Origin of the sequence: Undibacterium sp. Ji83W, from assembly GCF_049340385.1 — a bacterium.
In the GTDB taxonomy this organism is placed as follows: Bacteria; Pseudomonadota; Gammaproteobacteria; order Burkholderiales; family Burkholderiaceae_D; genus Undibacterium.
In genome coordinates this window covers 56,707-114,377 of the sequence record NZ_JBMPOZ010000007.1, presented here as the reverse complement: position 1 = coordinate 114,377, position 57,671 = coordinate 56,707, and the positions used below count along the sequence as shown (strand labels likewise).

Annotated in this window: 51 protein-coding genes (2 of these 51 only partly in view); 23 read left to right on the top strand and 28 right to left on the bottom strand. The window is 50.8% G+C overall.

Going from position 1 to position 57,671, the window contains the following annotated elements; translation table 11 throughout:
* Nucleotides 1–1,078, bottom strand: partial view of a sensor histidine kinase gene (locus ACO0LD_RS13780; RefSeq protein ID WP_423007675.1) — the start only. It extends 1,232 nt beyond the left edge of the window; only the first 1,078 of its 2,310 coding nucleotides appear in the window; it begins with the start codon at nucleotides 1,076–1,078; its stop codon lies off the left edge, out of view.
* A 225-nt stretch (nucleotides 1,079–1,303) separates the two neighbouring features.
* On the opposite strand from ACO0LD_RS13780, the gene ACO0LD_RS13775 reads away from it, so the two are divergent.
* The 4 genes from ACO0LD_RS13775 (at nucleotide 1,304) to ACO0LD_RS13760 (ending at nucleotide 5,651) form a co-directional block, all read left to right on the top strand.
* Nucleotides 1,304–1,792 carry a rhodanese-like domain-containing protein gene (locus tag ACO0LD_RS13775; RefSeq protein ID WP_423007672.1) on the top strand — a complete coding sequence of 163 codons (489 nt, stop codon included), beginning with the start codon at nucleotides 1,304–1,306 and terminating at the stop codon, nucleotides 1,790–1,792.
* A 38-nt stretch (nucleotides 1,793–1,830) separates the two neighbouring features.
* Nucleotides 1,831–2,787, top strand: a complete 957-nt coding sequence (gene epsC / locus ACO0LD_RS13770; RefSeq protein WP_423007670.1) for a serine O-acetyltransferase EpsC — start codon at nucleotides 1,831–1,833, stop codon at nucleotides 2,785–2,787.
* Between the two features lie 109 nt (nucleotides 2,788–2,896).
* Entirely contained in the window at nucleotides 2,897–3,838 is a 942-nt protein-coding gene (locus ACO0LD_RS13765) for a family 2A encapsulin nanocompartment shell protein (RefSeq protein WP_423007668.1), read from the top strand.
* A complete protein-coding gene (locus tag ACO0LD_RS13760) occupies nucleotides 3,813–5,651 on the top strand; it encodes a family 2A encapsulin nanocompartment cargo protein cysteine desulfurase (protein ID WP_423007666.1) in 1,839 nt (612 codons plus the stop codon). Before ACO0LD_RS13765 ends, ACO0LD_RS13760 begins: the two co-directional genes overlap by 26 nt.
* A gap of 61 nt (nucleotides 5,652–5,712) precedes the next feature.
* Here the strand turns inward: ACO0LD_RS13760 and ACO0LD_RS13755 are convergent, their stop codons facing one another.
* Complete coding sequence (locus ACO0LD_RS13755; protein WP_423007664.1) at nucleotides 5,713–6,294, bottom strand: TetR/AcrR family transcriptional regulator; 582 nt, start codon at nucleotides 6,292–6,294, stop codon at nucleotides 5,713–5,715.
* 135 nt (nucleotides 6,295–6,429) lie between these two features.
* Here ACO0LD_RS13755 and ACO0LD_RS13750 point away from each other — a divergent pair, with 135 nt between their 5' ends.
* The 3 genes from ACO0LD_RS13750 (at nucleotide 6,430) to ACO0LD_RS13740 (ending at nucleotide 9,704) form a co-directional block, all read left to right on the top strand.
* Nucleotides 6,430–7,296: an alpha/beta fold hydrolase gene (locus tag ACO0LD_RS13750; RefSeq protein ID WP_423007662.1), complete on the top strand. Its 867-nt coding sequence runs from the start codon at nucleotides 6,430–6,432 to the stop codon at nucleotides 7,294–7,296.
* Nucleotides 7,293–8,690, top strand: coding sequence for an MFS transporter (locus ACO0LD_RS13745; RefSeq protein ID WP_423007660.1), 1,398 nt, complete (start codon nucleotides 7,293–7,295; stop codon nucleotides 8,688–8,690). The genes ACO0LD_RS13750 and ACO0LD_RS13745 overlap by 4 nt, the downstream gene beginning before the upstream one ends.
* 72 nt (nucleotides 8,691–8,762) lie before the next feature.
* Nucleotides 8,763–9,704 (top strand): LysR substrate-binding domain-containing protein, encoded by a 942-nt coding sequence (locus tag ACO0LD_RS13740; protein WP_423007658.1) that lies wholly within the window; start codon nucleotides 8,763–8,765, stop codon nucleotides 9,702–9,704.
* Here ACO0LD_RS13740 and ACO0LD_RS13735 read toward each other — a convergent pair.
* Genes ACO0LD_RS13735 through ACO0LD_RS13705 form a run of 7 tightly spaced genes read right to left on the bottom strand, consistent with a single transcriptional unit; the run spans nucleotide 9,689 to nucleotide 14,513 of the window.
* On the bottom strand, nucleotides 9,689–10,321 hold the full coding sequence (locus tag ACO0LD_RS13735) for a 2-hydroxychromene-2-carboxylate isomerase (RefSeq protein ID WP_423007656.1): 633 nt from the start codon (nucleotides 10,319–10,321) through the stop codon (nucleotides 9,689–9,691). The genes ACO0LD_RS13740 and ACO0LD_RS13735 overlap by 16 nt on opposite strands.
* 13 nt (nucleotides 10,322–10,334) lie before the next feature.
* Nucleotides 10,335–11,309, bottom strand: coding sequence for a CmcJ/NvfI family oxidoreductase (locus tag ACO0LD_RS13730; RefSeq protein ID WP_423007654.1), 975 nt, complete (start codon nucleotides 11,307–11,309; stop codon nucleotides 10,335–10,337).
* Nucleotides 11,310–11,360: 51 nt separating this feature from the next.
* The gene (locus ACO0LD_RS13725; RefSeq protein ID WP_423007652.1) at nucleotides 11,361–11,954 is read right to left on the bottom strand and encodes a DUF4291 domain-containing protein; all 594 of its coding nucleotides are present in this window, start codon (nucleotides 11,952–11,954) and stop codon (nucleotides 11,361–11,363) included.
* A 2-nt stretch (nucleotides 11,955–11,956) separates the two neighbouring features.
* Entirely contained in the window at nucleotides 11,957–12,511 is a 555-nt protein-coding gene (locus ACO0LD_RS13720; protein WP_423007650.1) for an NADAR family protein, read from the bottom strand.
* Nucleotides 12,508–13,065, bottom strand: coding sequence for a protein-tyrosine phosphatase family protein (locus ACO0LD_RS13715; RefSeq protein ID WP_423007648.1), 558 nt, complete (start codon nucleotides 13,063–13,065; stop codon nucleotides 12,508–12,510). The genes ACO0LD_RS13720 and ACO0LD_RS13715 overlap by 4 nt, the downstream gene beginning before the upstream one ends.
* Nucleotides 13,052–13,615 carry an RNA 2'-phosphotransferase gene (locus ACO0LD_RS13710; RefSeq protein ID WP_423007646.1) on the bottom strand — a complete coding sequence of 188 codons (564 nt, stop codon included), beginning with the start codon at nucleotides 13,613–13,615 and terminating at the stop codon, nucleotides 13,052–13,054. The genes ACO0LD_RS13715 and ACO0LD_RS13710 overlap by 14 nt, the downstream gene beginning before the upstream one ends.
* A gap of 40 nt (nucleotides 13,616–13,655) precedes the next feature.
* On the bottom strand, nucleotides 13,656–14,513 hold the full coding sequence (locus ACO0LD_RS13705) for a TIGR02452 family protein (RefSeq protein ID WP_423007644.1): 858 nt from the start codon (nucleotides 14,511–14,513) through the stop codon (nucleotides 13,656–13,658).
* A 444-nt stretch (nucleotides 14,514–14,957) separates the two neighbouring features.
* Between ACO0LD_RS13705 and ACO0LD_RS13700 the strand changes: the two genes are divergently transcribed.
* The 4 genes from ACO0LD_RS13700 (at nucleotide 14,958) to ACO0LD_RS13685 (ending at nucleotide 19,945) form a co-directional block, all read left to right on the top strand.
* Nucleotides 14,958–15,821: a cysteine hydrolase gene (locus ACO0LD_RS13700; protein WP_423007642.1), complete on the top strand. Its 864-nt coding sequence runs from the start codon at nucleotides 14,958–14,960 to the stop codon at nucleotides 15,819–15,821.
* 143 nt (nucleotides 15,822–15,964) lie between these two features.
* Nucleotides 15,965–17,155, top strand: a complete 1,191-nt coding sequence (gene pncB, locus ACO0LD_RS13695) for a nicotinate phosphoribosyltransferase (protein ID WP_423007640.1) — start codon at nucleotides 15,965–15,967, stop codon at nucleotides 17,153–17,155.
* An 18-nt stretch (nucleotides 17,156–17,173) separates the two neighbouring features.
* Nucleotides 17,174–18,877, top strand: a complete 1,704-nt coding sequence (locus ACO0LD_RS13690) for an NAD+ synthase (protein WP_423007638.1) — start codon at nucleotides 17,174–17,176, stop codon at nucleotides 18,875–18,877.
* Between the two features lie 33 nt (nucleotides 18,878–18,910).
* Entirely contained in the window at nucleotides 18,911–19,945 is a 1,035-nt protein-coding gene (locus ACO0LD_RS13685) for a bifunctional nicotinamide-nucleotide adenylyltransferase/Nudix hydroxylase (RefSeq protein ID WP_423007636.1), read from the top strand.
* A 73-nt stretch (nucleotides 19,946–20,018) separates the two neighbouring features.
* Here ACO0LD_RS13685 and ACO0LD_RS13680 read toward each other — a convergent pair whose 3' ends face one another.
* Together ACO0LD_RS13680 and garD are read right to left on the bottom strand one after the other, a co-directional pair.
* The gene (locus ACO0LD_RS13680; RefSeq protein WP_423007634.1) at nucleotides 20,019–20,843 is read right to left on the bottom strand and encodes an NAD-dependent epimerase/dehydratase family protein; all 825 of its coding nucleotides are present in this window, start codon (nucleotides 20,841–20,843) and stop codon (nucleotides 20,019–20,021) included.
* Nucleotides 20,844–20,898: 55 nt separating this feature from the next.
* Nucleotides 20,899–22,476 carry a galactarate dehydratase gene (gene garD / locus ACO0LD_RS13675; protein ID WP_423007632.1) on the bottom strand — a complete coding sequence of 526 codons (1,578 nt, stop codon included), beginning with the start codon at nucleotides 22,474–22,476 and terminating at the stop codon, nucleotides 20,899–20,901.
* Between the two features lie 400 nt (nucleotides 22,477–22,876).
* Between garD and ACO0LD_RS13670 the strand changes: the two genes are divergently transcribed.
* The 5 genes from ACO0LD_RS13670 (at nucleotide 22,877) to ACO0LD_RS13650 (ending at nucleotide 32,219) form a co-directional block, all read left to right on the top strand.
* A complete protein-coding gene (locus ACO0LD_RS13670; RefSeq protein ID WP_423007630.1) occupies nucleotides 22,877–23,578 on the top strand; it encodes a FadR/GntR family transcriptional regulator in 702 nt (233 codons plus the stop codon).
* 248 nt (nucleotides 23,579–23,826) lie between these two features.
* Nucleotides 23,827–26,520, top strand: a complete 2,694-nt coding sequence (locus ACO0LD_RS13665; RefSeq protein ID WP_423007628.1) for a TonB-dependent receptor plug domain-containing protein — start codon at nucleotides 23,827–23,829, stop codon at nucleotides 26,518–26,520.
* 225 nt (nucleotides 26,521–26,745) lie between these two features.
* The gene (locus tag ACO0LD_RS13660) at nucleotides 26,746–27,588 is read left to right on the top strand and encodes a rhamnogalacturonan acetylesterase (RefSeq protein WP_423007626.1); all 843 of its coding nucleotides are present in this window, start codon (nucleotides 26,746–26,748) and stop codon (nucleotides 27,586–27,588) included.
* Nucleotides 27,588–30,296, top strand: a complete 2,709-nt coding sequence (locus ACO0LD_RS13655) for a pectinesterase family protein (protein ID WP_423007624.1) — start codon at nucleotides 27,588–27,590, stop codon at nucleotides 30,294–30,296. Before ACO0LD_RS13660 ends, ACO0LD_RS13655 begins: the two co-directional genes overlap by 1 nt.
* Nucleotides 30,297–30,335: 39 nt before the next feature.
* Complete coding sequence (locus tag ACO0LD_RS13650) at nucleotides 30,336–32,219, top strand: glycoside hydrolase family 28 protein (protein WP_423007622.1); 1,884 nt, start codon at nucleotides 30,336–30,338, stop codon at nucleotides 32,217–32,219.
* A gap of 125 nt (nucleotides 32,220–32,344) precedes the next feature.
* Here the strand turns inward: ACO0LD_RS13650 and ACO0LD_RS13645 are convergent, their stop codons facing one another.
* From ACO0LD_RS13645 to ACO0LD_RS13620, 6 genes are all read right to left on the bottom strand, one after another.
* The gene (locus ACO0LD_RS13645) at nucleotides 32,345–33,247 is read right to left on the bottom strand and encodes an SMP-30/gluconolactonase/LRE family protein (RefSeq protein WP_423007620.1); all 903 of its coding nucleotides are present in this window, start codon (nucleotides 33,245–33,247) and stop codon (nucleotides 32,345–32,347) included.
* A 41-nt stretch (nucleotides 33,248–33,288) separates the two neighbouring features.
* On the bottom strand, nucleotides 33,289–34,662 hold the full coding sequence (locus ACO0LD_RS13640; protein WP_423007618.1) for an MFS transporter: 1,374 nt from the start codon (nucleotides 34,660–34,662) through the stop codon (nucleotides 33,289–33,291).
* A 136-nt stretch (nucleotides 34,663–34,798) separates the two neighbouring features.
* Nucleotides 34,799–36,376, bottom strand: a complete 1,578-nt coding sequence (locus tag ACO0LD_RS13635; RefSeq protein ID WP_423007616.1) for an aldehyde dehydrogenase (NADP(+)) — start codon at nucleotides 36,374–36,376, stop codon at nucleotides 34,799–34,801.
* Between the two features lie 24 nt (nucleotides 36,377–36,400).
* The gene (gene kdgD / locus ACO0LD_RS13630) at nucleotides 36,401–37,312 is read right to left on the bottom strand and encodes a 5-dehydro-4-deoxyglucarate dehydratase (protein WP_423007614.1); all 912 of its coding nucleotides are present in this window, start codon (nucleotides 37,310–37,312) and stop codon (nucleotides 36,401–36,403) included.
* 338 nt (nucleotides 37,313–37,650) lie between these two features.
* A complete protein-coding gene (locus ACO0LD_RS13625) occupies nucleotides 37,651–38,424 on the bottom strand; it encodes a FadR/GntR family transcriptional regulator (protein ID WP_423007612.1) in 774 nt (257 codons plus the stop codon).
* Nucleotides 38,425–38,531: 107 nt separating this feature from the next.
* A complete protein-coding gene (locus ACO0LD_RS13620; RefSeq protein ID WP_423007610.1) occupies nucleotides 38,532–39,833 on the bottom strand; it encodes a TolB family protein in 1,302 nt (433 codons plus the stop codon).
* Nucleotides 39,834–40,075: 242 nt separating this feature from the next.
* On the opposite strand from ACO0LD_RS13620, the gene ACO0LD_RS13615 reads away from it, so the two are divergent.
* Nucleotides 40,076–40,648: a hypothetical protein gene (locus tag ACO0LD_RS13615; RefSeq protein ID WP_423007608.1), complete on the top strand. Its 573-nt coding sequence runs from the start codon at nucleotides 40,076–40,078 to the stop codon at nucleotides 40,646–40,648.
* Nucleotides 40,649–40,708: 60 nt separating this feature from the next.
* On the top strand, nucleotides 40,709–41,719 hold the full coding sequence (locus ACO0LD_RS13610) for a DUF2804 domain-containing protein (RefSeq protein ID WP_423007606.1): 1,011 nt from the start codon (nucleotides 40,709–40,711) through the stop codon (nucleotides 41,717–41,719).
* 9 nt (nucleotides 41,720–41,728) lie between these two features.
* Here ACO0LD_RS13610 and ACO0LD_RS13605 read toward each other — a convergent pair whose 3' ends face one another.
* From ACO0LD_RS13605 to ACO0LD_RS13595, 3 genes are all read right to left on the bottom strand, one after another.
* Complete coding sequence (locus ACO0LD_RS13605) at nucleotides 41,729–43,129, bottom strand: trypsin-like peptidase domain-containing protein (protein ID WP_423007604.1); 1,401 nt, start codon at nucleotides 43,127–43,129, stop codon at nucleotides 41,729–41,731.
* A 136-nt stretch (nucleotides 43,130–43,265) separates the two neighbouring features.
* Nucleotides 43,266–43,691, bottom strand: a complete 426-nt coding sequence (locus ACO0LD_RS13600; RefSeq protein ID WP_423007602.1) for a hypothetical protein — start codon at nucleotides 43,689–43,691, stop codon at nucleotides 43,266–43,268.
* The gene (locus ACO0LD_RS13595) at nucleotides 43,688–45,082 is read right to left on the bottom strand and encodes an ammonium transporter (protein ID WP_423007600.1); all 1,395 of its coding nucleotides are present in this window, start codon (nucleotides 45,080–45,082) and stop codon (nucleotides 43,688–43,690) included. The genes ACO0LD_RS13600 and ACO0LD_RS13595 overlap by 4 nt, the downstream gene beginning before the upstream one ends.
* Before the next feature lie 367 nt (nucleotides 45,083–45,449).
* Here ACO0LD_RS13595 and ACO0LD_RS13590 point away from each other — a divergent pair, with 367 nt between their 5' ends.
* Nucleotides 45,450–45,953: a YHS domain-containing (seleno)protein gene (locus ACO0LD_RS13590; protein WP_423007598.1), complete on the top strand. Its 504-nt coding sequence runs from the start codon at nucleotides 45,450–45,452 to the stop codon at nucleotides 45,951–45,953.
* A gap of 70 nt (nucleotides 45,954–46,023) precedes the next feature.
* On the opposite strand, the gene ACO0LD_RS13585 is transcribed toward ACO0LD_RS13590, so the two are convergent.
* Both ACO0LD_RS13585 and rlmF read right to left on the bottom strand, forming a co-directional pair.
* A complete protein-coding gene (locus ACO0LD_RS13585; protein WP_423007596.1) occupies nucleotides 46,024–47,268 on the bottom strand; it encodes a nitronate monooxygenase in 1,245 nt (414 codons plus the stop codon).
* Between the two features lie 181 nt (nucleotides 47,269–47,449).
* Complete coding sequence (gene rlmF / locus ACO0LD_RS13580; RefSeq protein WP_423007594.1) at nucleotides 47,450–48,445, bottom strand: 23S rRNA (adenine(1618)-N(6))-methyltransferase RlmF; 996 nt, start codon at nucleotides 48,443–48,445, stop codon at nucleotides 47,450–47,452.
* Nucleotides 48,446–48,857: 412 nt separating this feature from the next.
* Here rlmF and ACO0LD_RS13575 point away from each other — a divergent pair, with 412 nt between their 5' ends.
* On the top strand, nucleotides 48,858–49,433 hold the full coding sequence (locus ACO0LD_RS13575) for a DUF3455 domain-containing protein (protein WP_423007592.1): 576 nt from the start codon (nucleotides 48,858–48,860) through the stop codon (nucleotides 49,431–49,433).
* Between the two features lie 65 nt (nucleotides 49,434–49,498).
* Nucleotides 49,499–49,957 carry an Lrp/AsnC family transcriptional regulator gene (locus ACO0LD_RS13570; protein WP_423007590.1) on the top strand — a complete coding sequence of 153 codons (459 nt, stop codon included), beginning with the start codon at nucleotides 49,499–49,501 and terminating at the stop codon, nucleotides 49,955–49,957.
* Here ACO0LD_RS13570 and ACO0LD_RS13565 read toward each other — a convergent pair.
* The 4 genes from ACO0LD_RS13565 to ACO0LD_RS13550 all read right to left on the bottom strand — a co-directional run bounded on the left by ACO0LD_RS13565 (nucleotide 49,954) and on the right by ACO0LD_RS13550 (nucleotide 53,032).
* The gene (locus ACO0LD_RS13565; RefSeq protein ID WP_423007588.1) at nucleotides 49,954–50,358 is read right to left on the bottom strand and encodes a carboxymuconolactone decarboxylase family protein; all 405 of its coding nucleotides are present in this window, start codon (nucleotides 50,356–50,358) and stop codon (nucleotides 49,954–49,956) included. The genes ACO0LD_RS13570 and ACO0LD_RS13565 overlap by 4 nt on opposite strands.
* A 2-nt stretch (nucleotides 50,359–50,360) precedes the next feature.
* On the bottom strand, nucleotides 50,361–50,753 hold the full coding sequence (locus ACO0LD_RS13560) for a MerR family transcriptional regulator (RefSeq protein ID WP_423007586.1): 393 nt from the start codon (nucleotides 50,751–50,753) through the stop codon (nucleotides 50,361–50,363).
* A gap of 67 nt (nucleotides 50,754–50,820) precedes the next feature.
* Complete coding sequence (locus ACO0LD_RS13555; protein ID WP_423007584.1) at nucleotides 50,821–51,519, bottom strand: response regulator; 699 nt, start codon at nucleotides 51,517–51,519, stop codon at nucleotides 50,821–50,823.
* Nucleotides 51,520–51,523: 4 nt separating this feature from the next.
* Nucleotides 51,524–53,032, bottom strand: coding sequence for an ATP-binding protein (locus ACO0LD_RS13550; protein ID WP_423007582.1), 1,509 nt, complete (start codon nucleotides 53,030–53,032; stop codon nucleotides 51,524–51,526).
* A gap of 256 nt (nucleotides 53,033–53,288) precedes the next feature.
* Between ACO0LD_RS13550 and ACO0LD_RS13545 the strand changes: the two genes are divergently transcribed.
* Complete coding sequence (locus ACO0LD_RS13545; RefSeq protein ID WP_423007580.1) at nucleotides 53,289–54,887, top strand: cytochrome C; 1,599 nt, start codon at nucleotides 53,289–53,291, stop codon at nucleotides 54,885–54,887.
* Nucleotides 54,888–54,940: 53 nt separating this feature from the next.
* Here ACO0LD_RS13545 and ACO0LD_RS13540 read toward each other — a convergent pair whose 3' ends face one another.
* The gene (locus ACO0LD_RS13540; protein ID WP_423007578.1) at nucleotides 54,941–55,492 is read right to left on the bottom strand and encodes a thymidine kinase; all 552 of its coding nucleotides are present in this window, start codon (nucleotides 55,490–55,492) and stop codon (nucleotides 54,941–54,943) included.
* Nucleotides 55,493–55,758: 266 nt separating this feature from the next.
* Here ACO0LD_RS13540 and ACO0LD_RS13535 point away from each other — a divergent pair, with 266 nt between their 5' ends.
* Nucleotides 55,759–56,241, top strand: a complete 483-nt coding sequence (locus ACO0LD_RS13535) for an Hsp20 family protein (RefSeq protein ID WP_423007576.1) — start codon at nucleotides 55,759–55,761, stop codon at nucleotides 56,239–56,241.
* Between the two features lie 122 nt (nucleotides 56,242–56,363).
* Here ACO0LD_RS13535 and ACO0LD_RS13530 read toward each other — a convergent pair whose 3' ends face one another.
* Nucleotides 56,364–57,671 carry the 3' portion of a TolC family protein gene (locus ACO0LD_RS13530; protein ID WP_423007574.1) on the bottom strand. 27 nt of this gene lie beyond the right edge of the window, so the window shows 1,308 of its 1,335 coding nt (coding positions 28–1,335); the start codon falls outside the window, past its right edge; its stop codon occupies nucleotides 56,364–56,366.

The window sequence follows — 57,671 nt, the reverse complement described above, 5'->3', positions numbered from 1 at the left end:
AATGGGCTTCATGAAAGCCATGAACCACCGGCAGGCTGGCTTGCACGGTCTGGACGCTACGGGTCTGGCTACGTTGCTCCATGAAGGAACTGAGTTTGATCAGTGAGGATGACATGCGACGTGCCATCAATGATGCCAGCAGTGCCAGTATCACGCCCAGTACGGCGCCAGATATCATGATTTCGCGCTGCAGATTATGCAAGGCAGCCAAGGCAACGTCCTTAGGCTGGCGCACCAATATACTCCATTGCAAGGCTGGATAATTGCGCGCCTGCCCGGTCATGGTATAGGCGGTCAGATACTTTTGGCTACCTTCCCAAACTTCTTCGGTAACACCACTCTTGCCTGAACGTGACAGCTTCAGGCTGCCAGGCGTTATTTTGCTTTCCTCCATCTTGAGTGGCCCAAGCAAGACAGTGCCATCTTCACGTGCGACCATGATTTCTGCCGCATACTGCTTGTCGGCAGGTGCCAATATGTTTTGCACCAGATTACGTGTCCAGTTCCAGCTCAGATGGACACCAAGCACCCCGCGCAATGTACCGTCTGAACTGTAGACAGGAATCGACACATCAACAAAGCGCCAGGGGTCTATGCTGTAAGGCAGCAGTTTTTGCAACAGCAGGGCAGGGTGATAATCACCTGCATATAAGGCCTTTTTTCCTTCGATGAACCAGGGGCGCTTGCTGACGTCCTGCCCTTCCAGCATGCCCTTGGTGGAAGCCAGCACTTTGCCTTCAGGATCGGCCAGGCCTATCCAGGCGTAGTCAGAGAAATTGTGTTGCAGATGATCAAGGATGCGGCGCGCGTCCGCCGGGTCTTTGCCATCCTTGATTTCATTGAGCTGTGATAATAATTGCACATCACTGACCGATTTTTGCATGACCTGGTCAAGGGCATCACGCATTTGCCAGGCAACCAGCTGCAATCTTTGCTCTGCCTCTTTCTGTGCATAATTTTTGGCAAAATGATCAACCAGCAACAGGGCAGATAAAACAGTAATCAGAACTACGGCACTGACGCCCAAGGTCAGCAAAGTCGTCAGTCGGGGATACGAAGTAGATTTGGCTGTAACCATATTAGCGATAAAGTATTCAGGTTCTTTAAACTGGCTTCCCGTAATCATACGTCTTAATAGGCGGCAATGCGTTATTTGCGCAGTGCAGCAAACATTCGCATTGCGGCGATAGTTAAAGCATATTTGAAATTCGGATAATTAACTTCAATTTTATTCGTTTTCTGTCTTAGGTTATTTCTGTACATTCAAACTCTGTGACGACAAACATGAATACAGAGAACGTGTATGACAGCTACCACATTAACTGAAACCGTAATCCAGCAGCCTGTTGAGCATCCCCTGCTTGCTGCAGCCCGTCAGCGCGCCGCTGATGCCAACCTCGCCTTTGCAGGCAGCATTACTCCTGCGGATGCCTGGCAATTGCAGCAGCAAGGGCTGGCCGTGATCGTCGATGTGCGCACTAATGAAGAGCGTAAATTTGTCGGCCATTTGTCAGACAGCCTGCATGTAGCATGGGCCACAGGTACTGCATTAACGCGCAATCCCCGTTTTGTCAAAGAGCTGGAAGGCAAGCTCAAAGACAAACAGACCGTGGTGCTGCTCCTGTGCCGCAGTGGTAAACGTTCGGCATTGGCAGCAGAAGCTGCCCGCAAGGCTGGTCTGTCAAATGTCTTCAATATAGAGCAGGGTTTTGAAGGCGATCTTGATGAGGCACAGCAGCGTGGGCATCACGGCGGCTGGCGCTTCCACAAGCTGCCCTGGGTACAAGATTAAATCGAATAAAGAATTCGCAATTCATAAGGCAGGCCATCATGGGACAAGCATTGCAACAGACTAAAGAGATACGCGCCTCGTTGTTTGGCATAGAGCAGGTCGTCAGTGAGCTGGCGGTAGTGCGCCATGCCTGGCGTCGTCGCCAGCAAAGGTCAGCCGAACCTGGCGGGCGTGAATTGCCTTCGCGTGATGCACTGGCAAAAATCCTCAATGACTTGCGTGGTGCCTTGTTCCCCATGCGTCTGGGGCCGCCTGAATTGCGGCAAGAGAGTGAAGATTTTTATGTAGGCCACACGCTCGATACGGTCCTGCATTCGCTGCTGGGCCAGGTCAGGCTGGAACTCAGTTATGCCTCGCGCTATCACGAAGAAGAAGGTCTGCATATCGATGACCGGGCGCTGACGATAGTGCGTGAATTTTCCCGTGCCTTACCGGGTATACGTTCTTTGCTGGACAGTGATGTGATTTCGGCCTACCAGGGTGACCCGGCGGCGCGCACGGTAGATGAAGTCTTGCTGTGCTACCCCGGCATCCTGGCGATGATACATCACCGCATTGCCCATCAGTTGTACCAGCTCGGTGTGCCGCTACTGGCGCGCATTGTTGCCGAGATTGCGCATGGTCAGACAGGTATAGACATCCACCCCGGTGCCAGCATAGGTGCAGGTTTTTTCATCGACCATGGTACCGGTGTGGTGATAGGCGAGACTGCCGTCATCGGTCAACGTGTGCGTATTTACCAGGCCGTCACGCTGGGTGCAAAACGCTTTCCCAGTGATGAGGACGGCAAGCTGCAAAAAGGCTTGCCACGTCACCCCATCGTTGAAGACGATGTGGTGATCTATGCCGGTGCCACGGTACTTGGCCGCGTCACCATAGGCCGTGGTGCCATCGTTGGTGGCAATGTATGGGTCACCAGCGATGTCGCTGCAGGCAGCCATGTCAGCCAGGCCAGCTTGCGGCACGAACAGCAAAATCCCGTTTCTTTGGTTTGAATAAGTGAGCTTCAAATAAGGTGCCGGGTATTTGATACCCCGGCTCCTTATCCCCGCACGCCTGTTCATGTTTATTTTTTTCAATACACTGACTTTTATGGAGTGATTAATGAGTGATGCAAATAATGAAGTAACTGCAGGTAATTTCGCCCTTAGCGACAATGCCGCCAGGCAGTTAGCGAACGCGACCAAGACCGTCCCGCAGTTATCCACCATCTCACCACGCTGGCTGGTGCACCTGCTGCAATGGTTGCCGGTAGAGGCAGGTATTTACCGCCTCAACAAGGTAAAAAATCCCAAGGACGTGCGGGTAGCCTGCTCCCAGCGTGATGAATCTGAATTGCCGCAAACCTTTGTCGATTATGACGAACAGCCACGTGAGTATTTCCTGAATGCGGTAGCCACCGTGCTGGATGTACATACCCGTATTTCTGATCTGTACAGCAGTCCGCATGACCAGATCAAGGAACAATTACGCCTGACCGTAGAAACCATCAAGGAACGTCAGGAAAGCGAACTTATCAATAATCCTGATTATGGTCTGCTGGCAAATGTGCATGATGATCAGCGCATCTCTACCCTGACAGGTGCACCTACACCAGATGATCTGGATGATTTGCTGACCAAGGTTTGGAAAGAGCCAGGCTTCTTCCTCGCACACCCATTGGCGATTGCCGCTTTTGGCCGTGAATGCACACGCCGTGGCGTGCCACCACCAACAGTCAGCCTGTTCGGTTCACAATTCCTGACCTGGCGCGGCGTGCCACTGGTACCGTCTGACAAATTGCCTATCGAAGATGGCAAGACAAAAATCATCCTGTTGCGCGTTGGTGAAAAACGCCAGGGCGTGGTTGGCTTGTTCCAGCCTGGCCTGGCCGGTGAGCAAAGCCCTGGTTTGTCCGTGCGCTTCATGGGCATTAACCGCAATGCGATTGCTTCTTACCTCATCTCCCTGTACTGCTCACTGGCAGTATTGACGGAAGATGCCGTGGCTGTTCTGGACGACGTAGAGATCGGTAAATACCATGACTATCCTGACACCTATAAATAATAAAGGCGGTAATACAGGCTCGGCAAACTCCGGTTTGCCAGATGAGGCCGCCCTGAACCGCATGGCATCAGAATTTTTTGCACTGGTGCCCGGTGCTGCGCAGGCAGCTGCGCAATTTCTGCCAGGCTTTAGCCAGGGCAGTACGCCTGAAGCACCGCCTTCAGCACGTACGCCTGTGCACGATAGCAGTTCGGTGCAAAGCCAGCCTTCAGTTTCTGCCAGCGGTGTGCCACAAAATGGCGGTAGCAGCATTGCACCTTCGCGTCCACAAGCCGGTGGTGCCAGTTCCAGCACGCCCTACTATTTTGTCGGGCAAGAGCATGGTTATCCGGTTGCTGACAATAATCTGGACAGCCTGGCGGGACAAGGTACAGGTGCGGGCACAGGCAAGCAGTCTGAAAAAACTTCTTTCGCTTCGCCAGGTCAGGATCAATTACAACGCATTTTGGGTGAACTATATCCAACAACGCCAGCCACGTCTGCGCCAGTGCAACAATCTGGTGGCAGTACTGCGCACCCGGCGTATTATTTCCAGCAAGGGGAGCAAGACTACTGGGATCAGGCACCACGAGCCGCTAATCCATCCTTGGCGGCACCTTTTGACATCAATGCTGTACGCAGGGATTTTCCTATCCTGGCTGAGCGCGTCAATGGCAAGCAACTGGTGTGGTTTGACAATGCAGCGACTACGCAAAAGCCACAGTCGGTGATAGACCGTATCAGTTATTTCTATGAGCATGAGAATTCAAATATACATAGGGCGGCGCATGAACTGGCAGCACGTGCCAGCGATGCTTATGAATCTGCACGTAAAAAGGTAGCCAACTTTCTGGGTGCTGCCAGTGAGCAGGAAATCATCTTCGTGCGTGGTGCGACTGAGGCCATTAACCTGGTAGCACAGACCTTTGGCAAGAAGTTCATCGGTGCTGGTGATGAGATCATCGTTTCTGAGCTTGAGCATCATGCCAATATCGTGCCCTGGCAACAACTGGCGGCAGAGAAAGGTGCTGTCATACGCGTGATTCCTGTGGATGACAGAGGTCAGGTCTTGCTTGACGAGTATCGCAAGCTCTTGAACAGCAAAACCCGTCTGGTGGCGGTAACGCAAGTGTCAAATGCCCTGGGCACTATCGCACCGGTGCATGAGATCACAGCCCTGGCACATGCTGCCGGTGCCCGCGTTTTGATTGATGGGGCGCAAGCCGTGTCACATCTGCGCGTGAATGTGCAGGCGCTGGATGCCGATTTTTATGTCTTCTCAGGTCACAAGGTTTTTGGCCCGACTGGCATAGGCGTGGTGTATGGCAAGAAGGCTTTGCTGGACCAACTGCCACCCTGGCAGGGCGGCGGCAATATGATTGCGGATGTGACTTTCGAGCACACCCGTTATCAGCCAGCACCGGCACGCTTTGAAGCTGGTACTGGCAATATCGCCGATGCAGTGGGCTTGGGTGCAGCGATTGACTATGTCGAGCGCATAGGTCTGGAAAATATCGCCCTGTATGAGCATGCCTTGTTGGAATATGCAACGCATGGGCTGAAGAGCATACCGGGTGTACGTCTGATCGGCACAGCACATGAAAAAGCCAGCGTCGCGTCTTTCGTACTGGCGGGCTATGAAACGGCAGAAGTCGGCAAGGCGCTTAATGATGAAGGAATAGCGGTACGTTCCGGTCATCATTGCGCCCAACCCATCTTGCGTCGCTTTGGGGTCGAAGCAACAGTGCGGCCTTCATTTGCTTTCTACAATACTTGTGAAGAGATAGACCGCCTGCTGGCTGAGGTACGCAGGCTGGCGAATAATCGTAAGTGAAGTAAATAAGTTGATTTATCGCCTGCCCTTTGGAGAAAGGGCAGGCGTTTTTACTTCTATATTATTTCTGTACAGCCTTCAACACAAAATCACCTGTATCACGCAGTACTGCTTTGGATTTCGCAGGGCTATCCATCATGCGCGACAACAGCAATCCACCTATCAATGAAGACAAGACACCATGCGCGGTAGTGGCATCATCCTTTGCGCCGGAGCGTTGCAATTGTTTGCTGATGATGGCCAGTAACTGATCGACTCCTTGCGCCATCACTTCCTTGCTTGCTGCCTCACCGCGTGCTGCTTCTGCCCCCAGTGCCGCAATCGCACAACCCTGGCCAGGATGTTCACTATGTGCCCGGCTCAGGTAGCTATGCACCAGGCTGGCGATCGCTTCTTCATCGCTGACAAGTTCAGTCTTGCGCAGTAGCTCTGTGCGGGTGGTTTCCAGTGCAGTGGAACAGGCTTCGGCGATCAATGCTTCTTTGGATTCAAAGTGTTTATAGAAGCCGCCATGTGTGAGACCAGCTTCTTTCATCAGGTCGGCCACGCCTATGCCGTTGATGCCATGTTCGCGATACAGACGGGCAGCGGTTTCTACTATGCGTTCGCGGGTTTGCGCGGTTTGTTCACGTGAATTTCTCATTTTTGGTTATTCCTTATTGGACAACTAGATACTTTCTATTCCAGCAATACTCAATCAATGTTTGACACAAGTTTGTATTTTAGATGATAATCGACATCTATTGGATTATATTCATCATCTAATTTGGAGAGCAGCATGAATACACCAGCCAGCGCAATAAATTATGCAGCAAATAATGCAACAAATAAGCCCATCATGGACATGATCTTGCAGGCGTTCACAAGACCGCAAAGACTGGCTGAAACAGAAGATGACAGAAATGCACTGGCGCATGCGCGGCCTGTCAGCATCCCCTATGCGGGTCTGGAATTGCGTGCCTGGACCTGGGGGCAGGGGCCGCAAGTCTTGCTTCTGCATGGTTGGGAAAGCCGTGCCAGCCACATGGCTGGTTTTGTCAGACCTCTACTACAGGCAGGCTTTAGCGTGACAGCACTGGATGCACCTGCGCATGGTGCATCGCAAGGAGAAAGCACCAATGTGCTGGACTACGGCAAGGCCGTCGTCGCTGCGGCTCAACATCTGGGACCGCTGACGGCCACTATTGCACATTCAGTAGGCTCAGCGGCCAGCCTGTATGCCTTTGCCCATGGTGTGCAAGTGCAGGCCAGCGTGCATCTGTGCGGCCCTGCATCATTGACGCGGGTATTCCAGTACGCCGCCAGGGCAGGTGGGCTTGATGAAGCAGCAAGGCAGCAGCTGGAGCAGATGCTGGTCGCAAGCATAGGTGCAGCGCTGGCATCCATGGATTTGGAGCGACTGCAAGATGGCATGCGTCAACCGGCCCTGATCATGCATGACCCTGAAGATAAAGAAATGCCCTACTCCGAAAGCCAGGCGCTTGCTGCTGCCTGGCCACAAGCCAGTCTGGTGGCAAGTGCAGGAACCGGACACAGGCGCATCTTGCGCACACCAGAGATACATGCGGCAGCAGTCAGCTTCATTATTAACAAACTTGCCGCCGATATTGTTGAACGAGTGGTCGAAGCCGGAGAAATATCATGAAACCCCTCAGTCCCTGGTCTACTTTTGCGCTGGCCAGCGTTGCCGTATTTCTGGTGTCGCTGGATGCCACCATAGGCTTCGCTGTTTTCCCTGCACTGCGTCATGCCTTCCCGGATGTCAGACCCAGTGAACTGTCCTGGGTCTTGAATGCCTATACCATCGTCTATGCAGCATTGCTGGTGCCTGCCGGGCGTCTGGCGGACTTGTTGGGGCGCAAGCGACTGTTCATTATTGGCGTAGGGGTGTTTACCCTGGCGTCAGGTTTGTGCGGTGTCGCTGGCAGTACAGACATGCTGATACTGTTCCGCGTCTTGCAAGCCGTCGGCGCCGCCTTGCTGACACCGACTTCACTTGCTCTGGTATTGCAGGCTTTTCCGGTTGAAAAACGTGCTATCGCTGTCAGCCTGTGGGGTGCAGTCGGTGCACTGGCTGCTGCTGTTGGCCCCAGTGTCGGCGCGCTCATCATAGAGGGTACTAACTGGCAGTGGGCTTTTTTAGTGAATGTACCGATAGGTATCATCGCCATGATCAGGGCGGCCCTGAGTTTGTCTGAATCCCGTAATCTGGAAACTGGTCATCGCTTTGACTGGCCGGGTGTACTCATGCTCATCGCAGGCAGTGGCTTGCTGATACTTGGCATCGTTCAATCCGACAGCTGGGGCTGGCAGGCACCCGCTACTCTCGCCACGATATCAGCCGGTGTGGCATTGCTGCTCATCTTCATTTTCTGGGCGAAGGGCAAGCCGCATGCGGCGGTGGACCTGAGTTTGTTTCAGGACAGGAATTATCGTTTTGTGAATGCCGCCTCCCTGGTATTTGGTGCAGCTTTTACTGCCATGTTTCTGAGCTTCTTTTTGTTCATGACAACGATCTGGCATTACGGGCTGACCAAGGCTGGTTTTGGCATCACCCCCGGCCCCTTGCTGGTCATGCCGGTGGCGATTATCTCTGGCCGCTATGTCGCGCGTCTTGGTCATAGACCATTGCTGGTAGCAGGTGGATTAATCTATGCCCTGAGTGGCTTGTGGTTTTATCTGAACACCAGTCTGACTGCTGATTATCTCAGCGTGTGGTTGCCTGGCATGCTGCTCAGTGGCATAGGCGTGGGCCTGGTTCTGCCTTCGTTGTCAGGTGCCGCGGTGGCGCGCTTGCCAGCAAAACGCTTTGGTGTGGGTAGTGCGGTGAATCAGGCAATACGCCAGTTCGGTTCAGCTCTGGGTGTGGCTTTTACTGTAACCATACTGGGTGGACAAGTGCAAAATCTGCAGCAATTCCGCTATGTCTATCTTTTCCTGATTGCTGGCGGCGTATTGACTGCTTTGCTGAGCCTGTTCATCAGGACGCAGCCTGTGTCGGTTCAGGAAGCAAGTGCCAAGGCCACAGCAGCAGCCTGAGCTTGAGACTATACTGCTACAAAGTCGCTTCTTAATTCACTACTAAATTCACTACTGGCATGCATGATGGGAATGTCATTACCACTTTCCAAACTGGCTTTCCTTGATCAGCTCAGGGGCTTTGTTGCTGTTGGTCGCCACATGAGTATCACGCTGGCGGCGGATGAACTGTGTCTGAGCCAATCTGCTGTCAGCCGCCAGATCCAGGCACTGGAACAGCAACTTGGCATCACCTTGCTGGTGCGCGCTTACCGCAGCATTGCTTTCACGGCAGAAGGTGAGCGCCTGTTCCGCAGTGCCGACGCCGCCTTGCAGCAACTGCAGGATATCGCTGGTGATATGCAGGCGCAGTTGCAAGCCGGGCAAGCCAGACCCGTCAGAGCAGTCACAATCAGCGCCAGCATAGGTTTGACCGGCTTGTGGTTATTGCCCAGGTTGAATACCTTTCAAAAACTGTACCCGTCCATAGACGTGCGCATTTCAGCCAATAATAAAATTATTGATCAAAGTAAAGACGGCATAGACCTGGCACTACGCTATACCAACGCCAAATCCGTACCTGCAGATGCCATACGCCTGTTCGATGAAACCATAGTTCCGGTGGCTCATCCCTCACTGGGCATGAAGTTCAAGAAGAACGGCAAGCTGGCAATGCAATGGCCGCTGCTGGAATTTGAAGAAACAAAAAAAGACTGGTTATCTTGGCACGATTGGTTAAGCAAAGAAGATATGCAGACTGCAAGGGCGCGAGGCATCCTGCATTTCAATCAATACGATCAATTGATACAGGCAGCAGTCGCGGGCCAGGGCATAGCCCTGGGGCGGCTGGAGTTGATACAGGACTTTATTGCCGATGGCAGGTTGATGACACTGACACCCGGCAAGAGCCAGGGCGAATATGGCTTTGCTTACTGGCTGCTGGTTTCAGATGCCGGACTCAGCACGGATGCAGTACAAGTCAAAGACTGGTTGCTCGGTGAGGCGAATAAAACCAAGACTCAGGCGTCAGGATAAATCAGTAAGTCATTGCAGTAAGCCAGTGCATCGTCGAGTCTGTCATTGCCCCAGAACATCTGCTCACCGACAAAGAAAGTCGGTGCACCAAATATGCCCTTGCTCATGGCCATTTCGGTTTGCTTGCGTAGTTTCAGTTTATTTTCTTCGCTCAACGCTTGTTCAAGTATTTCAGTTGCAGGCAATCCCATGTCACTTAACACCGCAGTCACAGCTTCTTTGTTATCGATATCGCGGTCATAGGCAAAATTCATTTGCATCATGCGGCGGCAATATTCTGCCATCCAGCTTTGTTCTGCAGCCAACACAGCTACTCGTAAAGGCAAGATAGCAGAGCGCGGGAAATTGCCTGGTTTTTTCCAGGGCAGGCCATACTTCCGGCATTGCCTTTCCATATCCAGCCAGACATAGTCCCCCTTGGCCTTTTGCAAAACAAAGGGTGAAGTGTTCCAGCCAAAAGCCTGGAATATGGGGCCAAGCAAAAATGGTTGCCAGCGTACCCTGACGCCTGCCCTGGCTGCATCCTGCTCTATGCGCATGACGCTCAGGTAGCTGTAATTGCTACCAAACTCAAACCAGAAATCGATGACAGGCATGGTGGTGATCGGCGTATCCATCAAGATCTCCTCTTTAAAATACAACAAGGCAGCGCAGCTCTATACTTTCTCTTGGTGGGACATCATCAGGTGCATGCGGGTGATCAAATGCAGCGTGTGGTGTAAAGCGCGAGACGCCGCTGAATTGGCTATCATACTGCTTGAAGATCAGCGCCTCACTGGGCTTCATTTCAGAAAAATAAGACCAGCGGTGCTTAGGAGAGAACCTGGAGAGGTATATCTCCCCTGTACGACTGGGGTATTTGACATCGCAAGCCAGTAAATGGGATTGCCTGACCGTGCGTGCATCACAAACCGCAAGTGGGGTATCGAGCACGGTGTTGTGGGTAGGGCGCCAGATATTGATGATGCAATAGCGCCGTATCTGTGCCATCACTTCCATATTCCTGATCACCAGTCCCAGGCGTTTCTGTCCTGATTGCTCGGTATAGTCATTGTGTATGCGCCCATTGGCTGCTGCCAAACCATTCTCTGCCCGCTTGCCGAATGATAAAGTGGCTGCTCTGGGTTCACGCCTTCTGACCAGGTGATCAAAGACATAGGCTTGCTTGCCACCTGTGACAGCCAGTGCCAGTTCGCGCGCTTCCTGGTAATAATCAGACCTGACTTCTTCATGATCCATGAAGTTCTTGACGGACGTAGGCGCATCCCACAATTCAAAACCTTCACGCTCCAGCGCAGGCTCCTGTTCTGCCTGCCGCGCATCATGGATCGCGACTTCACGCAAATCATATGTAGCGTTTTCCCAAGGGATGCCAGCGGGCGGCTCAAAGGTATAGCTGACAGGGCGCTGCTCGCCAGGCATGACATAGCTCATGGGAGCCAGAACGAAATTGCTGCTTTGTATAAATGCTTGATGAGAAGCGCCTCGTTGTTGCTCAGTAAGGATATCCATAGTGACCTCGGCCATGTAGTGACGAAGCCGGGCTTTCGGGTTGATAGCCAAGGCTGTCGTGTATGGATATTTAAACGCATGCGGGGTTGACATTCAAACGACATTTTTGCGTAATTCGCATGCGTGGCATGCATGCGAGATATGTCAGATATAGGAGCGGTAAATGGCTTCAGCAGGGGTCAGCAATTGTTCCGGCTGATCAGCATGTGGATATTGCTGCAACACAAACGGCGTGACATCTATAATTTCCAGTATTTCTTCTTTACCGTAGCGTGCCAACATTTCGCCACTCAAACCTAGTTGCAGGGCGCGACGTGCCAGGCAGTTGCCCATAGGATCGTGATCAGGGTCCCATTGCAAACGTACGTCTGAGGTTTCTATCGCTTGCTTCCATGCTTCTAGTGTGGGAAATCCTGAGATCGCAAAAGATGATGGAATAGCCTGTGTCAAAATTTCATCAAAAAAACTGCGTTTGATGCGTATTGCCAGTACACGTTCTTGCCCAGGTTTTTGCGCCCAGCCAGAGCGGAACATCATCCATAAAAAGTTGGGCTTGATCCAGCTCATGCGCGTATAGCTGAATGCGCCGCCAAAGTATTGGTGCTCAACTGCAAAATCGGCGATGGCATCAGAATATGCTTGATAGACGACAACGGTATCGTCGTCGAATTGCGCCATGATGTGTTTGCCATCATCTGGCCAGTGTTCTAATTGTGTTTTATAAGCTTCAAATTTCATTTTTAATGTTTATTTTCGGCGAGTAATTTGCACCTGACTTCCATCAGTGCAAAACCCAGTAGATTCAAGCCCTGCCAAAGATGCGGGCTATTACTATCCGGGTGATCTTGTGCCAGACCTGTGCCCCAGATTTTGTCCAGCGGGCTGGCTTCGACAATGACCTTGTCTGCGGTACTCAGCAGATACTGCTTCAGTTTTTGATTTTGCGAAAATTTCGCATAATTCCCATCGACTACAATCTGGAAGCGATGTTCTACCCACGCTGATTCATCATAATTCTTCACTTTCCTGCCCAGGCGTTTCACCATATCCGGGTCGCAGGTCGCCAGTATTTCTTTGAGCACGGCCTGGTCTTCGAACAGCCTCGCCTTGCCAGCCATCATGTAGTGTTCAGCCGTGGGGTAAGTGATGCCATCTATCTGAAACGGCGCAACAAACCATTGACTGAAGCAGGCTTTGTCTGCTTGCAAGCCACGCTGTTTATGACCCCAGAAATGCAGATAGTTGAACTGCTTGCCCTCGTCTATCTGCTTTAATAATTCTTCTCGCGTATTCATGTCTTTCCTGCACTGTCAGAATTGCTATCCACGGGCCATGCCAATACCCAGGCATGCTGTTCTGTGGTTTGCGGTGTCTCAGGCCAGAAGCGTTTCTTTTCCATCTGTTGCCATAATTGCGCCAGTTCCTGCAAGCCTGCTTTGCTGTCCTGATGCTGTTCTGCCAGGTAGCAGCCGATGACAGTGCCGGTGCGGCCTATGCCACCAAAGCAATGCACATATACCGTATGCTGCTTTGCCAGTGCTTCGTGCAATGCTTGCAGGATTTCCTGCATTTGCCCTCGCGACGATGGGGTATGACGGTCTGGTATGGCAAAGCGGCGGTGCTGGGCTTGCATGCCGCGTTCTTCCGCCAGTTTCATCAACAGTTGCGCATAAGGATCCAGTTCATCTTCTTCTGTCAGGTCGATAAAATAATCAACGCCGCAATCGAGGTATTGCCCCAGCCTTTGTGCTGCCGTTGCTTCATTCAGTGCACCCGGGTATTCGCCTGCCAGTAACTGTCCTGGCCTTACCCAGTAAGTATTCTGATGTGGTCGCTTAGTTGTCATCATCTTTGTCATTCATCCTGATCAAATATTTTGGTGGCACGCTATCACATAGCCATACGCCGTTCGCCGATACAAAAAACTGAAATCCTGCGTCATGCATTTGTTTTGCCATGACTTGCAAGATAACCGGTGCGCCATGCCTCGCACCGACTGTACGTGCCGTAGCCGTATTCGCCGACAGATGTACATGATGACGCGAACCCGGGCGCAGACCGTCCTTCATGATGGAAGCGATAAAGCGGCTGGCAGTACCATGATACAAAACATCTGGTGGCACTGTCACAGGCAAGGCCAGATCCACCGTTACGGAATGTCCCTGGTTTGCACGTAGGCGCAAACCATCTTCACTGATGGCAAAGCGCTGTTTGTCAGAAGTTCGCACGGCCTCATGCAAGTCTTCAAGCTTGAGGCGCTTGCCATGCTTGGCGGCCTGGCTCATTAGTGTAGCTATTTCTGTCCAGCCTTGTGCATCCAGCGTAATGCCTATGGAATCAGGCTGGTGACGCAGTACATAGCTGAGGAATTTGCTGAGGTTTTTATTGTTATTATTCATTTTATTTTTTTGATTTATTTTTATGGTTTATTTTTATAACTCAATTATTGTTCGTAAATGCAGTTTCGAAAGCCTTGAGGCTTCCCGTGTTTTTCTTGTCCAGCACGGCAAAGACAATCTTTTCAAACGCACCGTGAAAAATCGACCCGGGCGATAAGGCATGCAAGAAGTAAGCAGCGATCTTGTTGGGGTCGTTGCCGAATACCCCGCAGCCCCAGGCACCCAGCACCAGATGCCTATGTCCATGTTTAAGTGCCAATGCCAATACGAGATTGATCCTGTTCAGCATGATACTGGCAGCTTCGCGGACACGATCAGGTTCGTTCATTTTCAACGCCCCCAGATTGACGGCAGGTGCAGTGATGAAGGATGCGTTGTAGAAGTTATCCAGCAAGGCATAATCTTCATCCCTGAACACGGGTACGTCTGGCGAATAAATCATGTCATCGCTATAGATGCAAGATTGTAAGGCACGGTTCTTTTCATACATGGCAGTCATTTGCGCAATGCAGGGATATAAACCAGATGATTTGGCCAGATTCTCTTCCTGCGCTTCTGATCCACCCAAAAAGCCGCCACCAGGGTTTTTTGCAGATGCAAAATTCAGGCAAAGTGGCCGCACGCCATCTTCTGATGCCAGACGTCTGGCTGCTGTCAGACAGCCTTCATTGGTGACGTTGATTGCGGTAGCAAATTTTTTGCCAGGCGCAAGTGTGAGTAACACTTGCTTTAATTCTTCCGGTGAATAATGAATGGATGCTTGCTTTGCTGCTCTCAAACTGTCCTGTATGCTGACCTGATGGCCATGCTGGCTGATATAGTTGCCACGTTCTAATATTGCCAGGGTCTCCTGGGCAATGTCAGCTCTTCGTTTTCTATTGATTGCTGTAGTTTGCATTATTTTTCTCTATCTTATTGTTGTAAGCAAGGATTTCTATATCTCGCGTAAGTGAACTATAAACTATCTTAGTGAAATAAATCAACTAAGATAGTTTCATAAAATAACTAAGAATAAATAAATGTTGTTTTATTGCAGGATAAGATCACTTGAATAGCAGGAGAGTCAGGATAAACAATGCTGATAGGAAATTCAGTAAGCAATTTATTATGTGGGCAGGCTGGTAGTCTTGGCATTTGCAACTAATTGTAATCGGCTATGCAAGAAGGCCGTGCTTAGAAAAACAGATGTTTCATGCTAAGTTGTTGAAAATAAAAAGTTTATTCTGAGATGCAGGCATATGTTTGGCGTCGGCAGGCAGGTAAAAAGAATATGCGGATACTTAGTTGTAAAAAATAACTAAGTGGCCTACAATGGAATCAGCCTCACAAGAAAAGGAACATCATGAAACGCAATTTACAAATCCTCATCATTGACCCGCAAAATGATTTCTGTGATTTGCCGCCAGCTTATCTGGCAAAAGATGTGCATAGCGCCGAACAATTGTCGCCAGCCCTGCCTGTGCCTGGTGCCCATGCCGATATGTTGCGCGTGGCTGAACTCATCAATAAGGGCGCAGATGGCATCAGCGGTATCAGCATCACACTGGATGCCCACCATCGCTATGACATTGCTCATCCTACTTTCTGGATGACAGGGCAGGGCGCGGCGGTGTCACCTTTCACCAGCATCTCTGCAACGGCAGTACGTGCTGGCGAATATCTACCACGCCAGGCCGGGGCTTTGCCACGTACACTGGCATATCTGGACGCACTGGAAGCCGAAGGCCGTTATCAACTGATGATATGGCCGGTGCATTGTGAAATTGGCTCATGGGGGCAGAATGTGCATGCAGATGTGCGTGCGGCCTATAATGCCTGGGAAGAAAAACAGCTGGGTGTGGTCAACAAGATCAACAAGGGTTCCAACCCCTGGACTGAGCATTATTCAGCTGTCAAAGCAGAAGTGCCAGATGCCAGTGACCCGGATACGCAGTTAAACCAGCAATTGATTACTGAACTGAGTAAAGCTGACCGCGTGTATATTACTGGCGAGGCAGGTAGCCACTGCGTAAAAGCGACCACTGAACATCTGGTAGAAAATTTCGCCGCAACCGATTTGCACAAGCTGGTATTGGTAACTGATTGCATGAGTGCAGTCACTGGTTTTGATGCCCAGTTTGAAGGCTTTGTACGCGACATGACAGCCAGGGGTGTGCAGATTGCGAAGATGGCAGATGTATTGCCTGAGTTATTGGCGAATGCATAAAGGCCGCAAAAAGATAAATGCGTAGGGTGCGCCATGCGCACCACCCTTTTGTCAAAAAATCGCGAGCTGATGCTTGTTTGTGGGTGCGTCAAACAATGCTGCGCATGGCGCACCTTACTTAAGTGACACTAGAAAAGAAAAATATGAAACCCGTAGTTCAAAGTTTGCTGGAAACTGATTTATACAAATTCACCATGTGGCAGGCCTTGCTGCATAGTCACCCTAATACCCAGACTGAATATGCTTTCGTTTGCCGTAATTCCACGGCTTACCCGCTAGCGGAATTGAAGGCAGATGTCGAACGTGAAATCGATCATCTGTGTGCACTGAACTTTACTGAAGATGAACTCGATTATCTGCGGTCCTTGCGCTTCATCAAAAGTGACTTCACTGACTTTTTAACGGTCTTTCATTTTCAGCGTAAATTCATCAAGGTCAGTACAGATGGCGATAACTTGCAGATCGTGGCAACCGGCCCGCAAGTGCATGTCATGGGTTTTGAAATATTTGTACTGCATATCGTCAATGAATTATATTTCCGTCGCTTGCAAACAGAGCAGTCTCTGGTTGAGGGTAGAAACAGGCTGGCGGCCAAGATAGAACAAATTCGTGAATTTGGAAAAGAAACACCGAGAACTCATCCTTTTGAATTCTTTGATTTTGGTTTGCGCAGGCGCTTCTCTGGTGAATGGCATGATGAAGTCGTTGCCACGCTGGCGCGCGAAGTGCCGCAATTCTTCAAGGGCACATCCAATGTCTATCTGGCCAAGAAACACAAACTGGTACCCATAGGTACGATGGCGCATGAATACCTGCAGTCTTACCAGTCTTTTGGCGTGCGCCTGCGCGATTTCCAGAAAGCGGCGCTGGAAGACTGGGTGCAGGAATACCGAGGTGACCTGGGCACTGCATTGACAGACGTGGTCGGCATGGATGCCTTCTTGTCTGACTTTGACCTGTACTTTGCCAAATTGTTTGATGGCCTGCGCCACGACTCTGGTGATCCTGTGGTCTGGGGTGAAAAGGCCCTGGCCCACTATGCCAAATTACGAATCGATGCGCATACCAAGCGTCTGGTATTTTCTGATGGACTGGACCTGGAAACCGCCTTCAGCCTGTACCGCCATTTTGCTGACCGCACCATGACGGGTTTTGGCATAGGCACGAATCTGACGAATGACACTGGCATCAAGGCCTTGAATATCGTCATGAAGCTTATGTCCTGCAACGGTCAGCCGGTAGCAAAATTGTCTGATTCTGCTGGCAAGACCTTGTGCACGGATGAAACCTTCCTCGCCTACCTGCGCCAGGTTTTTCATCACCCTATTATTTAAATTCAGGACTTTTTCATCATGTTGAAACTGGCAGTTGCACAATTAAATTATATGGTAGGTGATTTTGCTGGCAATACTGCCGCGATCATCCAGCATATGCAAAAAGCTGCGGCAGCAGATGCCGATGTCGCGGTGTTCAGTGAACTCTGCGTCTGTGGCTATTACCCCGGCGATTTGCTCGAAGATAGCGCTTTCCTGGCGAAGGCTGAGCAGGCACTGGCTAACATCACGCAGGCTTCCAGGGACTATCCTGATCTTGTTAGTGTCATCGGCACCGTTCGTCCAAACAAGGGCCAGGGCAAGGCCTTGCATAATGCTTTGCTGGCGATATGCAATGGCGAGATTGTTGCTGAATACTATAAACAATTGCTGCCGACTTATGGCATTTTCGATGAACGCCGCCATTTTGAACCAGGGCAGGAAGTTGCCAGCACACTGGATGTGGCCGGTCACAAGCTGGGCTTCATGGTCTGTGAAGATGGCTGGAATGATGAAGAGCATGATTACCAGGTCAATCCTTTCAATGCCCTGACAGCAGCCAAGGTTGACTTGATCATCAGCATCAATGCCAGCCCTTCAGATATAGGCAAGCGCCAGCAAAGACATGCCATGTTTGCCAAGGCGGCAGCGCATCATCAATTGCCCTTGCTGTATGTGAATCAGGTTGGCGGGCAAGATCAACTGGTGTTTGATGGAGCTTCATTTGCGGTCACGCCTGAGCATGGCGTGACTTTTGAGGCGGCGCGTTTTGAAGAAGATTTTCAGTTGCTGGGATTCGCAGATAAACAGTTCTCTGCGATTGATGGTGCAGCATTGACCAAGCCGGATAGTGCAGGTTTATCGGTGCCAGAATTTACCCGCCGCCAGATCGTATTGGGCCTGCAAGACTATGCACGTCGTTGTGGTTTCAAACAGGTAGTGGTCGGTTCTTCTGGTGGCATTGATTCGGCATTGACCATTGCCCTGGCAGTGCAGGCACTGGGTGCAGAAAACGTTATTGCCATCACCATGCCATCGGCCTATTCAAGCACAGGTTCAGTATCTGACTCAGTCAAATTATGTGACAACCTGCAAGTCAAACTGCATACGCATCCCATACTGAGCCTGGTAGAGCAATATGCCAAAGGTTTTGAGGATGCATTTGCATCGCCTTTACGCGGCCTGACGCAGGAAAATTTGCAGGCGCGCATACGCGGCACCATCCTCATGGAATACTCAAATGCTTTTGGCGCACTGTTGCTGACGACAGGTAACAAGAGCGAGATCTCCGTTGGTTACTGCACCCTGTATGGTGACACCAATGGTGGCCTGGGTTTGATCGGTGACTTGTACAAGACCGAAGTGTATGCCTTGTCGCAACATGTCAACAATGCAGCCGGGCGCGAAATTATCCCGCAAGATGTATTGACCAAACCGCCATCAGCAGAATTGGCACCTGACCAGCTTGATACAGACAGCTTGCCGCCTTATGATGAGCTTGATGAAATGCTGAAATGGCATATAGAAGGCAAGCGCCTGCCTGCCCATGAATTTGCCAAGGCTCAGGCCTTTGTAGAGAAATTGCAAAAGACAAAAGCTGGCCAGAAAAGCCTGAGCCGCATCATAGGCATGGTGGCGCGCAATGAATATAAACGCCGTCAGGCGCCACCCATCATACGCGTGCGTGCCCGTGCTTTTGGTAGTGGACGCCAGATGCCGATTGCGGCAAAGTACAGCAATTAAGATTAATCAAAGTTTTATTTTATGAATTCAGCCATGCAAATCGACGTTGCAGTATTGATAGGACGCTTTCAACCATTTCATAACGGCCATGCCACGCTCTTGCAACTCGCGCTGGAAACTGCGGAAGAAGTGGTCGTGGTATTGGGCTCATCCTTTCATGCGCGCAGTACCAAGAACCCTTTCACCTGGCAAGAGCGGGCAGACATGATCAATGCGACACTCACACCCGCTGAGCGCGACAGGGTGTCGTATATTGCGGTGCGTGATTATTATGATGATGCACGCTGGGCGACAGCAGTGCGTGGCAAGGTGGAAAGACACTTCCCTTATGCAAAGCGCATTGCCTTGATAGGTCACTTCAAGGATGCTTCCAGCTATTACCTGAACCGATTCCCGCAATGGCAGTTGGTCGCTGCTGAACAATTGCTGGCGATAGATGCTACCGTCATACGCAAGGTATTGTTCGAGGCAGAAGACATGCGGGTATCACTTGATGTGATCGCCCATTACCTGCCACTCAGCATACGCCAATATCTGAAAGCCTGGAGCATCTTGCCGCATTATGCCGTGCTGGTGAAGGAGCATGCACAACTGCTGGCATACCAGGCAGCATGGAAGCCCGCACCCTATGCACCCATGTTCGTCACCCTGGATGCGGTAGTCAAGGCGGCAGGCCATATCTTGCTGGTGCAGAGGGGTGGCTTTCCGGGCAAGGGTTTGTGGGCATTGCCAGGTGGCTTCCTTGATCAGAATGAGCGTCTGTTCCAGGGGGCGATACGCGAATTGTTTGAAGAAACCAATCTGGCGGTATTGGCATCTACACTTGAGCACTCATTGGTCGATGTCAAAGTGTTTGACCACCCTGGTCGCAGCCTGCGTGGCCGCACGATTACTCATGCACATTATTTTGATCTGCAGACTGAACATTTACCCGATATCCGCGCTGCCGATGATGCAGCCCAGGCAGCCTGGGTCAGCATAGACAAGCTGGAGGGCATGGAAGAATTATTTTTTGATGATCACTTCCATATTCTTGACCAGTTCCTTGATTTGACAGCTGGTGAATGAAAAAAGGGCAGACAAATAGACTTTGTCTGCCCTTTCGATTTCGCAACCGCCTCTTATTTCCTGATTTCCTGATTTAATCTTTGTATTGCGGTGTCGTCAGCAAGAAGCCGCCACCCTGATAGATGGTAGTGATATCGTCTTTTGCCGGATACTCACTACTGTCTGGATACAGATGAGAAAACACTGTGGAACTGTCTTTTGCCTTATAGCCCAGGTGAGCAGCCTTTTTATTGTCCCACCACTTGCCCGGATTTTCTGAAACACCAAAGGCGATGGTGTGACCCACACGTGGGGCAAAGATGGAGCAGCGCAGCATTTCTACCAGATCGTCATAGCTGAAATAAGTCACCAGCATACGGCGTGTAGTTGGTACCGGGAAGGACGAACCTATGCGTATGCAGACGGTCTCTATGCCAAAGCGGTCATAGTAAAAACGCGACAGCGATTCGCCAAAGCATTTGCTGATGCCATACATGCCATCGGGGCGGGTAGGCATGTCAGCATCGATATAATCCGTGGTGCGGTAAAAACCGACGGCATGGTTAGAGCTGGCAAATACCACGCGTTTGACTTTGTGCTTGTGTACCGCTTCATAGATATTGTAAGTGCCCTGAATATTCGCATGCATGATGGCTTCAAAATTGGCTTCAGTAGAAATGCCACCAAAATGCAGCACCACATCCACACCTTCCATCAATGCCAGCACGGCAGCTTTGTCGGCCAGATCACATTGCACGACTTCTTCGCCTTCGCCTGCCGGTCCAAGATCAGCAATATCGCTAAGGCGGACTATATTTGCCCATGCCTTGATGCGATCACGCAAAATCTTGCCCAGGCCACCGGCAGCACCGGTCAGCAAAATACGGTTAAAAGGTTTTTCAGTGATATTGGTATTCATGGGATTCTTTCTCTTCTATTGAATTCTTGGCGCGTATTTTTGCTGAGATTATTGATCAGGTAATCGGTGCCGGGTTGAACAACACCAGCGCATTATGCAATTTCCAATGCTCGGCCCAGGTTTCCTTGCCACTGGCGACATCCAGCAGCATCTGGAACAATTCCCAGCCCACATCGGCTATGGTAGCTTCGCCACTGGCGATTTTGCCAGCATTGATATCCATCAGGTCATTCCAGCGTCTGGCCAGGTCATTTCTGGTAGCGACTTTAATAACGGGGACTGCGGCCAGGCCATATGGTGTGCCGCGCCCGGTGGTGAACACGTGCAGGTTCATGCCTGCTGCCAGTTGCAAGGTGCCGCAGACAAAATCGCTGGCAGGTGTGGCGGCATAGATCAAGCCCTTTTGTGTCAGCTTATCGCCTGGTGACAACACGCCAGAAATAATGGAGCTGCCAGATTTGACGATGGAACCCATGGCTTTCTCAACGATATTCGACAGACCGCCTTTTTTATTGCCTGGCGTGGTATTCGCGCTGCGGTCGACACCGCCGCGTTTCAGGTAATCGTCATACCAGGCCATTTCCCTGATCATGGCGGCGGCCACTTCCGGGTTGGCGGCGCGTGAGGTCAACTGGTCTATGCCGTCACGTACTTCGGTCACTTCAGAAAACATCACGGTCGCACCGGCACGCACCAGAAGATCGGTTGCAAAACCGACTGCCGGGTTAGCCGTCACACCTGAGAAGGCATCACTACCACCGCATTGCACGCCGACTACCAGTTCCGATGCCGGGCAAGGTTCGCGACGACGCTTGTCCAGTTCGGCCAGTTGTTTTTCTGCCGTGTTCATGATGGAGGCAATCATGGAATTAAAACCCACGTGTACCTGATCCTGCAGACACACCAGTGCAGGTTCGCCGCTGCCTTCATCGCCTTTTTTAATGGGGATACTGCCCTTGGGGAACAGGCGTGTCGGTTGCAGTTTCTCGCAACCAAGGCTGACTACCATGGCTTGCCCGCCAAAATTCGGGTTCAGGCTGATATTGCGTACCGTGCGTATGGGTATATTGGCATTCGGTGCATCTATGGCAACGCCGCAGCCATAAGTATGTTCCAGGCCGACCACATCATCAACATGCGGGTATTTTGGTAAAAGCTCTTCCTTGATGCGTTTGACCGCATGCTCAACCACACCAGATACGCATTGCACAGTCGTCGTAATGGCCAGGATATTGCGTGTACCTACACTGCCATCTGCATTCTTATAGCCCATGAAGGTATAACCTTCCAGCGGCTCTGTATTCGGGGCTGACACGGTAGCGATCGGTAAATCCACTAACTCCCTGGCGGCAGGCATGCGTATCAAGGATTCTTCTACCCAACTACCCTGGGGTATGCTGCGAACTGCATAGCCTATGGTGACGTTGTAACGGGTAATTGCTGCGCCTTCCATGATGTCTTGCAAGGCCAGTTTGTGTCCCTGGGGTACGTGTTCCAGCAATTTCAAGCCACAGGGAAAAACCGTGGCTGCCGGTAAGCCGCCATCATTGGCAACAATGGCAACGTTGTCATTACCATGCATGCGTATATACAGTGGTGAACTGACAGGCAGGCTGGTGCTGGATATCGTCATTTTCTTTTCCCCTTCTTTGCCACTTGTGGCTATCAATGCACAAAGAGTTGAGCTGTGCACAATTATTCTCGTTGAAAAATCTGATTTTCATGAAAGTGGTCATACCAGAAAGAAACTGGCTTGAACATTTGCAAAGAGAGTTGTGGCTGCGTTGGTAATTTGCATCATTACTGCCAAGAAACCAGTTTCCCCTATGAAAATCCGTTTTTTTATACCGTCAGATTTTTCTTTTTTTACGGGAGGAAATGCAGAGTCCGCTATAATCCCTCTCGTATCATTTGTGGCGAGTATGCCACCAAATAAAAAATCTGGCTAGTCCACATTGCAAATTTGGTCTGACCACATTAGAATGGCCTGACCGAATTGCTTTTATTAAGCTTTTCTATGAGTAGCAAACACCATGATGAAAAAAAATAGTTCACAGAACGAACAGCTGCCACATGAGCCCAGGTTATACCGTGTGGTAGCAGACAGGATTCAAACCCTGATTGCTGAAGAGAATATTGCTGCTGGTGAACGCTTACCTTCTGAGCGTGATCTGGCGACCAAGCTCAGTGTCAGTCGCGCATCTTTACGTGAAGCATTGATTGCGCTGGAACTGGGTGGTGTGATCGAGGTACGTGGTGGTTCAGGTGTGTATGTCAGTGAACTGCCAGAAGCGCAGGCTAACGTGCCGGAAGCAGGGCCGGGGCCATTTGAGGTGCTGTCAGCCCGGCGTCTGATAGAGGCAGAAGTAGCGGCAATTGCTGCGAGAGTAGCAACTGACTCAGCGATTGATGAAATTTTGAAGGCAGTACTGGAGATGGAAAAGCACCATGCCAATTACTCCAGTAATGAAAACGCTGACAGGAATTTTCATTTGGCCATCGCCAGAGCAACGGGTAATAGTGCATTGGTGGGTACGGTTGAATATCTGTGGAATCAGCGGGGTCGTTTATGGCACAAATTGAAGGAGCATTTCCAGACAGAAGACTTGCGACAAGAAACACTGACTGATCATAGAAATATTTTGGAGGCGATTGCCTCTCATGATCCGGCAGCCGCACGCAAGGCGATGCGGGCGCATCTTGAGCGTGTAACCAGGACTTTCTCACGCGGATGAGTAAATAGGCGCACAAGCGCCCAAGTGCATATACAAATAAGCAGGGCAGTCAGAAAGCAAAGAATACATTTGCGACTGTATCTGCAGTAATCGGATTTTATATTTTTTGACCGGCTGTGACCCCGGTGGGGCTTTTTGCGCCCATCTTCGTCACAGTGGCACAGAGTACGCGAGGTGCTCCAACTAGTGCTCCATGTCCCACGAGGCATGGACGCGAGAATTCTATGAAAACTGGAGGAGACTGCATAATGAAACACGATAAGAAATTCCAAAGACCTATGTTTGTATTGTCATCTATTGCTTTGGCAGTGCTGACAATGGTCAATCAGGCACAGGCACAAGAAATACAAAGGGTGGAAGTAACAGGTTCATCCATCAAGCGTCTGGCATCAGAGGCGTCATTGCCAGTCACCATGGTGACTGGTGAAGAACTGGAAAAACGTGGCATGACCACGCTGGCTGACTTGATGATGTCCTTGCCTGAGTCTAGTTCACTGGCACCATCGAATGCCGGTTCCGGCACCAATATCAATCTGCGCGGTCTCGGTGTCAACCGTACTCTGGTATTGTTGAATGGCCGCCGCCTCGCCAATGAAGCGATTGCAGACGGCTATGCCAATCTGGACGTCATTCCTATGAGCGCGATCGCCAGGGTAGAGATCCTGCGTGACGGTGCATCTTCAATTTATGGTTCTGATGCTATCGGTGGTGTGGTCAACTTTATCACCAAGCGCACAGTCGTTGGTAACTCTGTTTCTGCACAGTATGTCAAACCACAAAAATCTGGTGGTGGCGATGAACAGCGCGTGAGCGCCACGGTTGGTGTTGGCGATCTGCAAAAAGATGGCTGGAATTTGTACGGCACGGTAGATGCGCATCGCCGCACCCGCTTGCTGGCTTCTGACCGCGCCGAGCTGAGTACTACAGATATCCTGACCAGCATAGGCCGTGCGCCAACACTGGGCAGTGGCGGCTATGCCATGCCTGCCAACTTCACAACGGCGACCAATAAAACTGCTGCCAATCCCTACTATGCATCAGGTTGCCAGGGTCCATACAGCATACAAGGTGCAAAAAATACTTGTATCCTGAATGCGGCTTACTACGGCACGGCATTGTATGGTAATGAACAGGTCACTTTCTATGCCAAGGGCACAAAGAAATTCACCGACGACCATATCCTGACTATCGATTACATGCGTGGTCAGGAATACATCCTCGGTACAAAAAACCCAACCACCAGCCTGACCGCAAACGGTGTTGCTGCCTTGTTGCCATCTACCAGTAAATGGTATCCAAGCGGCTCTGGCGGTGTACCTGCAGTCGCTGGCTTGAAAGGTGAGCCACTGACTGTCACCTGGAGTGCAGCAGACCTGGCCGAAGCGACCACCAAGGACGTACAAGTCAATCAACGCGTCAGCGTCAATGATGAAGGCCGTTTTGGTAACTGGGATTACAAGGCCGGTTTTGTCTACGGACACAGCCAGCGTGATAACTATTACGAATCTGGCTACGTGAATGGCCCTGGTCTTTTGACCGGTCTTGCCAACGGCACACTGAATCCTTTCGGCTTGCAAGATGCTGCCGGTAAAGCATACCTGGCAAGTATCTCGGTTGACGGTGCATTGAATCGTCACTCCATCAGTACATTTACAGGTATTGATCTGACAGCGTCTACAGAATTGACTACGCTTGCTGGCGGCCCCCTGACGCTGGCTGTGGGTGCAGACGTGCATAGAGATACAACAGAAGATACCAAGACCGATATCACATCTCTCGTTACCTATGCAGCTTCCGGTCCTTCTCATGGTCAGGGCGCACGCAATGTTGCGGCGCTGTATGCTGAAATGGAAATTCCTGTCACCAAGGAATTGAATTTCAACGTGGCCGTACGTGACGATCATTTCAGTGACTTTGGTAATACCATCAATCCCAAGGCCAGCTTCCGCTATCAGCCTATGAAGTCCTTGATGTTCCGTGGTTCTGCCAATACCGGTTTCCGTGCACCGACACTGTTTGACCGCTATGGCTATCGCGTAGCAGGCGCAAATACCACGACTGCTGCAAAATGGGATGATCCTCTGCAATGCCCTGGCGGTACGCCTGGTGTAGCTGGTACTGGTAAAGCCCTGCCTGGTTTGGTAGCGTCAGCAGTATGTAATGTGGCGCTGCCACGTCAAACTGGTAGTAACCCTGATCTGAAGCCAGAAACATCCAAGGGCTTTACGCTGGGTATCGCTGCTGAGCCTGTACAAAACCTGACGGTATCTGCTGACTACTGGCATATAGAAATGAAAGACATGCTGGCAAACTTGCCAGAACAAGTCTACTTCCTGAACCCTACCAAGTATGCAGACCTGTTTGTGCGTAATGCCGATGGTTCCCTGGCCTATATCAAAAACATCACGATGAATCTGGGTGGCCAAAAAGCCTCTGGTATCGACGTTGCCCTGGCCTATTCCATTCCTAAAACATCCTTGGGTAATTTCAAGTTTGAGTTGAATGGTACTTATCTGACGCAGTTCGATAACCAACTGGAAAAGGATAGTGCCTATGTCTCCAACGTGGGTCGTTTTGGTGTAGCCAGCAACGGTACGACCAGTAGCTTGCCTATCATTACTTTCCGCTGGAAACATACACTGACCATGGCCTGGAATTCTGGTAACTGGAGTTCTCAACTGACGCAAAACTATAACACTGGCTACCATGACCAGAATCTGATTGCGGCAGAATACTTCAGGGACATCGAGCCGTACCAGGTCTGGAACTGGACAGCAAGTTATCGTGGTTTCAAAAACCTGACTTTGTCAGCTGGTATCACCAACTTGCTGGATGCCAAACCACCTATCACCAATCATAGTGGTTATACCTACGGTTACCTGAGCAGTGCAGCCAGCCCTATCGGCCGCGCTTTCAATGCACGTATGACGTATAACTTCTAAGCGGCGATCCCCCCAGGGTACGCCTGGGGGATTGTGGAGCAATGATGGAAAAAGCAAATGTAAAAATGGTGATTTGCAGTTTGGTTCAAGCTAGCCGGACTGCATTCTCTGTCATACATATTTACATTGCTGAAAAAACGAATTTGTTGACATAGTCCTTACACAGAATCACAGGGTTTGCTTGCAGACCCTGTTTTTTTTGATAGCAAAGATACCGAAAATCCCATGAAACCTATACTCCGCACTATCGCCTTGACTGCGATCAGCGCATTAGTGTTGTGCGCTTGCAGCCAACCAAGGCAGGCTGAATCCCAGGCTCCAGCTCTTGCCACAAAACCGACCCGTATCATACTCGTGGGTGACTCTACCATGGCCCCGAAAAGTGGTTACGGTGATGCTTTGTGCCAGCGCTTCAAGCCTGATGTGACCTGCCTGAACCTGGCAAAAGGCGGGCGCAGTTCTGGCAGCTATCGCGCCGAGGGTTCATGGGAAGTAGTACAGAAATTAATGGCAAGTAATGCGCAATTCAGCCAGACCCTGGTGCTGATACAGTTCGGGCACAATGACCAGCCCGGCAAGCCAGGACGCTCTACTGATCTGGCGACAGAATTCCCTGTCAACATGGCGGGCTATGTCAACGACTTGCAGGCAGCAGGTGCACAAGCCGTGCTGGTGACACCGCTGACCAGGCGCAGCTTCAAAGGCACGCAATTGCAAAATGATCTACGGCCCTGGGCAGATGCAAGTATCAAAGTTGCGGCGGAAAAGCATGTGCCAATGATAGATTTGAATGCCATCAGTTATAGCTCAGTACAAGCCATGGGCGAGGCTGAAGCCGACACGCTGGCAATGGCACCACCGCCTGCTGCGCAAGCTGCAGTTGTAACAAGCACGGCCAGCGCGACCACTGATCTTGCCAAGACTGAAAGAGCAGGCGCTGCAAAATCAGCCTTTGACCGCACCCATCTGGGCAGTAAAGGCGCAGCGCATTTCTCTGCCATGGTATTGAAAGAATTACTGACGGTCGCTCCTTCCTTGCAAACACATGTCAATGCAGAGAGCAGATAATGAGCAAGCAAAAGGATATGCTGGCGATTCAACTGGCTGTTGCGATATCAGGTTTCATGTTTTCCGGCAGCATATATGCGCAAGACAGCCGGCAGGTAAAAGAACCGCAGATACCTGCAATCTGTAGTGTGCTGGCAGCACAACTGGATAGCGGCAAGCAAGATGTAACTGCAGGCCGGGCACCTGATACCCAGAGCCTGCAGGCAGCCATAGATGCCTGCCGCCCCGGACAGGCGGTGCGCTTGCGCAACCGTAATGGCAAGGCGGCATTTTTGTCCGGTGCCTTGCAATTGCGCAGCGGTGTTTCGTTATTGATAGATGCCGGCGTGACTCTGTATGCATCCACCCAGCCACTGGACTATGACCGTGGTGCGGGTACATGTGGTACGAATGATGACAAGGGCAGGGGCTGTAAGCCCTTCATCACAGTCGAACGTGCCAAAGGCAGTGGTATCTATGGCGAGGGTGTCATAGATGGGCAAGGCGGGGAACGCATCAGCGGTAAAGAAGAAACATGGTGGCAGATTGCCCGACGTGCCCAGAAAGAAAACAATCGCCAGAATGTGCCGAGGCTGATTGAAATCACGCAATCGAATGACTTCATTCTGCATAATATTACGCTACGAAATTCACCGAATTTCCATGTCACTTTAAATCAGGTCGATGGTTTTACTGCCTGGGGCGTGCGCATTGATACACCGGCTAACGCCAGGAATACCGATGGCATAGATCCAATTTCTTCACGCAATATCACCATCGCCAATAGCTACATCCGCACGGGTGACGACAATGTTGCCATCAAGGCGGGCAATAATGGCCTCACTGAAAACATCACCATACGCAATAACTATTTCTATTCTGGTCACGGCATGTCCATAGGCAGTGAAACCAATGGTGGCGTCAGCAATGTATTGGTTGAAAACCTTAGCATGGATGGCACGACTTCTGGCTTGCGCATCAAGAGCGATATCTCCCGCGGCGGCCTGGTACAAAATATCAGCTATCGCAATGTATGCATACGCAATGTCAAAGCGCCCATCGATTTTGATACCCATTATGGTAAAACCGCCATCGGCAATCTGATACCGCAATACCGCAATATCACTCTTGAACATGTGCAGTCACTGACACCAGGTAAGATCATTCTGCAAGGCTATGATGCTGCACATCCCATAGAAATGAACATGAAAGATGTCAGCCTGGCAGATAAAAGCACCAGCCAGTTTGAGCATGTGAAATTGGCAGGAAGTGAAAAAATCGTCTTCAATGTTGTGGCGGCCAATCCACGGCAATGTGAGCAGGCATTTGCTGTGTATCCTGAATTGAATCTTGGTAGCAAACGCCCGCAAATCGATGCGCAGACCGCCAAAGACTTTGCTTATGCCGAAGTATTGAAATATGCAGGCATGCCTGGCAAAGAGCAGGTGTCCCCGTGGGACCCTTTGTCTGAACCCATCGCTGCTAATCCACAATTGCAAGCTGACTATATCGTTGACGCCAATGTCACGCCAGATGGTGTCAGGGTATTCAGGCAAGTGCAGGCGGCTGTCAACCAGGCTGTCACAGATGCTGAAAGGGTAAAGACGGACAAGAAGCGTATCCATATCTTCATCAAGCCTGGTACTTACCGCGAACTGGTTTATGTGCCAGATCTTGGTATACCCATTACCCTCTATGGTAGTGATGCTGCCACGACCCGTATCATGGCCAAACTGGATGCAGCGACTACGGGTAGCACCTACACCACACAATTTTCTGCGCAGTTTGTCGGCGCACATAGCAGCATCACTGCCATGTATGACAGCCTGAAAGACAGGCCCGCACTGGGTACTTTTGGTACCGCAGTGTTATGGGTCAAGAACCCTGGCTTTCAGGCAAAAAACCTGAGCATAGAAAATGCCTATAACAAGGACAAGGGTAATGCCCAGGCAGATTGCCAGCCCGGCAATTGCGCCGACGAAAATGGCATTTATGCGCGCACCCTGCTGATACATCATCAGGCCCTGGCTGTCATGCTTGATGGTGCAGACAAGACGCATTTTGATGGCGTGCGCATGCTGGGTTTTCAAGATACCTTGTATATGAAGGCGGGCAAGGATGGCCAGACTGCCAGGCAATTTTTCCAGCGCTCTTATATCGAGGGTGATGTAGATTTCATTTTCGGTGATGCCACTGCCTACTTTTTTGAAACTGAAATCAAAACCTTGGGTGAGCGCAACTCATCGTATGTTGGTGCACCGAGTACCAATGTGAAGACACGTTATGGTTTTGTGTTTGATCATTGCCGCTTCACCCATGACGGTAGCAGCAATGCCCTGGCAGGGAAATTCAGCCTCGCACGTCAATGGTTTCATAATGTGCGCTGCACGCCTTACGCCGATGTCACCGTGCCTGGATACAGCTGTCAGATAGGTGAGGTGGATGTCTTTAACTCTCCTGCAGGTACGATCAGGAAGCAGACGCTGGAATCGGTAGGCAAGATGGTGGTCATGAATTCTGTCATTGGCGCGCATATCAATAAAAAGCAACCCTGGTCAGACTGGAACAAGAAAGGCACTTTGCCCTATCGCCCCGCACAATTTTCCAGCGATGACTACTGGGTAAATTTACTTGCGGTAAAAATCGATCCGGTAAAACAAATGGGATATGCCGAAGCCTTTTCGCCGACTCGCATATTTCTGGCCGAATTCAATAACACTGAAGAATGAGTTTGCCACAGACTCAAAAACAAGCACAAGCGAGACACTATGAAACTAGAAAAAATGATGCCATCCAGTCAGACTGCACGCCGCAGTTTTATGAAGAAATTGTCCCTGACGGGATTGTCTGCCACAGCTGGCAGCGCATTACCCATAGGCCAGGCTATTGCCGCAACGATGATAGAAGACCCGTGGCAAAAAGCCCAGGACATCGTTGACCGTCTCTCAAAGCCTTTGAAATTTCGCAGTGCTGATTATCGCATCACCGATTTTGGTGCAGCCACTTGTGAACTGAAAAAAATCAAATCCTGGATCTCTTTTGAAGAGCAGGATAACTTGCCCACGCCGGTGGCAAATTCCAGGGATATTTATCCTGCCATTACCAAGGCCATCAAGACTTGCCATGAAGCCGGTGGTGGCCGTGTGCTGGTTCCAGCCGGGAACTGGTATTGCGCTGGCCCTATTGTTTTATTGTCGAATGTGAATGTGCATCTGCAAAAGGGGGCGCACATTTATTTCAGCAATAATCCTGAAGATTATGCCAAATATGGCAACTTTGATTGCGGGCCTAACGGCAAGCTGGTGATCTCGCGCTGGCAGAGTAATGATTGCCTGAATTTCTCACCTATGGTGTATGCCTATGGCCAGGACAATATCGCCCTGACTGGCGACGACTGGAGCAGCATACTTGATGGCCAGGGTGGCGTTCCCTTTGATGATAATGGTGATTGCTGGTGGACCTGGAAGGGCAAGCAAAAGACCATCAATTCAGTCGGGCAAAATACCACGCCTAATTACAAACTTGGCAAGCGTTCAGAAAATACCGCGAATGATTTGAATGCCACCAGCCTGGAAAAAATCGCGCCACAGCTGGATGAAAAACAAAGGCTGCGCATACAAGGTGATAACGATAAATGGCGTGCCGATTCGAATTACCTGCCATCCTTGTCTGAAGCTGGCGTACCTGTAGGCAAACGCATCTTTGGCATGGGGCATAATCTGCGCCCACCGATGATACAGTTCATCAGTTGCACGAATGTCTTGATGCAGGGCTACCAGGTCAATCATACGCCGTTCTGGCAGCACCATCCCGTGCACTGCCGCAATGTCGTTATCCGCAATGTCATGGCGAAGAGTCATGGCCCCAATAGTGATGGTTTTGATCCTGAGGCCTGTGACCATGTGCTGGTTGAATCCTGTACCTTCGATTCTGGCGATGATTGCATTGCCATCAAGGCTGGCAAGAATCTGGATACACAGTTTGGTCCTTCACAAAATATCGTCATCCAGAATTGCACCATGCAAAGTGGCCATGGCGCGGTGACACTGGGTAGTGAAATGGCGGGCGGCATACAGAATGTCTACGCACAAAATCTCTTGTTCGAGAATGTCAACTGGGCTACCAATCCGCTGAATACGGCGATACGCCTGAAGACGAATATGAACCGTGGCGGCTACCTGAAAAATTTCTTTGTACGCAATATCACGATACCGAATGGCGTGCAGACCAGCCCGTCTTTTTACACGTCCCTGCCTGGCTCACCGATACAGTCAAAAACAGTGGCCACCGCTGCCGGTGCCGTGATTACCTTTGATTGTGATTATGCGCCAGTCAGTGACAATGTCAGGACCAGGCCACCGGTGGTGACAAATGTGCATATCTCGAATGTCAAAGTGGGTAATGTCACGACCAAGAATGGCAAGTTTTCTTGTTTCCAGGCCATCGTTATCCTTGGCCCGGTAGCGTCGGACTATAACGGTGATGAAAAAAATCCTGTGATCTTCCCTGTCACCAATGTGACCATCAGCGATTGCCAGTTTGGCACACCGGTGAATGCCGCTAGTCCACTGTATCTGTATAACGTGCAGGGTCTGGAATTGAAAAATGTGCAGATAGGTGACAAGCTGCACAATAGCGTGCTCTCGGCTTAATCGTGGCAAAATAAGCCGGACAAAATAAGCCGGGCAAAAAAATGCGCATAAGAGATAGCATCTCTTATGCGCTCAAGTACCGCTGCGCTTTCAGGTATTCATGAATTGAATAGATTGATGCAAATTTAAATGGCAAATCTTGTTTCTGCAACACCTGCCACCCCTGGCCTGACCAGTACCAGGCTGCCTGCCCATTGATCGTGTTCTGCCTTGCCTGCGCCGATAGAGCTTACCAATAAAGTACTCATGTCTGGCCCTCCAAAAGTGCACATGGCGGGTTTGTTCATGGGCAGGGCTATCGTCCTGTCAAGCTTGCCAGCAGGCGTGAAGCGCAGTACGCAGGCACCATCATTGCCACATATCCAGTAACAGCCATCAACATCCATGGCTGCGCCGTCAGGGCGACCCGCCATAGGTTTCATGTCGACAAAGAGCCGTCTGTTAAACGGCATGCCTTCTTCCACATCATAATCAAATGCCCAGATGGTCTGGCTGGCAGGATGGGAGTCGGACAAATACATGGTCTTGCCATCAGGCGACCAGGCCAGGCCATTCTGGGTCAACAGGTTGCTGACGACAGGGCCAGACAAGCCTTGTGCTTGTGAATAACGATACAGATTTCCTACAGGCTTTGCTGCTGCCATGTCCATGAACATGGTGCCGCTCCAGAAGCGCCCCTGGCGGTCACAGCGACCGTCGTTGAAGCGCATTCCAGTCCCTAATTCTGCCAGTTCTGCTGGTACTGCCAGACGGGTTTGCAAGGCACGCGGGCCATCACCCAGATGCAGGTTGAAAATACCGCTTTCCATGCCCGCAATAAAATCACCATCTTGTTTCAGGGCGATACAGGCGACCATTTCTGTGGTCAACCAGGACGTCAGCTGACCATTCCTGGCATTGAGTTTCCAGATGGTTTTTGCCGGTATGTCGACCCAATACCAGGCCGCCTGCTCCGCATGCCACAAAGGGCTTTCCCCTACGATGCAGTTCACGGCTGGTATCGATTCTATGTGAGAAAATTGAGTCATCTGGTTAGCAACAAAGTTCAATCAAATAAGGTCAATCGAGTTTACAGGTCAGTAATTTCTTTATGAGTCGGCACCAATGTTTTCATCATGCCCCATGCCAGCAGATAAGCCACTGCACAGAAAGTAAACATGATGGTGTAGCCTGTCTGTATATGACCCAGCTGGCCATAATAATCAAACAGCCAGCCGCCAGTCTTGGAAACCAGTACGCCACCCAGACCACCCGCCATGCCGCCTATGCCAACGATGGATGCCACCGACTTTTTCGGGAACATATCAGACACGGTAGTGAAGATATTTGCAGACCAGGCTTGGTGGGCAGAAGTGCCTACACCGATCAGCAATACCGGCACCCAGAAACCGAGGTAACCAAATGGCTGCGCCAGCAAGACCACCAGAGGGAACAGGGCAATCACCAGCATGGCCTTCATGCGACCGTTATAGGCACTGTCACCACGACGCATGAAATAGCTGGGGAAATAACCGCCGCCTATACTGCCTATCATGGTCATACTGTACAGGACTGCCAGTGGCAGCACGATTTCGGTTTTTTGCATCTTGTACTGGGCTTCCAGATATTTTGGCAGCCAGAACAGGAAGAACCACCAGACACCGTCCGTCATGAATTTACCAATGACAAAGGCCCAGGTTTGTTTGTAAGAAAGCAGTTTTAACCAGGATACTTTTTTACCCGCATCGCCACTGGCTCTTGTTGTTTCAACTGTTTGTGTATCACCGCTGTTGATGTAAGCCAGTTCTGCTGCAGACAGGTATTTTTGCTGCTCTGGTTTGTCATAGAACATCTGCCAGAAAATCATCCAGACAAAACCTATCGCACCGATGATGATAAATGCAGATTGCCAACCCCACTGAGCAGCAATCAGCGGCACAGTCAAAGGTGCAAGAATCGCACCGATGTTGGCACCAGAATTAAAGATGCCGGTGGCGAAAGAGCGTTCATGCTTGGGGAAATATTCTGCCGTCGCCTTGATCGCTGCCGGGAAATTACCCGCTTCACCTATCGCCAGCACTGCACGCGAAATCATGAAACCAGCGACGGAGACTGGAATTGCCGCTATGCCCAGCGCTGTCAGGGCACTGACCATGCCCTCACCCAGCATGATGGAATAGGCGTGCATGACTGCACCAACTGACCACACTGTGATAGCGATCAGGTAGGCTTTCTTGGTACCTATCTTATCGATGAAACGACCAGCGAACAGCATGGAAATGGCATACACAAACTGAAAAACTGCCGTGATATTGGCGTAGTCAGTATTGGTCCAGCCAAATTCTTTAGATAAATCTGGTGCCAGCAAGCTGAGCACCTGGCGATCCAGGTAATTGACGGTAGTGGCAAAAAATAGCAGGGCACAAATAGTCCACCGGTATTTTCCTATAGTTTGCTGGCTCATGCGAGCGTCTCCTGAGTATGATTTTTATCGTCATGCTTGCACTTCTTTTTGAGTGCTATGTACATGAGCTCATTTTGCAAAACATTTACAAAACAGCCCGGGTGGGCCCGGGCTGTTCCAGCTTATTCAACACTTGTTAAGCAAGAGTCAATTTCCCGTCCATGATACGTGCAAGTTGCAGGGGATTGCTATCCTGCAGCGCTGTTGGCAGCAAATCTGCCGGGAACCCCTGATAACAAACCGGGCGCAAGAAACGCTCGATCGCTGCGGCACCAACGGAAGTGCTGCGGCTATCTGAAGTTGCCGGGAACGGGCCGCCGTGTACCATGGCATGTGCCACTTCTACACCGGTAGGGAAGCCATTGAACAAGATACGTCCGGCTTTTCTTTCCAGCACTGGCAACAGCCTCCTGGCCTGGGCATGATCGTCCGCCACGGCATGTACTGTTGCTGTCAATTGCCCTTCCAGGGATGATGCGACTGCGACTACTTCATCAAAGTCCTTGCACAAGATGGCGATGGAAGAGGGACCAAATATTTCTTCCTGCAAGGCTGGTGTATTCAGGAAGGTGGCTCCTGAGCAAACGGACAACATTGCTTGTGCTGCGCATGGAGATTCTGCCTGCTGGCCTTTGGCAACCAGTTGCAATTGCGCGATGTCAGCCAGATGCGTGGTGCCTTTGACATAGGCCTGGTGTATGCCAGGTGTCAGCATGGTTGCTGCATGTTTATCTTCCAGTGCCCTGGCTGCATCTTGCAAGAACTGACGTGCTGTTGCACTTTCTATGGCGATCACCAGACCTGGGTTGGTGCAGAACTGACCAGCACCCAATGCCAGGGAATCGACAAAATTTTTCGCCAGCGTCGTGGTTTGTGCAGTCAGTGCATGATCCAGTAAAAATACCGGATTGATACTGCTCATCTCTGCATACACCGGGATAGGTTCTTTTCTCAGACCGGCAGTTTTCACCAGTGCGAGGCCACCTGAACGTGAACCCGTAAAGCCCACTGCCTTGATGGAAGGATGATCAACCAGTTGCTGGCCAACCTGGCTGCCAGCGCCTACCAGCATGGAGAATACGCCTTCATGCAATGCGCAATCTGCCACTGCTCTTTGGATAACACGGCCAACCAGTTCGGCTGTACCCAAATGCGCATTGTGTGCCTTGACGATGACCGGGCAACCTGCTGCCAGCGCAGATGCGGTATCGCCACCAGCCACTGAGAACGCCAGCGGGAAATTACTTGCACCAAATACGGCAACCGGGCCCAGGGCGATTTTTTGCAGACGCAAATCCGGGCGCGGTGGCGCGCGTTCTGGCAAGGCGCTATCTATGGTTGCGTCCAGCCAGTTTCCATCGCGTACTACCTTGGCAAACAGGCGCAATTGATTGACGGTACGGCCACGTTCGCCTTCCAGGCGGGCGATGGGCAAGCCTGTTTCCTGCGCTGCACGTTCTATCAGTGCAGGGCCCAGATCCATGATGCCTGTGGCGATCGCTTCCAGAAAACGCGCTCTTTGTTCCAGACTGGTCGTGCGGTAGCTGTCAAACGCCTGCTCAGCCAGTTGGCAAGCCTGCTCAACTTCATCTTTCGTGGCGAAGCCAAAAACAGGCTCGATTTCCTGATTGGTGGATGGGTCTATGGCTTTGACATTGCCTGCCAAACCAAAAACCGTTTTTTTACCGATCAGCATTTGCCCGGTGATTTGCATTCTGTACTCCCTTTGCTTCTGAATTTATTGTGGACCCTGCGCCAAAATCAATTTGTGCAACATGGCATCTTCTTCCTCTGTCAAATCAGTCAGCGGCGCGCGGACCGGGCCTGCGCTATGGCCAACCAGACGCGCACCTGCTTTCACGATACTCACTGCATAACCAGCTTTGCGGTTACGGATTTCCAGGTAAGGCAGGAAGAACTGGTCAAGCAGGCGATTCGATGTGGCATGGTCATCTGCTGCAATGGCGTGGTAAAAATCCATCGCCAGTTTTGGTACGAAGTTGAATACAGCAGAAGAGTAAACCGGTGTACCCAATGCCTTGTACGCAGCAGCATAAACTTCTGCAGTAGGCAGACCACCGAGGTAACTGAAACGGTCGCCCATACGACGCCAGATCGATACCATCAATTCGATATCGCCTATGCCGTCCTTGAAGCCGATCAGGTTGGGGCAGCGTGCTGCCAGTTTTTCCAGTGAATCAGCAGTCAAACGGGAATTGCCGCGGTTATACACAACCACGCCAAATTTAACGGAAGCGCAAACTTCTTCTACGTGACGGATCAGGCCATCCTGGCTGGCTTCAGTCAGGTAATGTGGCAACAGCAGGATGCCGTGCGCGCCCAGGCGCTCTGCTTCCTGTGCATAGGCAATTGCCTGGCGGGTAGGGCCACCGGCACCAGCCAGGATAGGTACTTTGCCACGGCAAGTGTCTACCGCGACCTTGATGATGTCGGAATATTCACTGCCAGTCAGCGAGAAAAATTCACCCGTGCCACCTGCAGCAAACAAGGCGCTGGCGCCATAGGGCGCCAGCCACTCAAGGCGTTCTGCATAAGTCTTGGCATTGAAGTCGCCAGCCGCGTCAAAGTCAGTCAGAGGGAAAGACAGCAGGCCAGAGGACAGGATTTGTTTCAGTTCTTGAGGATGCATGGTAGCTCCGGAAATGGAAACCTGGCGTGCGACATGACCAGGTTTGATCGTGTTTTAAAAAAGTAAGTGCTAAGTAAGTGCTAAATAAATGTTTCGCGTCATTGTTTCTTTAAGTCATACGTCATCGTACAACTTAAAATAAGAGAAGACAAGCATACTTTTAAAAAATTTGAATTTGGTTGGACTTACGCAAAACCGCCCCAGCTGCGTTGCAGCTCCCGCATTCAACAAGACCTTGTACTAAAGTACTGTCTTCGTCGCTACACCTTGCTGTAACAATTTTGCGTAAGTCCTATTTGAGCTGAAACCAGGCCGGGATTTAAGCTGAAGAGCCGGGACTAAGCTGTGGGGGCCTCTATACGCTGTTGTGCCTGTCGCAATCTTTCCCTGCTATTGCTCAGGTGGGTACGCATGGCGGCACGCGCTGCTTCCGGGTCCTTGCGCTGGATGGCAAGGTAGATATCCTCATGTTCGCGGTTGACCCTTTCCAGGTAACTGGTGCCTGAGTTATTACTATTACTACCCTCAAGCGTCAGCATGGCAGACTTCAATCTGGCGCGCGGGATAATGGTGGTACCCAGGTTGCTGAGGATGTCAACAAAATAACGGTTGCCAGTGGACTGGGCGATCAGCAAGTGAAAGCGCACATCGGCATTCACCGAGGCATTTTCTTCAGTCTTGTTCGCCAGGATATCTTCCAGTGCCTTGCCCAGCGCCACAGCCTGCTCTTCAGTGCGGCGTGAGGCGGCCAGCCAGGCGGCCTCGGTTTCCAGGCTGATCCTGAGTTCCAGTATGTCCAGCACGTCCCTGACAGTGACGATGGCTTCGCGCAGCATGCCTGTGCTGGCCGCCTGGCTGGGTTCTAGGATGAAAGTGCCTATGCCATGACGGGTTTGCACCAGTCCTGCTGCCTGCAAATGCGATATGGCCTCGCGCACCACGGTACGGCTGACATCATATAAAGTCATGATGGCAGACTCAGTGGGCAGCTTTTCACCTGGCTTCAGGATACCATTCTTGATGTTGTTGCTAATACTTTCTACCAGCCCCTGGGACAGGCTTTTATGCCGTCTTTTGGCTGGCAGAGCGTTGGCGTAGTCTTGAGTTTCCATGAACCGAGTAGTGTCGTTATGAGGGGTGATTGCTAGCTATAGACTGATTTTAACTTAAAAAGTCAGCATAAAGTTGTATGACAACATATGAGATGTTTTCATGTCCATTATTGTGAAATGACATCTGCAATCAGCTCACTTTTCAATATCAGGCTTGATTGCCTGCCTGTACCCAATAAGAACACACCACGTCCGTTTGAGTAAACAATGCTGCCGTCAGCACGCATATCATACGCGGCCACATTGGTCGCCAGGATAGTTTCATTGCCCTGACGGTTGCGGCTCACCAGCTGCCATGAGGCAGGTACCAGTGAAGGTACGCCATTGACCATGTTTTCTTTTTTCAAGGCTTTTTCAGCATCGATGCGTTTGCCCTTGAGGATGATTTCTTTCAAGTCTGCATTCAAGGCCGGGCCGGATGCGCTGGTCAAAGGTTTGCGGCTATACATCATGGAGAAAAAATTCAGGTAATGAAACACTGCACGCAATAAACGGAAAGGAAAAAACAAGGCATCCAGCAGCGCATTGCTGGTGTCGTATTTGGGTACTTCATAAGGACGGCGGATAAAGTGCAGATTACCTTGCGGGCAGACGCGTGGGTGCAGGAAATCATATTGAGGATCATCCAGCACCGGCGTAACAGCACCGTTTTTTATATCCAGCATCTGTATGCTGGCATTGCCAAAAGCCAGCGTGACGCCACTTTGATTGCGGGCGATGCCGGTAGATTGATACAGTATCTGTTTTTCTGCATCCGGTATCCAGCAGGGGCTGGTGTCCAGGGTATCGCCACCCGTCAACTCCCGGTATTCATCACCTTCGCGATTGCACATGACCAGGTTGGCGATGCCGGTTTTGTTCATTGATGAGGCCAGCAATTTGCCACTGCTCTGGTCCAGATGCATATCTGTCAGTGCCAGGTTTTGCCTGTGCAGTATGCGTTTTTCGGTGCCAGTTTCCAGATCATACGAAAACAGGCCACCCATGCCTGCGTCCTGCAAAAAATAAAGGATGCGGCCCTGCTCATCAAATTGCATGGCCGTTGCATTGATCTGCGCGCCTTCGCCATCAAACTGGCGCCAGGCACCTGAGGCAGACACTCCAAAGCTGGTGTTTTGCTTCCATGCATGTCTTTCCCTGTGTTTTTCCATCTTGTCCAGCATCTCTTGCACATAGGGGCTGTGCAATTGCCTGGTTTCACCATGGGCCGCGCGGTAAAACAATTTACCTTCCGAGATAAAAGCAACTGCCTGTGCGCTGGCAGCACGGTCGAGATGGCTTTGCTGCGCGGCATCATGGGCAACGGCGGGCAGTGGCTTTCCGTCTTGCGTAGACTTGTTTTTTTGCATGGCCTGATTCAAAAAATAGGCCAAGACCAACAAGGCAATGATGATAATGAGTATGTGCACTTAAAAATCTCCTGTCCTTTGCCGCCTGTGCGGACCGCATTGCAAACAATACTGCAAGCAATTGCAAAAGCGATATTATGCATGCAAGTCGTACCAACTATGCTAATTCCGTATTTTGAACCCCAAAACAGATATCACATTCGCAGGCATGACATTTGTCATTGGCAAGTCCTGACACTTTGCTCTGATATTGCGGACTCTCTTTCGCCATACTGGCAACAGTCCAACAAGGAGTGTCCATCATGTCTGAAATTAGCGCTGCCACATTTTCTTCTCACGCTGCCCGTGCCAAGGGGGCGATGTTCTTTGCCGTCTTCGGCGCTGCCTGGCTGGCTTTATGGAATCAGCGTGGCATGCATGGTAAAGGACTGGTCTATCTGCTCATCGCCATTGTGGGGTTGACGCTGGCCGGGCTGGCAGTCCAACGTCACCGGCAATACAAGGCTTATGCCGACGACAATAGCCCGGCAGCGCAAAAGGCAGGGCGTCTGTTCCATGTCATTAATGCAGCTCAGTGGGGCATCATTCTGGTCGGCGGAAATGTGTTGGCGAATATGGGGCTGGCCGAGTGGGTCACACCATTCGCCATGTTGATCATTGGTCTGCACTTCCTGCCTTTGGCCAGCGTGTTCAATGTGCCAGGTCATTTCTGGTTTGGGCTGGTGATGAGTGTGTTTGCCGTTACCTATCCCTTTGTATTTTCTGAGGGGGCGGCGGACCCTTATGGTTGCCTGGGTGCGGGCTTGCTATTGTGGGGCTATGCTTGGTTGAAACTCATGGGCATCCCGGCAGTACAGAATATGAGTGCAGTTTGAAATAGACCCTCTAACTGATTTACTGCAGAATCGTTGGCATATAAAAATCATGAAGACACTATGCCAGCCAATTTCCTGCCACCTGCTCCAGCACAAGTCCTGCATCCTGATGGTCAGGTACGATTTGGCAAATATGCCGGTGCACCTGAAGTCATAGACTGGTCTGCACTGGCGCTGCCACACAAGCGCAGTAAATTATGGCAAGCCTTGCACCACAAGCACTGGCATTATGTGGCGCTGGCGACAGAAGAAATATTCTGCGGCATCGCCATTGTCGATGTGGGTTGGACCAATACAGCCTTTGCCTATGTGTTTGACAGACTACCGGGTAAACTCATTGCCAGCTATTCACAAGATGGTTTGCCGGGACTGACTGCAAAACTGAATGCGCATCCGGTAGAGCAGGCCCGTTCAGAGTTTCGATTTTTCGGCAAGCAAATCCGCTTTCAGCATGTGGCCGCAAGCGGGCAATATGAATTGCAGCTGCAATGCGGTTCATTCAGTATCAATGCCATGCTGGATGCAAAACCCGCTGCGCCTTCCTTGCTGGCAGTGGGAGAAGTACTGGGTGGCACTGTACATGCCACCGTCAAATCTGCAGGCATGCGATTGGCAGGCGAAGTAGTTGTTGGTAACCGCAGTTTCAATCTGCAAAAAGGCATAGGCAGCTATGATCATAGCAATGGATTTCTGGCCCGCGAAACCGGTTGGCGCTGGGCATCAGCACATGCGCTGGATATAGGTTTTAATTTGCAGGCGGGATATTTTTCCAGTCATGAAAATGCCCTTTGGCTGGATGGGCAACTCATTTCACTGGGCGCAGCGCAGTTCGACTTTGACCCCAGCCAGGCCATGGCTGACTGGCATATCCATACCGATGATGGTTTGCTGGATTTACAATTTCATCCCGAAGGTTTTCGCGCAGAAAATAAAAACCTCATCATCGCCAGCAGTCGTTATCTGCAACCCATAGGCGTCTTCAGTGGCTGGGTCAGGGCCAGCCTGGATGCACCCAAGCGGCAGATAGAAAAACTGGTGGGTGTGACGGAAGACCATTTTTCCAAATGGTAAGCGAGATTCTTATTTTTTATTGCAAACCAGGCGTGCGGCTTTACCTGCATTGATCACCATCTTGTAATCGCTAAGTTCCTCGACGACGCCAGAGAAAGATCCGCCGCCACTGAGAGTGAGTGATTTGCCGTCAAAATAATAAGTGCCCGAAAATTTCTTGCCATTCATGGCACCCGTCATTTGGGCATTCTTATTGAACAATAGATCCATGCTGTAACCAGTCAATACACCATAGCATAGCCAGTTGCCTAAAACTTTTGCATTCGCTTGCTGGGCTGACGAAGCCTGTTGATTGTTGTCGCTCCTGTTGCTGTTGCTGTTGCTGTTGCCATCTATGCTGCTCATGGTCAGCGCACCTACGCTCTGGTTGGTGGCACTGCGCGAAGACATGGTCCTGATCCAGTCGGCAGGAACGGCAAAATTCAGGTTTTGCCCGAGTCTGTGTTGAAAGGTCATGATACCCACCAGCTTGCCTGCATTGTCAAACAATCCACCGCCGCTGGAACCTGGCGAAATTGGCGCCGTAGTCTGGATGACCTTGCCGCTAGCCAAAGTACGCAGGGATGAAACAATGCCATCGCTGATGGTCAGGTCCAGCCCTTGAGGTGCACCAATCGCGAACACTTTTTGTCCTATGCGCAGATTGTCTGTGCTGCCCAGTTCTACCGCTGGTGCTGTTGAACCTGGTACGCTGAGGCGACACAAATCAAATTCTTCATCAGCCATGATGACAGTGGCAGCTAAAAATTCCTGGCCTATCTTGGCCTTGTACTGCACGCCGTTGCGGGTGACATGGCAATTCGTAATCAGCACCTGTTGCTCTATCATGACACCACTACCAATCGCCACCTGTACACCGGTTGGTGAAAATACGGAAATCAGGGCGATACTGGGCGAACGCAGAGCATAAATTTCTTCAGCCGTCTTGCCTGCCTCCGTATTGGCAGAAATAGTGATTGCCTGCGGTGCTGGTGCTGGCATGTTAATTGTCGCCGGTGCAGGCATGACTTCACTGGCGACAGGATTATCCCTGAGTTTGTTGCGTTCTTCTTTCTGTTTTACAGACCACCACGTGGCGACAGCCGCCAGCAGTAAAATGCCTAATATGACAGGCGCAAACCAGTTTTTGGGCTTCGATGGATTTGCCACTGGAGCCGCCACTGCTTGCTTGTCCTGATTTGTTATGGCTTGTGCCGGCAAATTGTTCTGTCTGGCCAGCCTGGCATCATAACTGGCTCTTTTTTGTGGATGGAGCAGCAATTCAAAGGCTTCACGCAAGATGACCTTTTTGTTGGGGTCATGCTGCCCTTCGTTATCGAGTTCAGCCGTGGCGCGCTGATAAGCTGCACGTATCTGTTCGGGCGTGGCGTCCGCTTCAACTGAAAGTATGTCGTAGAGAGTCTTTTTCATTACCTGCCCAGAATGGATAGCTTGCCCGCTGATTATTTATCGCATGCTTTTTCTGGAGGATTGTAACTGAAGAACAGCAGGCCACGACCGCCAGCCGCGCACAATGCACGGCTTTCTTGTGATCATGCAAAAAGGCCTAGCGCAAACGGCCTATATAAGTCTGGTCAACCATGGCATTGTGGTCCAGCACTGGTGCGGGCATAGTAGGTATATTAGTCATGGCACTGTCGTCCAGTCTGTTGTTAACCAGCAAGCCCGTTTTACTGACTTGCTTTCTCGCTACCAGTCTGTTGATCAAAGGATCAGACGGTGGTGGCGTGACGAACAAGCCATCTTCGCCAAAATAAATTTCATCCAGCTTTTGGCAAATGTCGTGCAAATCCTGATTCGGTAATTCCAGCGCCATGTCCAGTATGCTGCGACAATAGCCTGGGTTGACGCGCATGTATTCTATGTCAGTGACGCGGCCATTTTGCCGCCGTAAAATCACGTGCAGTCTTGCCATGAGAGAGAAGGCAAGATTATCCGACATGGCATTTTGTATCAGGCTGCTGGTACTCATAAGATATGCTCCCCGTGAAGTTCTAGATCAAGTCCTTCTCTTTCCTGCTCATTGGTGACGCGCAAGCCAACGGTCACTTTGACCAGCCATAAAATGGCTGCTGTCACAGCGCCCGAATAAATCACAGTAACGATGACGCCAAAGGCCTGGGTCGCCAGGCTGCCATCGGCACCGCCTATGCTCTTCAACGCAAATACGCCAGTCAGCAGTGCGCCGACTATGCCACCTATGGCATGCACGCCAAATACATCCAGTGAATCGTCATAACCACCCAGGGATTTGAGTGAAGTCGCTCCCCAATAGCATGCCACGCCAGCTACAGCACCTATCACCAGCGCACCCGTCAGATCGACAAAGCCGGAGGCGGGCGTGATAGCTACCAGGCCAGCGACCGCGCCAGAGACTATGCCCAGCACCGAGGGTTTGCCACGGCGCAGCCATTCAACAAACATCCAAGCTAGTGCAGACATCGCTGTTGCCACCTGTGTCACCAGCATCGCCAGCCCGGCGCGGCCATCTGCTGCACCGGCAGAACCTGCATTGAAACCAAACCAGCCCACCCATAACAGCGATGCACCTATCGCAGTCAGCAATAAATTATGTGGCGGCATGGGTTCCTTGCCAAAACCCAGACGTGGTCCGACTATCAGTGCAGCCACCAGACCAGATACCCCGGCATTGATATGCACCACAGTGCCACCGGCAAAATCCAGCACGCCGCGCGCTGCCAGCCAGCCTGCCGGTTCCCATACCCAGTGCGCGACTGGCACATACACCAGCAAGGACCACAGCGTGATGAACAGCAGCAGGGCAGAAAATTTCATCCGTTCGGCAAAGGCACCGGTGATCAGGGCAGGGGTGATAATCGCAAACGTCATCTGGAACATCAGGAATACGCTCTCTGGTATTGTCGGTGCCAGTTGATGCACGCTGAGCTGCCCGGCTTCTTTCAAAAAGCTCACGCCGTGCAGCATGAACCTGTCCATGCTGCCCAGATAAGGCGAACCTGCCGTGAACACCAGGCTGTAACCCAGCACCACCCATAAGACCGTGACGATGCAGGTGGTTGCCAGGCTATGCGCCATCGTGCCCAGGGCATTTTTCTTGCGCACCATGCCGGTATAGAACAGGGCCAGGCCGGGTATGGTCATCAGTAATACCAGTGCGGTCGATGTCAGCATCCAGGCGGTGTCGCCAGCACTGATCTTGTCAGCGGCGATCATGCCCGGCTTGGTCATGGCTGGTGGGGCTACCACCGCAATTGCAGGTGCAGTGGCTGCAGTCACTGATGCTGTTGTAGGGGATTCTGCCTGTGCATTGCAAGTGCCGCTGCACAGCAAGAGGCTGAAAGAGAGTGAGAGCAAGAAGCTGGAGAGCACGCGTATTTTCATCAAGCTAGCCTTTTTAAAAAACATCGTCAATGACACACAAGCATGTGCATTGCAGCATTTTTCATGCCAAGGCTGATACCAGTGGATTTGTTACGGATGAGGGCAATTAAAGGGAAATATATTGCTTGTGATACCAGTGAGTGTAAGTGCCTGCACCAAAATGTAAGCAAATATTTCTGCATGGCATGAGTTTGCACGCAGAGAGTGCCAAATCAAATTCGATGGTTATTATTCCATTTCGAGGAATAATGAATTCAATATTATGGCTATTCTTTACTTTGATGAACTGAATTAAAGTGAGTGTCATTCGCTGCGCATGAGCAAGGCGAATCTCAAATCCGCTTTCAACCATTTAAAGGAGCACGCTATGTCACTCACATCCATATCACGCACTTCCAGCAGCCTGGTCAGCAAAATCAAATTCATCTTCTTGTCAGCAGTAGCCGCATTGTCCCTGGCAGCGGTGCCGGGCATCAGCGTAGCTGATACGGTCGCCAATAGTGTCATAGGTGCACGTGGCTATGATCTCACTACCTTCTTCACCAGCGAAAAACCAGCCCATGGCACCGGTCACCATGTGGCAACTGTAGATGGGGTTGATTACCTGTTCACCAGCGAAGAAAACAAAAAGACTTTCCTGGCGAATCCAGAGAAATACCTGCCGGCCTTTGGTGGCTACTGCGCTTATGGTGCATCGATAGGCAAGAAATTTGTTGCTGACCCGGACGTGTATGACATCGTCGATAACAAACTCTACTTCAATCTCGATACCAAGATCCGTGCGATCTGGGCAAAGGACATTGCGGGCAATATCGATCTTGCAAAAACCAACTGGAAAACCATTGCCAGCAAAAAGCCATCTGAACTCTGATTGCTTGTGCACATGAAAAACGCCGCTTTCCTCAAAGGCTAAAGCGGCGTTTTGTATTCAGGCCAGTGATTTAAACCGGCAGGGCAATCTGGTGATCTACACTGAATTGATAATCGCGGAACACATGTTCGGCACTCAGCAATTCATAAGTGCCATCCGGCAGTTTGCGGGTCGTGTCTTTCAGGCGGTAGGTCATTTGCCCACAAGTCCAGCAATTGAAGTTACGCATGTGGGTGCACAGGCAAGTCTTGTCCATGACCGAGACTTTCTTGGCATCAGGGTGCGCTGCCACTTCACGGTTATAGGATGTGATGTAGGCGCAGTTGCCATTGCCATCCAGCAGATAGCCATAAGACTCGCAACCAGGGCGTATGCCATCGCCTATTGCTGGCGTATTCTTCAGCATGCGCATAGGGTAGCCGGTAGGCGAGATATTATTGACTTCGATATCGCCTTCACTGGCCTTGAAGTATTCCTGTTTCACGCTGGCAGGCAGGCCGCATTCATTGGTGACAGTGAAGCGGGTCGCTACCTGTACACCGGCAGCACCGTTTTCCATGAAAGACACGGCATCGCTGCCTGTGAAGATACCACCAGCCGCAATCAGCGGGATGTCCAGGTTTTCTGCCTTCAGGTACTGGACGATTTCAGTGATGATGGTTTGCAGATCATATTCAGCCCAGTCCATGCCAAAACCCAGATGGCCACCAGCCAGCGGGCCCTCAACGATGACATAGTCTGGCAAACGGTTCAGACGCGAATTCTTGCGCAGGAATAATTGCAGCGCACGTACTGAAGAAACGATGATGCCCAGCTTTGCATCGCGAAAGCGCGGGTGCTCAGCGATGAGGCCAAAGGAACCCAGATGCAGGCCGGCACTCATGGTGATGCCGTCAATACCGGCATCAAGTGAAGACTCCAGGCGTACCTTGAGGGTTTCGCGTGGGCCATTCATGGTCAGCTTTTCCATGCAATTGACAAAGATCATGCCCGTGCCCTGCTTGGCTTCCATAGTCTTGCCCACGTGCATGCGGGTGGCTTCGGCCAATTGCTCGAGGTTGAACTTGATGTCAGTCTTGTCGGAGTTGTTAATATTGTATTTGTAGAATTTGGTCTTCTCTTTGACAAAGCTGGTGTCAAAACGACGGTCCGAGACATCCTGCACCATGGCATCAGAAATATGACCAACCCCACCCAGACGTGCAGCAACCAGCGCCAGTTCAGCAGTGGAGATATCAACACCCATGCCACCGATCATGATAGGAACCAGCTCATCTTTGCCCAGCTTCAGGCGGAAATCATCTACACGTTTCATTGTTATCCTTGACACATTTGCTCAAAAGTAAATCACGCGACGCACTTATTACCTATATCTATTGCTTGTTTGCTGCTCTTTCAGGGTTGCAATCCAGAAGACGAACGAGATTGTAAGCCAGGGGCAGGCGCTATAGTTAAGATTATATTCTGTACGGAAGGCAAATACTCGGTTGAAGGCTTTATCTCTTGTTATTTGACCAACGCAATTTAGCCCAGGCAGCTTGTTGGCTTGCATTCAAGAAAGTCCAGGCGACCAGACGACTCTCTTTATTACCCTGGCTCATGATAATGGTTTTCTCATCACAGGCTTTGACCTGCTTCAATGCCGCATGGATTGCAGGCAAATTGGCTGACTTTGACACCAGGGTAGAAAACCATAAGATTTTTGTGGGTATAGCCGCGCTTTCCCTGATCATTTTTTCGATAAAAGCCAGCTCCCCACCCTCGCACCATAGCTCTGCCGCCTGGCCACTGAAGTTCAGCACTGGCTCAGCCTGCTCTGCTTTGCCAGTTTTGTTCAGGTTTTCCCATTTGCGCGTGCTGCCCGCCCGTGCTTCTTCGGCCGAAGCATGAAATGGCGGGTTGCACAGGCTGACATCAAACCATTCGTCATCAGCGACTATGCCTTTGAACAGGGATAGTTCATTGGCCTGATGACGCAGTTGTATTTGCTTGCCCAGGTTCGGGTTGTGTTCAAGTATGGCCTGCGCATTTGTCAGCGAAGCCTGGTTGATGTCGCTGGCGCAAAATGACCAGCCATATTCGCTGGCACCGATTAAGGGATAGATGCAACTGGCACCAGTACCAATATCCAAAGCCGTGATCTGTTTGCCTTTGGGCACACGCCCCTGATTGCTGTCAGCGAGCAAGTCAGCCAGATAATGCAGATAGTCAGCCCTGCCTGGCACGGGCGGGCAGAGATTTTCTGGGGGAATATCCCAGCCGCGCACGTCGTAGCTGCTTTGCAGCAAAGCCTTGTTGAGCAGCCTTACTGCCAGTGGGTCGGCAAAATTGATGCTGGTCTCGCCAGCAGGGTTGCTGATGAGCATGTGCTCCAGCGCAGGCTCTGCCTTGATCAGGGCAGGAAAATCATAGCGGCCCTGATGGCGGTTGCGCGCATGCAGCAATGGCTTGCCACCTTGATTTCTTGTTTCCTTCTTGTTCTTGTTGCTCATGAAGCCTGATCCACAAATTCGTGATGTTGGTAATGCCTGATCATATACAGGCCAGATGTCTGAGCGCTATTGTCCCACGAAGGGATTATGGCTGTTGGTTAAAACTCAAGGCAAAATTGTCAGGCCCTGGAATAAGCAGCACTATTGCCAACCATACTTAAGTAGGGCTGGCACTCCTATGATGAGGATGTAAAATTCAGTAAGTGTTTTATTTATTTTGAAACACCATTGCTAAAATCTGCCCGATCCAGATTTACACTCCCCCAACCGGTAATGATGGCAATGGCATGCCCCATTGCAGAGTATGATCGTGCGAGTGCTTGATGCAAGCCTTAGCCCCTGAATACATCAAGCATTACCTGCTGATCGTGGTGATTGAGCACCTTGAACATTTAATTGAAAGGTATAAGAAATGAAGAAAATCGCTATCGCTGGCAGTATCGCTACTGCCGCTATCCTGTCAGCCTGCTCTACCGCGCCTGTTAAACATACAGCTGGCCCAGTGGTGCCAGCTGCCCAGGTCGTTAGCGTGCCAGTCAGTCTGAAAGCGCCTGCTGGTGAAGTACTGGCCTTCCAGATGGCTGCAACCGGCGTGCAGATCTATGACTGCAGAGCCAATAAAGGCGGCCCTAAAAAGTTTGAATGGGTATTCCGCTCACCAGAAGCCGAGCTATACGCCAGCCATGACCCTACCAGCCCCAAACTGGGCAAGCATTATGAAGGCCCAACCTGGGAAGCCGCTGATGGCAGCAAAGTAGTCGGCGAAGTAGTCGCCAAGAGCGACAGCGTCGATACCAATGCTATCCCCTGGTTATTGCTGAAAGCAAAATCCAGCTCAGCGACTGGCACGTTCTCCAAGGTGACCAGTATACAGCGCGTAGTCACCGTGGGCGGTAAAGCCCCTCTGACAGGATGCTCGGATTTCCAGATCGGTGCAGAAACACGTACACCTTATAAAGCCACATATTATTTCTTCAAGGCAAATTAATTGCCGCTTGTTAAGGATATCGGTTCATAATAGGTTTCCCTCTATGAACTTGTTATCCTCAAGCAATGATACTGGATGGCTCTGATCTTGCCATTTTGCGTTACCTGCAAAATAATGCCCGCCACTCAGCCGAGCTGATAGGGGCGGACATAGGCTTGTCTGCCACTGCCGTGCAGCGGCGCATACGCAAATTGCGTGAAGAAGGCGTGATCAGGGCCGAGGTGGCCATAGTCAACCCCCAGGCAGTTGGCTATCCTTTGACTGTCATGGTTGAGGTGGCTTTCAAAAAAGGCCTGGGCGAAGTCATCGACAGCTTCAAGCAAGACATGCAAGCCCTGACCGAGGTGCAGCAATGCTTTTATCTGGCGAGTGAATTTGACTTCATGCTCATTGTGCAAACCACAGACATGGCTGCCTATGAACGCTTCACCCGCGCCGTGTTCTTCACCAATGACAATATCCTCAAGTTCCAGACCACGGTTGTCATGGATACCGTCAAACAGAGTTATTGCCTGCCAATCTAATCGGCTGTATCCAGTGCGGCAAACACTTCTTTCGCGGCAAACAAACCATTCAGTGCAGCTGGAAAACCCGCATACACCGCCATTTGCATGATCACTTCGATCACTTCTTCCCGCGTGCATCCTACATTCAAGGCCGCCTGTATATGCACCTTGAGCTGGGGCGTGGCATTTCCCAGGGCCGTCAGCGCTGCGACTACGGCGATTTCGCGTGATTTCAAATCCAGTTGCGGGCGTGAATAAATATCCCCAAATGGAAATTCAATCACGTAACGGGCAAAGTCGGGCGCTATATCGGCCAGCGATGCTATGACTTTTTCACCTGCTTCACCATCTATCTCTCTCAATTTCTTCCAGCCACGCTGATAACGTTCGCTAGTGAGTGCATTCGTGTTTTGATCCATGATCAGACTTTCTTTTTCTTGCCAGACTTGCGTATCATTTTCTGATAAACAGTAATCTTGTCATCCAGGGCGCTGGCATTTGCTGCAAGCTCAGACATGGTGGTGGCCAGGCGCTGACGATGGAGCTCCAGCATCGTCAGCCGCTGTTGCAAACTCATTTCCCCATCTGCCCTGAGCTGCGCATACTCACGTATGTCGGCCAGCGGCATGCCGGTTTGCTTCAGGCGCAGCACAAACTCCAGCCACAGGACATCCTGACTGTTGTAACGCCTGTGGCCGTTGTCAGCCCTTTTTGCCGCCTGCAATACCCCGGCTTTTTCATAGAAGCGCAAGGTATAAGCAGACAAGCCTGTCAGGACAGCCAGTTCGCCTATGGAAATGAATTGTTTGGTCACGGTTTGATCATAGAACTTAGAGTGGACTCTAAGTCAAGCATACAGGACATCTTTTTTCCTGCAACTTTTAAATTGACAGTGGCAGTTCAAAACGATAACCCACACCATACACAGAATGCAGACATTCATTGCCTGGCAGTTTGCCCTGTATCTTTTTGCGTATGTTCTTGATGTGCGTATCCACCGTCCTGTCATTGATGTCACGCTGGTCTTCATGCGCAAAGTCGAGTAATTGCTGGCGTGAGAAAACACGTTCAGGATGGCTGATGAATTCTGCCAGCAAGCGATATTCTACTGGTGTCAGATTCAAGGGCTGGGCATCGACCAGTATGCGCAGTTGCTGTTTGTCGATGGCAAAACGTGATTGTTCAGTAGCCGGTTGCTTAATCAGACCAGCCATGCTGCGGCGCAAATGTACCTTGACACGCGCCACCACTTCACGCGGGCTGAAGGGTTTGCAGACATAGTCGTCGGCACCGGTTTCCAGGCCCAGCAAGCGGTCAACTTCTTCTACGCGTGCAGTCAGCATGATGATGGGCACCTGGCTGAATTTGCGCACCTCATTGCAAATGCTGATGCCATCCAGTTCAGGCAACATCAGGTCAAGCAAGATCAGGTCTGGTGGAGATAAGCGTAATTGTTCCAGCGCTAGCCTGCCATTGGCTTCATGGCTGACCTGATATCCAGCCGCCAGCAAATAATCCTTGAGCAGGGCAGCGATTTTCAAGTCATCTTCAACAATGAATATGTGGGCCTTGGTATCCATGAGATTAGTTTGGTGTCTTGATAAAAGGCAATTGCATGAGTATTTTCACTCCGCCCAATTGTGAAGCAGAAGCGCTGATGCGTCCACCGTGGGCTTCAACAATGACCTTGCAAATCGCCAGCCCCAATCCGCTGCCACCGCTGGCGCGGTTGCGCGCACTGTCGGCTCTGTACAGACGATCAAATAACAGGGCATGGCTGGCATCTGGCACACCGGGCGCACTGTCTTCCAGGCGTAGCTCCAGCAGAGCACCATTGCGTATCAGCGTGCACAAAATGACACCGCCGTTATCGGTATAGCGTACGCTGTTTTCCAGCAAATTACTGAGTACCTGGGTCAGGCGACCACCGTCGGCATTAATCCAGGCTGGCATATCACCCAGATGACTTTCCAGACGCAAGCCAGCTTGCTCTATGCGCAAGCCAAAGCGTTGCAGCAGGTCTGCCAGCATGGGGCGCAAATCCATGGCCTGGAATTGATAATGCAGGTCACCGGCATCGGCCAGCGTTAATTGGCGCAGATCATCCACCAGCTTGTTCAGGTGGCGTACTTCTGCATGCAAAGATTCCAGTGCCGCTGGTGTGATATGGCGCACGCCATCCATCAGGGCTTCTATCTCGCCCTGTATGACGGTTAGCGGAGTGCGCAATTCATGGGAGATATCGGCCAGCATCTTGCTTCTTTGCGCTTCATTCCTCTCCAGGTTCTGTGCCATGCTGTTGATATCGCGCGCAAGATCACCGAGTTCATCCTGACTGACTCTTTCTGCCCTGGCGTCGAGCTGTCCCTTGGAAATTTTTGCAGTGACCTGATGCAGGGATTTTAAAGGGCGTAATAAATGCCTGGCCAGCCATAGCGAAAATACCAGCGATACCAGTATCAGTGCCAATGCCAGCCACAAGGTATGACGTATTTGCACACTGACAAAATCCATGGCACTGGCATTCGATATTTGCCGCAAGGGGGCCAGCCTGAGCATGCCTATTTTTTCATTACCCAGCATGATGGGAACTATGCTGCCACCTGGAGCATCGCCTGGGCCTATCAGTGCATGTCCATCTTTATCGATCAGTGACAGTCTTTGCCCAAAGTTCATGGGATCTATCGGCGGCCTTTGTTCAGGTGGCGCATCACGTGGCGGCCTGTCCTGGCCTCTTGGTGGAGGAGGTGGGCGCTGGTCATTTTGATCTTCAGTTTCGCCTTCGCGCTGTCTTCTGCGAGGTGGTGGTGGAGGGGCATCCTCATTTTCTGGACGGGGTTTGCTGCGTATCTGATCCAGTAAATCGCGCATGGGACGGCGGTTAGCCTGGAAGCGATCGAAATTGCCATTTTGGCGATAGTCTTCTGCCAGCAAAGTGCTGAGCCTGACCAGGTCTTGCCGCTCCAGGTCACTGAGGTAGGCAATAAAGCCACTTTTCAGGTTTTGACTGGTGACCCAGGCCAGCGTGCCTATGCTGATAATCACAATTGCCGTAATGGCCAAAGCAAGCTTGCGGGCGATGGTCAGACGCATACTTCGAGGCTCCCGGATCGTATTGAATTGTATTGATTTGCCATGGTGCCAGCCAATTATGGAGGAATCATGAAGTAAAGACGAGAATCATTAAAAAAATATTTTTTTGAATTTTGTGCCAGCGATATTTAAAAAAAACCCTTTTCTTCATTTTTTCTTCACATTCAAAAATCATCCTCTATCCAGTCTCAGAACTTAGTGCAGAGAATGCCGGGCTTCTAGAGTAGAAAAAATTAAACTCCAAGGGGGACTTCAAATGAAATCATATACAGAATCGAATTTTCCAGCCATGCATGGAATGCGTCGCAGGGTGCAGATAGCCAGCGCCATATTAATCCTGATGAGCCTGGCTGCCTGTGGCGGTGATACCAGCACAACGGGATCGAACAGTAATGCAGCAGTGCAAGCTGTACCGCCGGTAGCAACATCATCAAGCCTTGCTGCACCTGCGCCAGCAGCGCCGCCTGCCGACCCGCCTTCACTGGTGCCTTTTGCGAATGGAGAAGGGACAGCACTGACAGTATCCACCACTGGCAGCATAGATAAGAATAATGCCTTCTTCAAAGCCCTTGGCAATGGCCGCAGTTGTGCCACTTGTCATCAGGAGAGTCATGGCTGGAGCATCAACCCTGATAATTTAAAAGACAGATTCGTACAGACCAATGGTGATGATCCAGTTTTCAGATTGGTGGATGGCGCGAACTCACCGAATGCTTTAGTCGCTACCATGGATCAAAAACGCCTGGCATATAATATGTTGCTGACCAAGGGTCTCATCAGGGTGGGTTTGCCGGTGCCTGCCGATGCTGAATTTACCCTGGTCAAGGCAGATGATCCTTATGGCTATGCCAGCGCAAAAGAGATATCGCTATTTCGTCGCCCTTTGCCAACCACCAACCTGAAATTCCTGAGCACGGTCATGTGGGATGGCCGAGAAACTTTCACCGATGCCAGATCCAATTTGTGCATACGCAATACTCGCCCATTGCAATGTTTTTCTTCCACCGATTTTGATTTGCTGCATCAGTCGAATAGCGCCGTCACCGGTCATGCGCAAGCGGCACAAGGTTTGACTGCAACCGAACAACGCAGTATCGTCGATTTTGAAAAGACTTTATTCACTGCGCAAATCACCAGCCTGGTCGCGGGTAACCTGACAGATGCCGGTGCCAAAGGTGGCCCTGCTGAACTGGCAAAGAACAATTTTTATTTCGGTATCAATGATCTCGATGTCGGCGACTATGTGACGGGTACCCCATTCGACCGCAATGTCATGAACATGTTTACGGCATGGCGCGGTCTCGACAGGCCAACACCACCTAATCCACCCGTACAGGGGCGCCCGCCGCAGCCACCACAGCCACCAACGGCTATCAATCTTGCAAGGGGCTCGATTGCCAGGGGCGAGCAAATATTCAATAACAAGCCCTTTAACATCACCCGTGTTGCCGGTTTCAATGATGAATTGCGTTTACCCTTGCAGCGCGCTACTTGCACCAGTTGCCATAGCGTAGGTAACGTAGGTTCTCATTCGGTGCCACGTCTGTTTAATACTGGCGTATCAGATGCCAGCTTGCGCACGCCTGACATGCCTTTGTACACACTCAGGAATAAATTGACTGGTGAAATCGTGGAGACCACAGATCCTGGCAGCGCCATGGCAACAGGGAAATGGAAAGACATAGGTCGCTTCAAAGTCCCCAGCCTGCGCGCCATAGAAGCCCGTTCACCTTACTTCCATAATGGGGGTATGGTAGAAATAAGTGATGTCGTGAAGTTCTATGACAAGCGTTTCAATATAGGGTTTACGCCGCAGGAAATTAATGATTTGACGGAGTTTTTGAAGGTGCTCTAAAGCTGGTTTAGCTTACATTGTAAGAGCAGGCTCATGGGCCTGCTCTTTTGTTTTTAGCCAGCGTAAAAACAGCGGCCACATACATGTTGATAACGTTCGTTCCCACCGATATCAATCTGCTCGCCAGTTTTCATGCGCCTGCCGTTTTCATCAACACGGATATTCATCGTGGCTTTTTTACCGCAGGCGCAGATGTTTTTTAATTCTTCTATATCATCCGCCAATGCCAGCAAATATGCTGAGCCGGTGAATGGCTCGCCCAGGAAATCACTGCGCAAGCCATAGCAAATTACTGGCACACCGCGCACCTGTGCCAACTGATGTAATTGCCTTACCTGATCAGCCGACAGGAATTGTGCTTCATCCACCAGCACGCAACTGACCTTGGGTGTTTCTGCCAGAAAATCAAAATTTGTGTCAAAGACTTCTGCCTGCCTTTGTGGGCCAAGGCGGGAAGTGACTTTGCCTGCGCCATAGCGGTTATCAATGGCCGCAGTGTAGAGCCGGACTTTTTGTCCCTGCTCTTCGTAGTTGTGGGCGACTTGTAAAAGTGCCGTGGATTTTCCTGCGTTCATTGCTGAATATCTGAAGTAAAGCTTGGCCATGCCTGTTTCCTGTTTTTCTTTGAACTGTTGTAAATATTGCTGCTGAGAATAATCTGAAATTAATAAATTTTATTTAAGAAAAAAAATTTGATATTGGGGTCTTGAAACTCTTGGCACCAGCGCCATTTTCTACTCAGCAGATGCTCGAAGCTGAGGTCTGCGAACTAGAAGTAATAAGCGTCACAGTAATAAAAGTTTCAAAAAGAGTTTCAAAAATAGTTTCTAAAATTTTAATTTATATCGCTTCAATTTATAAGGATATTATCATGCGTAATTTTGACTTCGCTCCTCTGTACCGTTCCGCTATCGGCTTTGACCGCCTGGCCCAGTTATTTGACGATGCTCAACGTGCGGAAACAGCACCCAGCTATCCCCCTTACAATATCGAGTTGATTGCAGAAGATAAGTATGCAATTACCATGGCAGTTGCAGGTTTTGACCGCAGCGAAATCGACATTGAAACCGAACGCGATACTCTGAAAATTGTCGGTCGCCGTCAAAAAGCTGAAGGCACACGCAACTTCCTGCACCGTGGCATCGCCTCTCGTGATTTTGAACACCGTTTCCGCCTGGCTGACCATGTCAAGGTCGTCACCGCGCGTCTCGACAATGGTTTGTTAAGTATAGAACTGGTGCGTGAAATTCCAGAAGCACACAAACCGCGCCGCATCCTGATTGATGGTGACAATCTGCAACTGGTAGAGTCACAAAACCAGGCTCAAAATCAATTGCAGCGTCAGGTTGCTTAAGTAATGAATTTGGCCCATGCATATGCATGGGTCAGTCTCCAAAAATGAAGTTAAAAAAGCATGGGCTTGCCCATGCTTTTATGCTTCGTTCACCTGCAATGCGATCGGTTTATTTCATTGCCTTATTTCATCTGGTAAGCAGTGCTTTGTTGCAGCTTGATTCTGGCAATCGCCAGAGTAGCTTCTGCCTGCAGATAAGCCTGATAAATTTCATCGGCATTGCGCTGAGCATTCAAGAGTTCCAGCATCGACGCTGCCCCTTTGCGATAGCTGGTACGCACGCTCTGTAGTAAACGATCGGAATCATCGAGCACGTGTTCCTTATAGTTTTTGATATTTTGCAAAGCAGCCTGATATTGCAGATAGCTGCCTCTTACCTCAGTTTCTGCCCTCATCAGCGTTGAGCGCAATTGCAGTTGCGCCTGTGTCAGCGCTGATTGCGCCTGGCTTAATTCTCCGCTTTGCATGCGTGAAAAAGGAATAGGAATCGTAACGGTCAGGCTCAGCGGACTCGAACGCTCCGCCGGAGAATTCGTGACTGTGCCGCTGGCATTCTGTATCGCATTCACCCTCGGCGTGTTCTTGATACCAAGATTGACTACTGGATCTATCCAGCGATTGGCTCTTGCCAGTTCTATATTATCTTTGGCATTCTCACTGGCTGAGCGTGCTACTTGTATGTCTTCCCGTTTTTCCAGGGCTTGCCGTGTCAGCGTGGCCAGGTCTGCTATCACATCGTCCTGCTGATAGCTGCAATCCAATTTTCTGTCTGCAAAAATCTCTTGGTAGCTCTTCCCCAGGAAATTCGATAATTGTGCTTCCGCATTGATAGTATCAGCGCGGGCACTGGTGACATCCATGGCAAAGCGATCGGCTTCGACTTTTGACTGCACCAATTCCTGCTTGCCTATGTCGCCAGTTTTAAAGCGTGCTTCATTCATTTTCACAATATCGCGCATGGCATTCAGGCTGCTGTCCCGGCGTGCGAGTGACATCGCAGAACGGCAGGCTTCTGTAAATGCGTTGGAGGCATCGCTCAATAGTTGCCGCCGGTAGGCTGAGACACCGGCTTCGGTGAAGCGGACATTGCTCTCGGCTGCCTGTATTCTTGCCCCCCTCTTGTTGGCAGTTTCCACAGTAATGGCGATGCCTGCTATCGACGTAGTCGCAGTATTGGGCTTGTTCGGGCCATACATTTCCTTGGAGTCAATACCTGCCGTGAATTGTGGGTCTGGTCGCACACCGGCGATGGAGATGCCGGCCCTGGCACTGGCGATGAGTTCTTGCTGCGCTTGTAAATCGAGACTATTGTTTTCTACTGCAGCCAGGTATTGCTGCATGCTGACCGTATTTGTCTGCACATTGACCTGTGCATGAGCTGGCAGCTGCAACAACAATAGCAACAGACCGCACATCAGCGGCAGGGCACG

Coding starts and splice junctions, on each gene's coding strand:
- ACO0LD_RS13775 (WP_423007672.1), top strand. CDS start 1,304: ATGACAGCTACCACATTAACTGAAACCGTAATCCAGCAGCCTGTTGAG.
- epsC (WP_423007670.1), top strand. CDS start 1,831: ATGGGACAAGCATTGCAACAGACTAAAGAGATACGCGCCTCGTTGTTT.
- ACO0LD_RS13765 (WP_423007668.1), top strand. CDS start 2,897: ATGAGTGATGCAAATAATGAAGTAACTGCAGGTAATTTCGCCCTTAGC.
- ACO0LD_RS13760 (WP_423007666.1), top strand. CDS start 3,813: ATGACTATCCTGACACCTATAAATAATAAAGGCGGTAATACAGGCTCG.
- ACO0LD_RS13755 (WP_423007664.1), bottom strand. CDS start 6,294: ATGAGAAATTCACGTGAACAAACCGCGCAAACCCGCGAACGCATAGTA.
- ACO0LD_RS13750 (WP_423007662.1), top strand. CDS start 6,430: ATGAATACACCAGCCAGCGCAATAAATTATGCAGCAAATAATGCAACA.
- ACO0LD_RS13745 (WP_423007660.1), top strand. CDS start 7,293: ATGAAACCCCTCAGTCCCTGGTCTACTTTTGCGCTGGCCAGCGTTGCC.
- ACO0LD_RS13740 (WP_423007658.1), top strand. CDS start 8,763: ATGTCATTACCACTTTCCAAACTGGCTTTCCTTGATCAGCTCAGGGGC.
- ACO0LD_RS13735 (WP_423007656.1), bottom strand. CDS start 10,321: ATGGATACGCCGATCACCACCATGCCTGTCATCGATTTCTGGTTTGAG.
- ACO0LD_RS13730 (WP_423007654.1), bottom strand. CDS start 11,309: ATGTCAACCCCGCATGCGTTTAAATATCCATACACGACAGCCTTGGCT.
- ACO0LD_RS13725 (WP_423007652.1), bottom strand. CDS start 11,954: ATGAAATTTGAAGCTTATAAAACACAATTAGAACACTGGCCAGATGAT.
- ACO0LD_RS13720 (WP_423007650.1), bottom strand. CDS start 12,511: ATGAATACGCGAGAAGAATTATTAAAGCAGATAGACGAGGGCAAGCAG.
- ACO0LD_RS13715 (WP_423007648.1), bottom strand. CDS start 13,065: ATGATGACAACTAAGCGACCACATCAGAATACTTACTGGGTAAGGCCA.
- ACO0LD_RS13710 (WP_423007646.1), bottom strand. CDS start 13,615: ATGAATAATAACAATAAAAACCTCAGCAAATTCCTCAGCTATGTACTG.
- ACO0LD_RS13705 (WP_423007644.1), bottom strand. CDS start 14,513: ATGCAAACTACAGCAATCAATAGAAAACGAAGAGCTGACATTGCCCAG.
- ACO0LD_RS13700 (WP_423007642.1), top strand. CDS start 14,958: ATGAAACGCAATTTACAAATCCTCATCATTGACCCGCAAAATGATTTC.
- pncB (WP_423007640.1), top strand. CDS start 15,965: ATGAAACCCGTAGTTCAAAGTTTGCTGGAAACTGATTTATACAAATTC.
- ACO0LD_RS13690 (WP_423007638.1), top strand. CDS start 17,174: ATGTTGAAACTGGCAGTTGCACAATTAAATTATATGGTAGGTGATTTT.
- ACO0LD_RS13685 (WP_423007636.1), top strand. CDS start 18,911: ATGCAAATCGACGTTGCAGTATTGATAGGACGCTTTCAACCATTTCAT.
- ACO0LD_RS13680 (WP_423007634.1), bottom strand. CDS start 20,843: ATGAATACCAATATCACTGAAAAACCTTTTAACCGTATTTTGCTGACC.
- garD (WP_423007632.1), bottom strand. CDS start 22,476: ATGACGATATCCAGCACCAGCCTGCCTGTCAGTTCACCACTGTATATA.
- ACO0LD_RS13670 (WP_423007630.1), top strand. CDS start 22,877: ATGATGAAAAAAAATAGTTCACAGAACGAACAGCTGCCACATGAGCCC.
- ACO0LD_RS13665 (WP_423007628.1), top strand. CDS start 23,827: ATGAAACACGATAAGAAATTCCAAAGACCTATGTTTGTATTGTCATCT.
- ACO0LD_RS13660 (WP_423007626.1), top strand. CDS start 26,746: ATGAAACCTATACTCCGCACTATCGCCTTGACTGCGATCAGCGCATTA.
- ACO0LD_RS13655 (WP_423007624.1), top strand. CDS start 27,588: ATGAGCAAGCAAAAGGATATGCTGGCGATTCAACTGGCTGTTGCGATA.
- ACO0LD_RS13650 (WP_423007622.1), top strand. CDS start 30,336: ATGAAACTAGAAAAAATGATGCCATCCAGTCAGACTGCACGCCGCAGT.
- ACO0LD_RS13645 (WP_423007620.1), bottom strand. CDS start 33,247: ATGACTCAATTTTCTCACATAGAATCGATACCAGCCGTGAACTGCATC.
- ACO0LD_RS13640 (WP_423007618.1), bottom strand. CDS start 34,662: ATGAGCCAGCAAACTATAGGAAAATACCGGTGGACTATTTGTGCCCTG.
- ACO0LD_RS13635 (WP_423007616.1), bottom strand. CDS start 36,376: ATGCAAATCACCGGGCAAATGCTGATCGGTAAAAAAACGGTTTTTGGT.
- kdgD (WP_423007614.1), bottom strand. CDS start 37,312: ATGCATCCTCAAGAACTGAAACAAATCCTGTCCTCTGGCCTGCTGTCT.
- ACO0LD_RS13625 (WP_423007612.1), bottom strand. CDS start 38,424: ATGGAAACTCAAGACTACGCCAACGCTCTGCCAGCCAAAAGACGGCAT.
- ACO0LD_RS13615 (WP_423007608.1), top strand. CDS start 40,076: ATGTCTGAAATTAGCGCTGCCACATTTTCTTCTCACGCTGCCCGTGCC.
- ACO0LD_RS13610 (WP_423007606.1), top strand. CDS start 40,709: ATGCCAGCCAATTTCCTGCCACCTGCTCCAGCACAAGTCCTGCATCCT.
- ACO0LD_RS13605 (WP_423007604.1), bottom strand. CDS start 43,129: ATGAAAAAGACTCTCTACGACATACTTTCAGTTGAAGCGGACGCCACG.
- ACO0LD_RS13600 (WP_423007602.1), bottom strand. CDS start 43,691: ATGAGTACCAGCAGCCTGATACAAAATGCCATGTCGGATAATCTTGCC.
- ACO0LD_RS13595 (WP_423007600.1), bottom strand. CDS start 45,082: ATGAAAATACGCGTGCTCTCCAGCTTCTTGCTCTCACTCTCTTTCAGC.
- ACO0LD_RS13590 (WP_423007598.1), top strand. CDS start 45,450: ATGTCACTCACATCCATATCACGCACTTCCAGCAGCCTGGTCAGCAAA.
- ACO0LD_RS13585 (WP_423007596.1), bottom strand. CDS start 47,268: ATGAAACGTGTAGATGATTTCCGCCTGAAGCTGGGCAAAGATGAGCTG.
- rlmF (WP_423007594.1), bottom strand. CDS start 48,445: ATGAGCAACAAGAACAAGAAGGAAACAAGAAATCAAGGTGGCAAGCCA.
- ACO0LD_RS13575 (WP_423007592.1), top strand. CDS start 48,858: ATGAAGAAAATCGCTATCGCTGGCAGTATCGCTACTGCCGCTATCCTG.
- ACO0LD_RS13570 (WP_423007590.1), top strand. CDS start 49,499: ATGATACTGGATGGCTCTGATCTTGCCATTTTGCGTTACCTGCAAAAT.
- ACO0LD_RS13565 (WP_423007588.1), bottom strand. CDS start 50,358: ATGGATCAAAACACGAATGCACTCACTAGCGAACGTTATCAGCGTGGC.
- ACO0LD_RS13555 (WP_423007584.1), bottom strand. CDS start 51,519: ATGGATACCAAGGCCCACATATTCATTGTTGAAGATGACTTGAAAATC.
- ACO0LD_RS13550 (WP_423007582.1), bottom strand. CDS start 53,032: ATGCGTCTGACCATCGCCCGCAAGCTTGCTTTGGCCATTACGGCAATT.
- ACO0LD_RS13545 (WP_423007580.1), top strand. CDS start 53,289: ATGAAATCATATACAGAATCGAATTTTCCAGCCATGCATGGAATGCGT.
- ACO0LD_RS13540 (WP_423007578.1), bottom strand. CDS start 55,492: ATGGCCAAGCTTTACTTCAGATATTCAGCAATGAACGCAGGAAAATCC.
- ACO0LD_RS13535 (WP_423007576.1), top strand. CDS start 55,759: ATGCGTAATTTTGACTTCGCTCCTCTGTACCGTTCCGCTATCGGCTTT.